Here is a 54,276-nt window from a genome sequence, read left to right as displayed (position 1 = left end):
GCCCAGCCAGGTGGCGAAGGTCTCGAAGCGACCGCGGCCCGCTTCCTTGGCGGCGTACAGCGCCAGGTCGGCGTTGCCCATGACGTCGTCGATCGACTGCCCGTGGTCGGGGATCAGCGCCACGCCCATGCTGGCGCCCACCATCACGCTGCGCCCCTGGATCTCGCCCGGCGCGTTCAGCACCTGCAGCAGCCGGCGGGCCAGGAGGTCGACCTCGTCGTCGCTGCGCACATCGTCCAGCAGCACCGCGAACTCGTCGCCGCCCAGCCGGGCCACCAGGTCGGCGCGGCGCATCACCGATTGCAGGCGCTGGGCCACCAGCTTGAGCACGCCGTCACCGACCGAGTGGCCCAGCGAATCGTTGATGGCCTTGAAATTGTCCAGGTCCAGGCACAGCAGCGCGCAGCGGCGCGGCGTGTTGGCGCAGGCGTCGATGACCTGCACCAGGCGGTTGCGCAGCTGGTCGCGGTTGGCCAGGCCGGTGAGTGAATCGAAATAGGCCTGGTAGGTCAGGCGCTGGTGCGCCAGGCGCTGCTGGGTGACATCCGAGATCACGCCGCGCCAGCCCACGGTGCGGCCGCTGTCCTCGACCAGCGGCTTGGCGGTGATCGACCACCAGCGGGGCACGCCGCCAACCTCGACGGTCAGCAGCACGTCGCGGAAGGGCTTGTCGGCGTTCAGGGCCTGGCGCAGCTTGCGCAGGCCCTCGGCCTCGGCGCCGCCGGGTGAGCGGGCCGCCAGCACCTCGAACAGGCCCAGCGAGGACATGTCGAGGTCGTCGCCGAACAGCGCCGCCAGCTTGGCCGAGACATGGGTGAAGTGGCCCTGGCGGTCCACCTCCCAGAGCACGTCGGCCGAATGCTCCTCGAAGTCGCGCAGCAGCAGGCCGACCATCTGGCTCTGGCGCTCGGCCTCGCGTTCCGAGCGCAGGCGCAGCGCCGACTGCCGGGCGGCCGAGCGCACCGCCACGGCGATCACCAGCACGTAACCCAGCAGCATGCCGGCCAGCACCCAGGCGACCGTGCCGCCCAGCCGGGCCACGCCCACGATCGCCCCCGTCCCCAGCGCCAGCGTCCAGGCCAGGCCCGCCTGGGGCACCGAGGACAGCGCAAAGCCACCGGCCGCCATCATGCCGGTGGTGGTGACGGCCACCATCAGCTGCTGGATCGGTGTCAAGGCGTCCAGCCACCCCACCACCGGAACCGTCCAGACGCAGGCCAGCACCAGCGCATGCAAGGTGGCATGCCGGATGGCGCGCGGCGAGGCGCGCATCACCGGCTCGCGCCGATGCCGAAGCCAGCCGCGCAGCGCCACGCCCACGATCAGCAGCAGCACGCCCAGCCAGAGCAGCCAGGCCTTGGCCGACACGCTGCCGCTCACCGCCACCAGCAGACCCAGGGCGTTGAACAGATTGGCCACCATCAGCACCGGCGTCAGTCGCGTGATGCCGGCCAGATGCCGCGCCCGCAGCTCCGCGGACGCGCTGTCCGGGTCGGAGAAGACACGCGTCTCCTCGCGCCAGGCGGCCCAATGACGATGGAAAAACGACAGCGACAAAACCAGGATCCTCGACTGGACCAATGCAGGCCCGGACGGCACGACGGACGATTGTGCGCCCGCAGCCCCCCGCTCTGACCGGGTGCGGGGCTCACGTTCTCTGCATATCGGCCGCTGCGCCTGACGCTGTAGGCTTGCCTGTGGCGCGGATCAGACTGATACACTGGCGCCAGGCGTCGACGGCTCCAGCCCGACGGCGCATGTCGATTCCGACCCGGCCGGCATCCCCGCCGTCCGTCCCTCATCCGCGCGACCCAGGCTGGTTGCCGGCATCACTTGCCGGCCGATGGGCGTGCCCGCTCGCGAAGAGCCCCATGACCTTTGACCAACTCGGCCTTGCCGAACCCTTGCTGCGCGCCGTGCGCGATCAGGGCTATGACCACCCCACGCCGATCCAGGCCCAGGCCATCCCGATGGTGCTGAGCGGCGGCGACCTGCTCGCCGGCGCCCAGACCGGCACCGGCAAGACCGCCGGCTTCACGCTGCCCACGCTGCACCGCCTGGCCGCCGCCGGCCACAAGAAGGACGCGCGTGGCCGCATCGCGATCCGCGCGCTGATCCTCACGCCCACCCGCGAACTGGCCGCCCAGGTCGAGGAAAGCGTGCGCACCTACGGCAAGTACCTGCCGCTGACCAGCATGGTGATGTTCGGCGGCGTGGGCATGCAGCCGCAGATCGACCGCCTGCGCAAGGGCGTGGACATCCTGGTGGCCACCCCCGGCCGCCTGCTGGACCACCACCAGCAGGGCACGCTGGACCTGAGCCACGTCGAGATCTTCATCCTCGACGAGGCCGACCGCATGCTGGACATGGGCTTCATCCATGACATCAAGAAGGTCCTGGCCATCGTCCCCAAGCAGAAGCAGAGCCTGCTGTTCAGCGCCACCTTCAGCGACGAGATCAAGGCCCTGGCCGACCGCCTGCTGAACCAGCCGCAGCTGATCGAGGTGGCCCGGCGCAACCAGACCAACGACGCCATCGCCCAGAAGGTGCACCCGGTCGGCCGCGAGCGCAAGAAGGAGCTGCTGGCCCACCTGATCCGCCAGGGCGACTGGCACCAGGTGCTGGTCTTCACCCGCATGAAGCACGGCGCCAACCGCCTGGCCGAGTTCCTGAACAAGGAAGACATCACCGCCATGGCCATCCATGGCAACAAGAGCCAGGGCGCACGCACCAAGGCGCTGTCCGAGTTCAAGGCTGGCACGCTGCAGGTGCTGGTGGCCACCGACATTGCCGCGCGCGGCATCGACATCGACCAGTTGCCCCACGTCGTCAATTTCGAGCTGCCCAATGTGCCCGAGGACTATGTGCACCGCATCGGCCGCACCGGCCGCGCCGGCGCCCAGGGCGAGGCGATCTCGCTGGTCTGCGTCGACGAGGAGCAGTTCCTGCGCGACATCGAGAAGCTGATCAAGCGCGAGATCCCGCGCCAGACCATTCCCGGCTTCGAGCCGCCGGCCGGTGAAAAGCCCGAGCCGATCGTGCTGGGGCGGCGCATGACCATCGGCGTGGGCGCCGGTGGCGGCGGCCGTGGTGGTCGCCCCGGTGGCGGTGGCGGCGGTGGCCGGGGCGGCCCGCAGGGCGCGCCGCGCGGCCCGCGTCCGCCGGCCTCGGCCGGCCAGGGCGGCGCTCGGCCGGCGGGGCAGGCGCCGGGCCGCGGCGCGGCCCGTCCGCAGACCGGCGGCGGTGGCCGGCCGGCCGGCGGCGGCGCCTCGCGCCCGCGCGGCTCGGGCGGCCAGGGGGGCGGCGGCAGCGGCCGCCGTTGATCCAGCCCCCTGGGCACCGCCATTGGGTGGTGCCACACTCGCGGGAGACTCTGGCCTTGGCCCCCTCCCGATGAGCCTGCAGATCGACTTCCTCGGTGCCGCCGATTGCGTCACCGGCTCGCGCCACCTGATCGACTGGAACGGGCGGCGCGTGCTGCTCGACGCCGGCCTGTTCCAGGGCTTCAAGGTCCTGCGCGAGCGCAACTGGGCGCCACCGGGCTTCGATGTGCGCTCGCTCGACGCCGTGGTGCTCAGCCACGCCCACCTGGACCACAGCGGCTGGCTGCCGGCCCTGGTGCGCCACGGCTACCGCGGCCCCATCTACAGCAGCCCCGCCACCCGTGACCTGGCCGAGGTGCTGCTGCTCGACGCCGCCCACCTGCAGGAAGAAGACGCCCGGCGCGCCAATCGGCAGGGCTTCAGCCGCCACGCCAAGGCGCTGCCCTTGTTCACCCAGGCCGACGCCCGCAGCGCGATGAAGCAGTTCGTCAGCGTCACGCCGGGCCGCGCCAAGTCCCTGGGCGGCGGCCTGGCGCTGCAACTGGTGCCCGCCGGCCACCTGCTGGGCGCCTGCAGCGTGCTGCTCAGCCAGTCCGGCGAGCGGCTGCTGTTCTCCGGCGACCTGGGCCGCCAGGCGGACCTGCTGATGCCGCCGCCGGCCAACCCGCCCGAAGCCGATGTGCTGCTCATCGAATCCACCTACGGCAACCGCCTGCACCCGCAGGAGGACGACGTGGCCCGCCTGGGGGCGATCGTGCGCGACACCATCGGCCGCGGCGGCTCGGTGCTGCTGCCGGCCTTTGCCGTCGGGCGTGCCCAGGCCTTGCTGCTGGCCCTGCAGCGCCTGAAGAGCCACGGCGAGATCCCGGCGCGGCTGCCGGTCTTCCTGGACAGCCCGATGGCCATCGAGGCCACCGAGCTCTACCGCCGCCACCGCCAGCTGCTGCGCGTGCCCCAGGGCGAAATGGCGCGGCTGGTGGAACACGTGACGCTGGTCACCACCGGCGCACAGTCGCAGCGCCTGGCACGCTCGCAACAGGCCGGGCGCCTGCCGGCAGTGATCATCTCGGCCAGCGGCATGGCCACCGGCGGGCGGGTCCTGAACCACCTCAAGGCGATGGCGCCGGACCCGCGCCATGCCATCGTCTTCGCCGGTTTCCAGGTCGGCGGCAGCCGCGGTGCGCTGATGGTGGGCGGTGCGGCCGACGTGAAGATCCACGGCGAGTTCATCCCCATCCGCGCCCGGGTGGAGCACCTGTCGGGCCTGTCGGGCCACGCCGACGCCGACGAACTGATGGCCTGGCTGCGCCACCTGCCGCGGCCGCCCCGCCAGACCTACGTGGTGCACGGCGAGCCGGAGGCGGCCGACGCCTTGCGCCAACGGATTGCGCGCGAGCTGGGCTGGGCAGTGCGGGTGCCACCGCAGGGCGGACGCTTTCTGCCTTGATGAGCCTGCCACTGGCCGACGGCCCCCTGGCCGGCGCCGCGGCGGCGCTGGGCGTGGGCCTGCTGGTGGGCCTGGAGCGCGAGCGGCGCAAGGGCGAGGGGCCCGATCGCCAGGCCGCCGGCATCCGCAGCTTCACCGTGGTGGCCCTGCTGGGTGCGCTGGCCCAGGGTCTGTCGCAGGCCCTGGCGGCGCCGGGTCTGTTGCTGCTGGGCGGGGCCATGGTGGGCGCGCTGGCGGTGGCGGCCTACTGGCGCAGCGCCGCACGCGACCCCGGCCTGACCACCGAGCTGGCGCTGTGCGCGACCTACCTCATCGGCCTGCTGTGCATGAGCGCGCCGGCCTGGGGCGCCGGGGCCGGCGCGCTGCTGGCCCTGCTGCTGGCGGCGCGTGGCCGCCTGCACCATTTCGCCACCCGGGTGCTGACCGAGCATGAGCTGCACGACGGCCTGCTGCTGGCCGCGCTGGCCCTGGTGGCGGTGCCGCTGCTGCCGGCGGGACCGCAGGCCTGGCTGGGCGGCGCCGATCTGCGGCGTCTGGCCGCGCTGGTGCTGCTGATCCTGCTGCTGCAGGCGGTCGGCCATGTGGCGCTGCGCCTGTTCGGCGCGCGCACGGGGCTGGCGCTGTCAGGGTTCCTGTCCGGCTTCGTCTCCAGCCTGGCGACGATCGCCTCGATCGGCGCCCGGGCGCGCCATGGCGACGTGCCGCTGCGCGCCGCCCAGGCCGGCGCGCTGGCCTCCAGCGCCGCCACCTGGATCCAGTCCATGATGATCCTGGGCGCCATCGCCCCGCCGCTGGCCTGGCTGCTGCTGCCGGCGGCGCTGGCCGGCGCTGCCGTCGCCTTGGCGCTGGTCGCCTGGCTGAGCCTGGGCGAGGCGCCCACCGAGGCGCGCCCGCCGGCGGACAGCGCGATGCTGCGGGTGCGCGAGGCCGCTGCGGTGGCCCTGATGATCGTCACCGCCACGCTGCTGCTGGGCGCCGCCGGGCGCTGGCTGGGCGAGCGCGGCGTGGTGGCCGGTGCCGCGCTGGCCGGCGTGGCCGACGCGCACGCTGCCATGGCCGCGCTGGGCGGCTTGTCCTCGGGTGGTCTGGCCCCGGGCACGGCGATCTGGGGGGTCTGGGCGGCGCTGCTGTCGAACAGCGCGGTGCGCGCGGTGGCCGCGCTGGCCAGTGGCGGCAGGCGCTTCGGCGCGCTGGTGGGGGTCGGCCTGGCGGCCCAGCTGGCCGCCGCGGCGCTGGCGCTCTACCTCAGATGAACTCGCCCTGACGCATCCACTTGGTGGCGACCCATTTCTCACCAGCGATCACCGGCGCGCCGCCGTGCAGCGTGCGGGTGGCCGAGTGGGGGCGGTCGTAGCTGAAGAACACCGCGTTGCCCTTGCGCGGCGCCACGTACAGCCCGGCGTCCGGGAAGGTGGTGCCGCCGCCAGCCTCGGGCGTGTTCAGGTACATCACCAGCGTGCCCACGCGCTGGCCGCCGCGCGCCAGGATCGTGGCGGTGCCGGGGTGCGAAGGATCGAAGTAATCGTAGTGCGGCTCGTACTGCGCGCCCGGCCGGTAGTGCAACACCTGCAGCCCCTCGCCGTTCTCGACCGGCCAGTTCACCAGGGTGGCGATGCGCCGCTCGATGCGATCGCACAGCTCGTTCTCGGCGCGCTGGAAGAACATGCCGTCGCTGGTGCGCACGTCATTGACCTCGGAGCCGCCGGTCAGGTTGACCACGGTCTCGCTGCGCGCCATGCGCGGCGAGGCCAGCGCCACCAGCTCGTCGCACTCCTCGTCGGACAGGAAGCCGCCGAAGACCACCACCCGCGGCAGCTTGCTGGTCATCAGCACCTGCACCTGGCGGTCACCGGCCCACAGCACCGTGGGCTCACCGGCCAGGCTGGGCTCGGGCACCGCGGTGGCCTGGGGTTCAGGCTGGGCATGCCGGGCCGTCTGAGTGGTCTGGGCCGGCGCCACGGGCGTGGGTGCCGGCGCGGGTGCCGACTGGCTGGCCAGGTGCTGGGCCAGCGTGTCCTCGAGGGCGCGGATCGCCACGTCCTCGTTCCAGCCGGCGGCCTGCATCGCGGCCAGCACGTCCTCGGGACGGCAGCCGGCCTGGGCCTGGGCGATGATCCACTGGCGCAGCTGGGGCGTCACCGCCTGCTGGGCCGACTGTTGTCCGGTCGAGGTGCTCGCAGCCATGGACCGATATTGTGTCAGCGTCGGCGAAAAACCAGCCGTTTCTCGTCCGACACCCCTTGATCGAAGGCATAGCCGTCGGTGTCGAAGTCGCGCAGCTGCGACACCTTCTCCAGCCGGTGCTGGATCGCAAAGCGCGCCATCATGCCGCGCGCCCGCTTGGCGAAGAAGCTCACCACCTTCCACTGGCCGGCGCTCCAATCCTCGAACTGGCAGTCGACCACGCGGGCCCGCAGCGCCTTGCGCGGCAGCGCCTTGAAGTACTCCTGCGAGGCCAGGTTGACCAGCACCGGCGCCTTCTCGCGCGCCTGCCAGGCGTTGAGGTGTTCGGCCAGTTGCGTGCCCCAGTAGCCGTACAGGTCCCTGGCGCCGGGCGTGGCCAGACGGGTGCCCATCTCCAGCCGGTAGGGCTGCAGCCGGTCCAGCGGCCGCAGCACGCCATACAGCCCCGACAGGATGGCCACATGCTGCTGCGCCCAGCGCAGATCGTCCACGTCCAGCGTGCCGGCCTGCAGGCCTTCGTAGACATCGCCGGCAAAGGCCAGCGCCGCCGGCCGGCTGTTGTGCGGCGTGAAGCGGCTGCGCCAGGCGGCGTAGCGCGCCACATTCAGCTGGGCCAGCGGGTCCGACAGGTCCATCAGCGAGGCCACGTCCGCCGGGGTCAGCGTGCGCAGCACCTCGATCAGTGCGGCGGCCTGCGGCACGAAGGCCGGCCGGGTGGCCAGCGCCTCGACCTGCGGGTCCAGCGGGGTCTCGTAGTCCAGCGTCTTGGCGGGCGACAGCACGAAGAGCATCAGTCCTCCCGCTCGTCGTCGTCGGCGCCGCCCTGGCCCGGCGCCGCCCCCATCGCCTGGGCCCAGGTGCGCGCCGGAATGTGGCGCGACAGGCGCAGCAGCGCGCTGCGCAGCAGATGGGTGTCGATCTCGTGGCCGATGCCGCTGGCGATGTCGATCGTCGCGTCGCCGCCGATCGCCGCCAGCCGCTCGATCGCCTGGCGGGCATGCTGGACCGGGATCACCGCGTCATCGGCGCCGTGGAAGAAGTGCAGCGTGGTCATGCGCGGCGCCAGCGTGGGCAGCGTGGCGTAGCGCCCGGCAAAGGCCAGCACGCGGCCGACCAGGCCGTCGTGGGCCTGGGCCAGCTCCAGCGCGCAGATCGCGCCCTGCGAGAAGCCCACCAGCGCGGTGGCCTGCGGGTCGACCCCCGTGGCCTGCTGGGCGGCGCGCACCAGATCCGACAGCGCCGGGATCACCGCGGCCACGCGCTGGGCCCGGTTGCCGTCGTTCGCGCCCAGGATCGAGAACCACTGCCGGCCGGCCCCCCCGCCCGGGATGCCATCAAAGGGCTCGAAGCCGTCGAAGGCCAGCACCGCGGACTGAGGAAAGGCCTGGTGGAGTTGCTCAGCCAGCGGCGCCAGGTCGGCCGCATTGGCCCCCACGCCGTGAAAAAGCAGGAAGAGTTGCTGCGGCGCGCCCTGCTCGGGCAGCCAGCGCAGGGTGTTGATGGTGTCATCCATGGCGACGATTGTGCCGCCGGCCCCGCGACAGCGCGTTCAGCGGGCTTGAGCGCTGCGTTCGGGCAGCGGCGGAAACAGGCGCTCGCCGTTGTCGAAGGCCACGGCCCGCGCGGTCTCGGGCGACAGGCCGCCCAGCCAGCGCCGGTAGTCGCGCATCAGGCCCGCGTAGGCTTCCCAGCGGCCGTTGACCCAGGTGTCCGAGCCGATCAGGAAGCGCTGCGGGTAGCGCTCGATCAGCGCCTTCCAGGCCGGGCACAGATGTCCGTCGGCACAGACCAGGCCGGGCCGGTACGAGAGCTCGCCCACCAGGCCCGGGTAGCGCTCGAACAGCGCCGCCACGCGCTCCGGGGCGGCGCCGCCGTCGATGCCGGTGTGCGCCCAGACCATGCGCAGGCGCTGCGCAGCGGTGGGCGTGGCGGCCATCAGCAGCTCGACCGCGGTGTCGTCGCAGTGCGCCATCACCACCAGGCCACGCTGCTCGGCCAGGGCCATCAGCTGCTGCGCCACGGCGCCACGGGCATCGGCCGAGCGGTACAGGTGAAACTCGCCCAGACCGCGGAACGGGCCGGCCGCGGTGCCGCGCGCCAGCTCGGTCTCGACCATCGCGGCGATGCTCGGGTCCTCGAACCAGTGGTCGTAGTCCTTGCGGTCGCGGTACAGGCGCACCAGCGGCACCACGCGGATGCCGGCCTCGCGCAGGCCGGCGTCGCGCGCCAGCACATGGGTGCCCTCGTTGGGCCGCGAGTTGGCCAGCAGCGTGCGCACGCCGGCCTCCTGCAGCCGGCGCCGCACGTCGGCCGGTGGATGCGGGCCGGCGCGGCCGTCCCAGGCCTCGACGTTGTAGTGCAGGTGGGCGTCGAACAGCGGCCCGCTGTAGTCGGCGGCCAGCACCGTCAGCGGCAGCAGCAACCAGGCGATGATCAGGCGGCGCATGGGCGGTCTGCGCTCAGCCGGCCAGCACCGCCCGGCCCACCACCACCCACAGCGCCAGCAGCGTGACGTTGCTCAGGCCGAAGACCAGGAAGCGGTGCATCACGCGGTTGTAGCTCAGGTGGATCAGGCTGTGCAACAGGCGCAGGCCCACATAGGCCCAGGCCAGCGGCAGCGCGGCGGTGGGCACCGGCGGCGTCACCCAGGCCAGCAGGCACACCACATAGAACAGCAGCGGCAGCTCCAGCAGGTTCATGTAGTTGCGGTTGGCCAGCAGGGCGCGCGCCGGCACCTGCGGGGACTCGCCCAGCGTGTACTCGCGCGGCGACACACCGCCGCGCACGCGGCTGAAGGCCACGTAGAGCAGCACCAGGCCGGTCCAGCCGGCCAGCACGAACACCGGGATCAGCAAGGCGGTGTCACGCATCGGGGGCTTGCAGAGGCTCACGCAGCTGGAACACATTGCCCTCGGGGTCCATCGCGTGGGCGATGATGAAGCCGGGGCCAGACCAGCGTTCGGCAAACAACTCGCCACCCAGTCGCTGGATCAGCGCGCCGGCCTGCGCCAGATCGGCCACGCTGAAAAAGAACTTCAGCGCCGTGTCCTCGCGCCGCTGCGGCGGCGTGGTGACGGTGATCTGTGCCGCGATGGGCGCAGGGATCGCATGCACCAGCAGCTGGATGTCCGCCGATTGCAACACCCACAGCTCATCGGCCTGGTGCAGCTGGCGCATGCCGGCCACGGCCTCGTAGAAGGCCGCCAGCCGCGGCGCATCGACCGCGTAGATGAACAGGCCGGCGCGGGCGGGTCCGGACATGGCGTGCGGCTCAGGAGGGCCGGCAGCGGCCGGTGGTGACGGTGCGACCGTCGTCACACTCGGTGATGATCGCGCGCGGCGGTGGCGCCGAAGCGGCCACGGGTGCGGCGCCGGCACCCCGGGTCCGCAACACCAGCTTGTGGGCGCCGCGGTCACAGCGGCCGACCTCACGGCCCGGGGCGGCCGGCTCGACGATGTCGATCTGGACATCGGCCACGCCATTGGCACGGTAGCGGCCCAGCACCTGCTCGCGCAGGTCCTCGCAGCTGACCGCACCGGCCCAGGCGGGGGCCAGCAGCACAGTCAGGGGCAGGAGGCAGGCAGGGCGCATGCCGCGCATCTTAGCCGCCCCCGAAGCGCCGCCCCGAGCGCTCGCGCGCCTTGCGCGCCTCGACCTCGCGGTCCTTGGGCGGCGCGTTCGTCACCAGACCGGCGATCAGCGTGCGCGCGGCGGCGGCCACCTCCTCCACCGCGCGCTCAAACGCGGCTTCGTTGGCCTGCGAGGGCACGGCAAAGCCGCTGAGCTTGCGCACGAACTGCAGCGAGGCGTCGCGGATTTCCAGCTCGGTGGCCGGCGGCTCGAAGTTGAACAGCGTCTTGATGTTGCGGCACATCGCAGGGTCCTTGCTTGCTCCGGTGTGCAGGCTAGCGGAAATCCCGGCTGCGCGACGCCAGTCCCTGCAGCAGCGCGGTGTGGTCGACCAGACGCTTGGCAATCAGGTGGCACACCGCGCCCTCCTGCTGCCAGACGCCGTAGACGGTCAGCAGCCGCGCCGCCAGCAGCGGCCGGCGCTGGGCCAGCGCCACCTGCGGCCAGACGATCACGTTGATCGCGCCGGTCTCGTCTTCCAGCGTGACGAAGACCACGCCCTTGGCGGTCTCGGGGCGCTGGCGGTGGGTGACCAGGCCGCTGGCGCGCGCCAGCTGGCCGTGGCGGCAACCGGCCAGATCGGCGGCGCGCAGCACCTTGTAGGGCGCCAGCGCGTCGCGCAACAGCGCCAGCGGGTGGGTGGCGAGCGACAGGCCGGTGCGGCGGTAGTCGGCCAGCAGGGCCTCGCCCGCTGTGGGGCTGTCCAGTTGCGGCGGCTCCGGCTCGGCGGTGCGGGTGGCGGCCAGCACGGCGCCGGGGCGGGTGTCGATGCCGGCCACCGCCCAGGCGGCCTGGCGGCGGTGGCCGGCCAGCGCGGCCAGCGCGTCGGCGTCAGCCAGGGCCTGCAGTGCGCGGGCGTCCAGCGCCGCGCGACGGGCCAGGTCTTCGACGCTGTCGAAGGCGCGCTCGGCGCGTGCGGCCACGATGCGCTGCGCCACCGCCTCGCCCAGGCCGCTGATGCGCGTCAGGCCCAGGCGCACCGGCCACAGCGCGGCATCGTCCGCAGGCCGCTCCAGCGTGCAGCCCACCTCGCTGGCCAGCACGCACACCGGCCGCACCGCCACGCCGTGGGCGCGGGCGTCGCGCACCAGCTGCGCCGGGGCGTAAAAGCCCATCGGCTGGCTGTCCAGCAAGGCCGCCAGGAAGGTGTCCGGATGGTGGTGCTTGAGCCAGGCGCTGACCCACACCAGCAGCGCGAAGCTGGCGGCGTGGCTCTCGGGGAAGCCGTATTCGCCGAAGCCCTCGATCTGGCGGAAGATCGCCTCGGCGTACTCGGGCGCATAGCCCTTGGCCACCATGCGGCCCACCAGGCGCTCGTGGAACGGGCCCAGGCCGCCCTTGCGTTTCCAGGCGGCCATGGCGCGGCGCAGCTGGTCGGCCTCGCCGGGGGTGAAGTCGGCCGCCAGGATGGCCAGCTGCATCACCTGCTCCTGGAAGATCGGCACGCCCAGCGTGCGCTCGAGCGCCTGGCGCGCCTCGTCGCTGGGGTAGCTGACCGGCTCCTCGCCGCTGCGCCGCTTCAGGTAGGGATGCACCATGCCGCCCTGGATCGGGCCCGGGCGCACGATCGCCACCTCGATCACCAGGTCGTAGAAGCAGCGCGGTTTCAGGCGCGGCAGCATGCTCATCTGGGCGCGGCTCTCCACCTGGAACACGCCCACCGAATCGCCGGCGCAGAGCATGTCGAACACCGCCGGGTCGTCGTGCGGCAGCGCGCTCATCGGGATGGCGGCGTGCTCGGGCGCCTCGCCCCAGCGCTGCAGCGGCCAGCGACCGGGCTGCTTGACGGCCAGCCAGGCCAGCGCGCGGCGGATGGCGCTGAGCATGCCCAGCGCCAGCACGTCCACCTTGATCAGGCCCAGCGCGTCCAGGTCGTCCTTGTCCCACTGGATCACCGTGCGGCCGTCCATCGCGGCGTTCTCCACCGGCACCAGGCGGGCCACGTCATCGGCGGCGATGACGAAGCCGCCCGGGTGCTGGCTCAGGTGGCGTGGAAAGCCGCGCAGCAGCAGCGTCAGTTCGGCCCACAGGCGCGACAGCGGCGCGTCGGGGTCGAAGCCGTTTTCGCGCAGGCGCTCGGGCGCGATGGTCTTGCCGTCGAACCACTGTTGCGAGCGCGACACCGCCTCGATGCGGTCGAGGTCAAAGCCCAGCGCCCGCCCCACATCACGCAATGCCGAGCGGCTGCGGTAGCTGATCACCACGCCGGTCAGCGCGGCGCGCTGGCGGCCGTAGGTGCGGTAGAGGTGCTGGATCACCTCCTCGCGGCGCTGGTGCTCGAAGTCGACGTCGATGTCGGGCGGCTCGTTGCGCTCGGCGCTGATGAAGCGCTCGAACAGCAGCGTGTGGCGGCTGGGGTCGACCTCGGTCACGCCCAGGCAGAAGCACACCGCCGAGTTGGCCGCGCTGCCGCGGCCCTGGCACAGGATGCCGCGCGCGCGCGCCCACTGCACCACATCGGCCACGGTGAGGAAATAGGGCTCGTAGCGCAGCTGGGCGATCAGTGCCAGCTCGTGCTCGATCTGGGCACGGATGGCGGGCGGCACGCCCTGGGGGTAGCGGGTGGCGGCGCCGGCTTCGGTGCGAGTGCGCAGCCAGCTGGTGGGCGTGTGGCCGGCGGGCACCACCTCCTGCGGGTACTCGTAGCGCAGTTCGGCCAGCGAGAAGGCGCAGGCCCCGGCCCAGGCCACGCTGGCGGCCAGCCACTCGGGCGGGTAGAGCGCCTGCAGGCGCTGGCGGCTGCGCAGGTGGGCCTCGGCATTGCCCTCCAGCGCCAGGCCGGCCTCGGCCACGGTGCAGCCCAGCCGGGTGGCGGTGAGCACGTCCTGCAGCGGCTTGCGCGCGCGGCTGTGCATCAGCACGCCGCCGGTGGCCAGCAGCGGCAGGCCGGTGGCGGCGGCCACGGCTTCCATGGCCTCGACCAGTTCATCGTCGTGGCGGCGGTGCAGCAGCGGCACGGCCAGGCCGCAGCGCTCAGGCCCGAACCAGGTCTTGAGCCACATCGCCTGCGCGAACAGCGGCTCGAAGCGCGGCGGCTCGGCCGGATCGGCCGGCGGCAGCAGCAGCGCGCGGCACTCGGGCAGGCCGGCCAGGTGCGGCGCGTGCGGCACCCGGCCCTCCAGGTCGGACGGGTGCGCCAGGTACTGGCCCTTGGCGGCGCGCCGGCGGCACACCGTGATCCACTGCGACAGGTTGCCGTAGCCGCGCCGCGACTGCGCGTGCAGCAGCAGCCGGGCGTGCGGCTGCGGCGCGGTGCCCTGCTTCGCAGCGGGCAGGTGCAGCTGCATCTCGGCGCCGATCACCAGGTGCAGGCCCAGGCGCTGCGCCTCGACATGGGCGCGCACCACGCCGGCCAGCGAGCACTCGTCGGTGATCGCCAGCGCGCTGTAGCCCAGCGCATGGGCGCGCTGCACCAGCTCCTCGGGGTGCGAGGCGCCGGTGAGGAAGCTGAAGTTGCTGCGGCAGTGCAGCTCGGCGTAGGCGGACAGCATGGGGACGACAGACCGGGGACGAATACTGTATATTCATCCAGTCTTTATCGCCAGCACCACTCACGGTACAAGCCCGCCATGCTGCGCCGCCGCCCTGCCCTGCTCGCCCTCGCCAGCCTGCTGCTGACCCTGGCCAGCGCGCTGCTGGGGGGCTGCAGCACGGCCACCCTGGTGGGCACCTGGTGCAACCCCGAGGGCAGCGGCTGCTGGGCCTGGGACCGCTTCTCGGCCGACGGCCGCTTCGAGGCCTGCGGCCGCGCGCTGGACGACCCGCTGCCCTTCCGCGGCGCCGGCACCTGGACGGTGCAGGGCCAGCGCATGTGCTACCGGGTCGAGCAGGCCACGGCCAATTTCTGGCTGCCCCCGGGCCAGCGCTACTGCACCGACATCGTCGCGCTGGACGATCGGCAACACCGCTACCGCGACCTCGACACCGGCGCCGAGTTCACGCTGCACCGCGTGCCCGACACCCAGCGCCACTGCCCCGATGGAGCCCCCGGATGAGCCTGCCCGATGCCGCCACCACCCGCCAGGTCCTCGAGCGCCACTGGGCGCTGGCCAACGCCCGCCAGTGGGAGGCGTTCGCCGAGCTGCTGGCGCCGGGTCTGCGCTACGAGGTGCCGCAGACCCGTGAATTCGCCGAGGGCGGCCACGCCTACCTCGAACTCTTCCGCACCTGGCCCGGCGATTGGCGGGCCGAGGTGCGCGACCTGGTCTGCGACGGCCCGCGCGCCGTCTGCCGCATCGACTTCCACGTCGACGGCCAGGTGATGACCGGCATCGGCTTCTTCACGCTGGATGCGCAGCGGCGCCTCACCGAGGTCATCGACTGGTGGCCCGAACCCTATGAGCCGCCGCCGCGCGCCACCGCGCTGCTGCGTCGCCGGCCATGAGGCCGCATCATCCTCCACGAGGGGGATGGCGCGATCCCGCCCGCGCACCAGAATGGGCTGCATGCGCCTGGAGCCCTTTTTGTCGGTCGATGACCTGCCCTTCAGTGCCACGCCCGACGAGGTGCGCGAACGCTGCGGTCCGCCCGACCATGAAGGCATCAATGCCGTCGCGCTGCACGAGCTCGATTACGGCCACGTGGTGTTCCGCTTCCAGGCCAGCGGCCGCCTGGAAGAGGTCACCAAGCCGAGCGCGGTGCTGCACCTGGGCGCGCTGGCCGTGCCCTTCGCCACGCTGGAGAGCTTCATCGCCACCCAGGACCCGGACGCCTTCGTGCGCGCCGGCTACGTGGTCAGCCCGCGTTTCGGCCTGGCCTTCGTGCCGGGGCAGCCGCCCTGGGTCACCGCACTGGCCCGGCACTGCATCGCCACCTGGCGCGCGATGGTGCCCTGAGCCGGCCGCCTCGCGAGGGGCCGGCCCATGAGCCCGCCGCCGCGCTTCTTCGCCCAGGCCGCCGACTTTCGCGCCTGGCTGATGCAGCACGCCGCCACCGCGCCCGAGCTGGTGGTGGGGTTCTGGAAGGTCGACTCCGGGCGCCCCAGCATGAGCTGGCCCGAATCGGTGGACGAGGCGCTGTGCGTGGGCTGGATCGACGGCGTGCGCCAGCGCCTGGACGAGCAGGCCTACCGCATCCGCTTCACGCCGCGCCGGCCGGGATCGGTCTGGAGCGCGATCAACATTGCCAAGGCCGAGGCGCTGATCGCCGCGGGCCGGATGCAGCCGGCCGGGCTGGCCGCCTTCCAGGCCAGGCGTGAAGACCGCTCGGTGATCTATGCCTACGAACAGACCGACACCGCGCAACTCAGCCCCGACGAGCAGGCCCGCTTCCAGGCCCACAGCGCGGCCTGGGCCTATTTCAGCGCCTGCCCGCCGGGCTACCGCAAGACGCTGCTGCACTGGGTCACCACGGCGCGTCAGGCAGCCACGCGGGCACGCCGCCTGGACACGCTGATCCAGGCCTGTGCGCGCCAGGAGCGCCTGCGATGAACCCCGGCATCCCCCCATGTCGCAGCGCGCCGGGCGCAGCATCCGGTGCGACACTCATCGCCATGCCACTGCCCCCCATCCTGCGGCCCATCGGGGTCGGTCTGCTGCTCGACGTCGTGCTGCGCCTGGGCGCGGTCAGCGGCGCCGGCCTGGCGCTGCTGATGGGCAGGTTCCTGCTGGCCGCGGTGCTGGCGGCGGTGGCCCTGGGCATCACGCTGCGCCTGTGGCGGGCGCGGCGCCTGTCCCGGCCCGGCGCCCGCCGCCCATCGGCCTTTGTCCGCTGAGAGGAGCCCCCCATGGCCACGGTCAGACCCGGAGACGGCAGCGCGCTGCTGGTGGTGGACATGCAGGTCGGCGTGGTCGCCGATGCCTGGGACGCGGCCGGCGTGCTGGAGCGCATCCAGGGCCTGGTGCGGCGCGCGCGCAGCGACGGCGTGCCGGTCATCTGGGTCCAGCATGCCGACGATGGCCTGCCCCAGGGCTCGCCGGCCTGGCAATGGGCGCCCGAGCTGGTGCCGCTGGCCGACGAACCCCTGATCCCCAAGGGCCACAACTCCGCCTTCGAAGGCACCGCGCTGGACAGCGTGCTGGCCCGGCTGGGCGTGTCGCGCCTGGTGCTGACCGGCGCCGCCACCAACTGGTGCATCCGCGCCACCGCCTATGGGGCGCTGGACCGCGGCTACGACCTGGCGCTGGTGGCCGATGCCCACACCACCAGCCCGATGACGCTGGACAACGGCCGCACGATCGAGCCCGCCGGCGTCATCGACGAGCTCAACCTGGCCATGACCTGGCTGAGCTACCCCGGCCGCCGCAACAGCGCCCCGCTGGCGGCCGCCGTGGCCTGGTGAGCCCCCCCGCCGCCGATCCGCGCCAGCGCCTGGCCCGCCAGGCCGGCGCCTGGTACCTGGCGCTGGCGCTGGTGGCGCCGCTGGGCCTGGTGGTGGTGCCCGGGCGACTGGCCGGCGTGGACGATCCCGCCGCGCTGGCTGGGCTGGTGCGCGAACAGGCCCACTGGCTGCGTGCCGGCCTGGCCAGCGAGCTGCTGTACCAGTTGATCGAGGTGCCGCTGGTCCTGACGCTCTACGCCCTGTTCGCCGACCAGCACCGCGGACAGGCGCGGCTGATGGCGGTGCTGGGCCTGCTGCCCATCCCCATCGTCTTCGTCTCGATGCTGGGCGAAGTAGCCGCGCTGCAATTGCAGTCCAACGCCGCCTGGCTGGCCGCCTGGTCCAACGAGCAGCGCCACACGCTGACGCAGCTGGGCCTGAAGCTGCACCACCAGGGCCTGGCACTCGCCATGCCGTTCTGGGGCCTGTGGCTGCTGCCGCTGGGCAGCCTGCTCACGCGCAGTGGCCTGGTGTGGCGCTGGGTGGGCCCCGCCCTGTGGGTGGCCGGTAGCGCCTATGTGCTGGACGCCGCGTTGCGGCTGCTGTGGCCCGCCCTGCAGCCCGCCTGGGCCGGCGCCCTGGCCGCCGGCCAGGCGGCCGAGCTGGCGGTGATCGCCGGCCTGCTGATGGCCCGCCCGCGCTGACACAATCCGGGGCATGTACGAGTCCCGCCACCAGCCGCCGCTGGCGCGCCGTCACTTTGCCTGGCGCCTGATCCTGCACGTGGCCGCGGCAGCGCTGCTGGCCGCGGTGTCGCTGGCCATCGGCGTGGCCGGCTACATGGCTTTCGAACACCTGTCGCCGCTGGACGCGCTGCTCGATGCCGCCATGCTGCTGGGCGGCATGGGGCCGGTGCATGCCCCGCAGACCGCGGCCGGCAAGCTCTTCGCCAGCGCCTATGCGCTGTACGCCGGCCTGGTCTTCATCGTCACCGCCGCGCTGCTGCTGACGCCGGTGCTGCACCGGCTGCTGCACCGTTTCCACATGGATGAGTCGGCATGATCCGGCGCCAGCTGCTGGCGGTCGCCCTGGCCGCCCCCTGCGCGGCCATCGGCGCCGCCGAGGCGCTGTCGAACATCGACGTGCTGCTGCTGCAACCCGAGGCCCAGTTGCGCGAGCGGGTGGATGGCGACGCGCTGTCGCGCCATGTGCTGGCGCTGCAGGACGCCGCGCGGCATGCGTTGGAGGCGCAGTTCGCACGCCGCCCCAATGCCGGCTTCCTGGTCGTCGGGCTGCGGCCGGGCCATGCGCCGCGGGCCTGGCTCGATCTGGACCAGCCGCTGCCCGACGCCGCCGCCCAGGCGCTGCGCGGCGCGCTCGAGGGCGTGAAGCCCCCGGCCGTGCGCGGCACCGTGATCGTGGCCCTCAAGGCCAGCCTGTGGGGCGGCCGGGTCAGCCCGCGCAAGGCGCCGGTGCCCGCGCAGTGGCGCGCTGCAGCGGCCCGCAGCGCCGACAAGCTCGAGATCGACCAACTCGCCGACATGGCCTGGAGCGACGAATGACCCGCACCCCCCCAGGCTTCCAGCAGCTCACCCCTTACTGTTTCGTGCGCGACGCCGACGCCTTCGTGCGCTTCCTGGTCGATGGCCTGGGCGGACAGCAGCAGCTGTGTCACCGCCGCCCCGACGGCTGCATCGCCAACGCCCAGGTGCAACTCGGCGACAGCATGCTGATGGTCAGCGAGGCCAGCGCCGACTACCCGGCGATGCCCGCGTCCTATTACCTGTTCGTCGACGATGCCGACGCCGCCATGGCGCGCGCGCTGGCCCATGGCGCGCAGCAGGTGATGGCCGTGGCCGACATGCCCTATGGTGACCGCCAGGGCGGCGTGCGCGATGCCCATGGCAACCTGTGGTGGCTGTCGCAGCGCCTGGTCGACGGCCCCTACACCTGATGCACCCGCATGACCATCGACGTTCGCCTCATCCGCCCCGGTCCCACCCATGTCGAGCGCTATGCCGAGGCGCTGCGACGCGGCTGGTCCGCTGACAACGTGCGCGGCCAGGCCGCCGCCGACGAGGAACTGGCGCTGCTGCAGGCCGACCCGCAGAGCTACTACGCGCGCAGCGACGACCGCATCGGCATCGGCCTGGTCACGCTGCCCGATGGCAGCCAGGCCCAGCGCCTGCCCTGGATGCGCCGCTGGATCTTCGCCGGTGACGCCATGGCCGGCTCGATCAACCTGCGCTGGCAGCCCGGCACCGAAGCGCTGCCGCCGCATGTGCTGGGCCACATCGGCTACGCCGTTGTGCCCTGGCTGCAGAACCGCGGCATCGCCAGCGCCGCGCTGAGCGCGCTGCTGCCCGAAGCACGCGCCCTGGGCCTGCGCTGGGTGGAGCTGACCACCGACGAGGACAACGCGGCCTCGCAGCGCGTGATCGCGCGCTGTGGCGGCGCCCTGGTCGAGCGCTTCAACAAACCGGCTGCCTATGGCGGCAAGCCCAGCCAGCGCTGGAGGATCCCGCTGTGAGCACGGAACTGAGCATCCGCCCCTTTCGCCCCGAGGACCAGGCGGCGGTGATCGCCCTGTGGCAGGCCTGCGGCCTGACCCGCCCCTGGAACGATCCGGTCAAGGACATCGAGCGCAAGCGGGCCGAGCAGCCCGAACTGCTGCTGGTGGGCGAGGTGGACGGCCGCATCGTCGCCAGCGCGATGGTGGGCTACGACGGCCACCGCGGCTGGGTCAACTACCTGTCGGTCGAGCCCTCGCTGCAGGGCCGCGGCCTGGGGGCTGCGCTGATGCGCCACATCGAGGCCCTGCTGCTGGCGCGCGGCTGCCCCAAGCTGAACCTGCAGGTGCGCCAGGGCAATGACGCGGTGCTGGGCTTCTATGCCCGCCTGGGCTATGGCGACGACCAGGTGATCGGCCTGGGCAAGCGCCTGATCCACGACACACCGCCGGACCCGTCGTGATCGGCGCGTCCGGCCTGCGGCTGTTCACCGCGCTGTGGCCCGAACCCGCCACGCGCGCCGCGCTGCAGGCCTGGGCCGACGCCCTGCCCTGGCCCGCCAGCGCGCGCCGTGTGCGGCCGGCCGACCTGCACATCACGCTGCACTTCCTGGGCGAGGTTCCGACCGACCGCCTGCCCGACCTGCGCCAGGCGCTGGCGCTGCCCTCGCCGCGCACCGAGCTGCTGCTGGACCGTGCGGCGATGTTCCACGGCGGCGCGCTGGTGCTGGAGCCCGCCAGCGTGCCCGAGCCGCTGGCCGCGCTGCAGGCCACCCTGGATCAGCGCCTGCGCGCGCTGGGCCTGCCGCTGGAGACGCGCCGCTGGCGCCCCCATGTCACGCTGGCGCGCCACGCGCGCGGCCTGGCGCTTCCCGCGCTGAACGCGCCGGTGCCCTGGCACAGCCAGGGCCATGTGCTGGTGGCCTCGCGGCCCGGATCACCCTACGAGCTGCTGCAGCGCATCGGCCAGTAGCGGCGTCACATCGATGGCGTTGCTGGCGTGCGGCACGCAGCCGGTGCTCCACACCGCGCCGATGCCCGCCGCCTGCAACTGCGCCAGCGCGTCGCCCACGAACAGCGCGTGGGTCACGGCCACGTCCACCCGCGTGGCGCCGCCCGCCAGCGCCAGCAGGGCCGCGGCCACCAGCGTGCGGCCGGTGCTGGCCATGTCGTCCACCAGCACCACCTCACGGCCGCGCAGGTCCAGGCCAGCGGGCAGGGTCACGCGCACCTCGTGGTCACCATGGCGCACCTTCTGGCACACCGCGTGGTCCAGGGCCGGGTTCACCGCACGCGCCGCTCCCTGCACCCATTGCGCGCTCTCACTGTCCGGGCCCAGCAGAAGCGGCCGCAGGCGCTGGGCCGCCACGAAGGCCCCGATCGACGGCGCCGCCGACAGCGCCACGCTGCGGCAGCCCGGCATCACCTCGTCCAGCGCGGCGATGCGGTGCAGGTGCGGATCCACCGTCACCAGGCCGTCCACCGTGCGTGCCAGCAGCGCGCCGATGTGGCGCTGGCTGATGGCCTCGCCGGGGTTGAACGCGATGTCCTGGCGCATGTAGGCCAGGTACGGCGCCACCAGCCACAGCCGCCCCGCGCCCTGCGCACGCGCGGTGGGTGCGGCGATCAGCAGCTCCACCAGCTTCTCGTTGGGCTGGTGCAGGCTGCGGTAGAGCACCACGTCGCCCGCCAGCGGCGTGGGCAGCGTCAACCGCAACTCGCCATCCGGGAAGCGGTGGCGACCGATCAGATGCAGCGGCGCGCCCAGGGCCTGGGCCAGGGCGCCGGCATCGGCTTGCTCATCGTCGAAGGCCAGCACCGCGCGGATCATGCAAGCGCCTCCAGCCGGTAGCCGCTGTCGGTCTGCGCCAGCTCACGCGCAAAGGCCAGATCGGCCGGGTACTGCGCGTGCAGGCGGTAGAGCAGCTCGCCGGCCGCCACCGCGTCGCCCACCTTGTGCAGCAGGTCGACCCCGGCGCCGGGCACCTGCGGCGCACCGGCCAGCCGGGCGATGCGGGCCAGGCGCAGGTTGTCGATCGCCGCCATACGGCCGGCCTGCGGCGCGCAGACCTCGTGCACCAGTGTGCCCAGCGCCGGCGGCTCGGCGCGGCGGCCCTGGGCGTCGATGATGGCCTGCAGTTGCGCCAGCGCGCGGCCACTGTCCAGGATGTCGCGGGCGATGCGCCAGCCTTCGCCGCCGCGCACATCGGGGTCGAACTCGATCATCCGGCCGGCCAGGCGCAGCGCCTTGTCGCGCAGGTCGGCCGGGGCGTCGGGCGCGTTGTGCAGCACCGCCATCACGTCGCGCGCCTCCAGCACCGGGCCGATGCCGCGGCCGATCGGCTGGCTGCCGTCGGTGATCATCACGTCCAGCTGCAGCCCCAGGCTGCCGGCGACGAACTCGAAGAGCTTGCGCAGGCGCTGCGCCTCGGGCATGGTGCGCACCTTGGCGCTGGGGCCCACCGGGATGTCCAGCACCAGGTGGGTGGAGCCGGCGGCGATCTTCTTGCTGAGGATGGAGGCCACCATCTGCCCGGGCGAGTCGATCGCCAGCGGCCGCTCGACCGAGATCAGGATGTCATCGGCCGGCGACAGCTCGGCCGTGCCGCCCCAGGCCAGGCAGCCATTGGTGGCACGCACGATCTGCTGCAGCCGCTCCAGCGGCAATTCCACCTCGGCCAGCACCTCCATGGTGTCGGCGGTGCCGGCCGGCGAGGTGATCGCGCGCGAGCTGGTCTTGGGACACAGCATGCCGTGCGCGGCGACGATGGGCACCACCAGCATCGAGGTGCGGTTGCCCGGGATGCCGCCGATGCAGTGCTTGTCCACCACCGGCCCGCCGCGCACCGCCTGCTGCCAGTCCAGGCGGCGGCCGGCGGCGATCATCGCCTCGGTCAGGTAGAGCACCTCGTCGCGTTCGAGCTCCTGGCCGTTGGTGGCCACCACGAAGGCGGCCAGCTCGATCTTGGAGTAGCGCGCGCCGGCGATGTCGCGCACGATGGCGTGCAGGTCCTCGCGCGAGAGCCGCTCGCCCGCGATCTTGCGCCGCAGCGCCGACAGCGAGGCCGGCGGCTCCGACGGCGCAATGCGCGCCGCGTGGCCCTCGGCCACCGCCAGCCGGCTGAAGGCGTCCTCGGACACGCCCAGCTCGCCGGGCCGCACGATGCCCTCGTCATCGACGACATTCAGCACCGCCTGGATCTGCTGCCCATTGGCCTGCACCGTCACCTTGGCGAGCGCCTGCAGCCCGGCGGCGCGCACCACTTCGCAGTGGCGGTGCAGGTAGGCCACGTTCTCGCGCCGGGTGTCGATGGCGACGCGGCGGATGTGCAGGGTGGGCAGGTCCACCCGCCGACTCTACCCGACGCCGACCTCGGCCACCGCCAGCTCCACCCGGCAGCGTCCCAGCTGCTTGGCACGGTACAGCGCGGCATCGGCCTGCGCCAGCAACTCGTGCAGGTTCTCGCCCGTCGGCCCGCTGGCGGCCACCCCGGCCGAGAAGCTGCAGTGCAGCACCGCGCCGTCGGCACCGGCAAAGGCCTGGGTCTGGAAGTCCTGCAGCAGCGCGCGCAGGCGCTCGGCGGCCTGCGTCGCGTCGGCACCGGCCATCAGCAGCACGAACTCCTCGCCGCCGTAGCGGCAGACCAGGTCCTCGGCCCGCGAGCGGCGTCGCGCCAGCTGGGCAAACAGGCGCAGCACCTGGTCGCCCAGCTCGTGGCCGTGCTGGTCGTTGACCCGCTTGAAGTGGTCCAGGTCCACCATCACCAGCGCCAGCGGCTCCTGGCGGCGCTGCGCCTGCGACAGCATCGCCGGGCCGGCCTCCAGCAGGTGGCGGCGGTTGTGCACCCCCGTCAGCGGGTCTTCCAGTGCCTGGGCGCGCAGCCGCTGCTGCAGGCGCTCGTTCTCGGCCACCTGTGCCTGCAGCTGAGCGTTCAGGGCGGCCAAGCGCTCGTGTTCGCGGCGGGCGGCGTCGCGCTCCCACTCAGCCAGTGACAGTCGGTGGGTGATCTGCAGGCTGAGCCGGCGCGAGCGCGCGGCGCGGCCCAGCAGCTGCTCGTGGATCGCAAAGGCGCGCTCGTGCAGCGCACAGGCCTGGGCCAGTTCGCCCACCGCCTGCGCGGCGCGTGCGGCCACGCGCGGCAGGTTGACCTGGTCCATCGGCAGCGTGCCTTCGGCGCCCTGCTCGTCCAGCAGCGCCTGGCGTGCCAGACACAGGCGAAGCGCCTGGGCAGGCTCGCCACGGATCAGCAGCAGCCGGGCCTGCAACAGCACGCGCACGGTGGCGGTCTCGTTGCTGAACGGGTCCTCATGGTGCTGCCGGGCCAGCACCGCGGCCGCTTCGTCGTGCAGGTCGTTGTCGAGCAGCGCGCGGGCGATCTCCTCGTCGCGCTGCAGCGCCGGCGGGTCATCCGGGCGGATGCGGCCGATCAGGTGCTCGCGGGCCAGCGCCAGGGCGTCGGCGGCCTCGCCGCGGAAGCACAGGTTCTCGACCAGGTTGCCGGCGGCGTAGATGATCTGCCGCCGCGAACCCAGACGCAGCGCGCCCTCCAGGCACTCCTGCAGCAGCGGCGCCGCGTCTTCCAGGTTGTACAGGTCCGACTGGTAGGCGCCCAGGTTGTTCAAGGCGTTGACGACCAGGCTGTCGACACCGCTGCGCCGCGCCAGCGCCATCGCCTGGTAGTACAGGTCCAGCGCGCCGTCGTCATCGCCCAGCATCGACACCACGGTGGCCAGCGACGCCGCGCTGAGGTAGGCATCGACCAGCGGCCGCTGCTCCGCGCGCTGGTGCAGCGGAGCGAGCAGGGCCTCGGCCTCGCTCAGGCGGCCTTCGCGGCGGTGCCACTGGGCGCGGACATGGTCGCGCAGCGCCGCCAGCCGCGCTGGGCCGTCCAGCGCGCAGGCCGCTTCGGCCTGGGCCATGGACTGCTGGTACTGGTCGACCGTGCCCTCGCGCACGGCCACCAGGGCCTCGATCAGGTGGGCCATCGCACGCAGCGCGGGCGTCGCCTCGGGCTGCGCCAGGGTCGTCTGGGTCGCACGCAAGGCGGCGGCCGAGTCCAGGATGATGCTGGCCAGGGCGCGGTCGAGGGGCGATCCAGGGTCCATCGGGTACTGCGGGGTGGTCGAGACGAAGTATCGGCAAGTCGGCGCGTCGATACCCTTATCGGCATCCAGGGTGGCCGACTGTAGCCAAGCCTGCGAGAATCCATGAGGTTGTCCGCTCGGCGTCTCAGGACAACGGTCCCGGCTGGACGTCCGTCGTCACCGTTCGGCGCCCTGGCCCCTGGCCCCTGGCCCCCCTCCGCAGTTCTGAGGACGACCGCCCCCCGGCCCCCGCCCAGAATCGACCCGGTCCGCACCCGATCCTTCGGGGCCGTCGATCCACCGGGGAGCCGCCATGACACCATCGATCCGAACCACGCTGCTGTGCGCGCTGGGCGCGTTGCTCGCGCTGCCATCCTGGGCCCGGTCGCCGCCGCTGACCGCGCTGTGGCAGGACACCTGGGTGTCGACACGCCCGGCCGCGGTGCCGGACATGCCCGACGCCGGCCCGGAAGCGCCCGCGGCGGTGATCTTCAGCAACTTCGGCCGCCCGCCCGATGGTTTCGCGCCCGAAGGCTGGACCATCATGGGCCGCGGCAGCGACCTGGGCCTGTACCAGGCCTTCGCCACCCAGTTCACGCCCAGGAGCGCCGCCACCGTGGGTGACATCCTGATCGGTGTGGGCATCATCAGCGGTCTGAACGCCGTCAAGGTCAGCCTGAACGCCGATGACGGCGGCAGTCCCGGCACGGCGCTGGCCGAGGTCCGGCTGAACGACCTGGAGGACTACCTGTGGTGCTGCAAGCCGCGGCGCACCGGCATCCAGGGCATCGCACTGACCGCCGGCCGCCCCTACTGGGTGGTGGTGCGCCCGCTGACCCTGGTGTCCACCACCAAGGCGGCCTGGGCCTGGAGCGGCCGCTACAAGCTGGGCCGCACCGCGATGAACCATGGCAGCTACTGGGCCCCGGAGACGAACTACCAGGGCTCGCTGAAGGTGCTGGCGCAATGACGTGGCGTCACAGGCGCAGCCGGCCGGCGTAGCCGGTCATCTCCAGGTAGCCCCAGCCCAGGGAGCGGCCGTCCTCGGCGCGCAACGCCGACAGCCCTTCCCAGTAGACGGTGCCGGTGCTGGCGCGGCTGTCCATCTCCTGCGCGTCCACCAGGGCCTGCACCTGGAAGCGGCCGACCGGCGTGTCGAGCCGCCAGTCCACCGGGTAGCTGGCGCCGGTGCCCGGGCTGGTCCAGCGGCGGCCGGCGGTGAAGCGCAATTCGTCGGGCCGGAACACCCGCAGCCGGCCGCCCGCATCGCGCCAGCTGCCGCCGGCCCACAGCACGCCGCCGTCGCGCGTGCGCAGCTGGAAGGCGGTGAGCGCGCTGCCGTCGTCCAGGTTGATGCCGACCCAGTCCCAGCCCTGGGCCTGCGGGGCCAGCAGGGTGTCGCTCCATTCGTGGTCCAGCCAGGCGCGGCCCTGCACCGGCTGCGCCTGCGCACCACGCACCACCTGGCCCTGTACCGCCAGCTGCGGGTGGCTGACGTAGTGGCTGGCCTCGGCCTCGCCCGGGCCCTTGCGCGAGTAGCCGGCCTCGCCCTGCAGCAGCAGGGGCTGGGTGGCATCGGCGCGCAGGTCCAGCGCGAAGCCGGTGGCCGGTGCCTTTAGCGCGTAGCCCCGCTCGTCGCGCGCCAGGGTCCAGCGGGCAATGCGCAGGCCCAGGTCGTCCAGGCGAGCGTGGTCACCCTCCTGCGTCTCGCCATTCCAGCGGGCCAGGCGCTGGTCGTGCTGGTGGGTGCCGGCCACGCGGTCGGTCAGCGCCGCGTGGGCGAACAGCAGCTGGCGCGGCGCCAGCCGGCCGGTGCCATCGAGGCCGGTGGCCGAGCGGAAGAAGGTGATCTGAAAGCCCCAGCGGGGCGGCTCGGTGCGGGCTGCATCAGCCGGCCACAGCGCGCCGGTCAGGTACCACCATTCGGTGCGCTGCGCGGGGTGGGCGCCATGGTCGGGCGGGAAGCGCAGGACCCGGCCGCGGCGCACGCGCTCCTCTTCGGCGCGGGCCGCGCCGGCCGCCAGCATCGCCGCCAGAAGAACGCGACGCCGCATCACCAGTCCTCCCGCACCGCGCGCACCGCGTCGGCGTTCACCGCGCGGCGCGCCACCCAGGCGCTGGTGCCCAGGCCGGCCAGCGCCACCGCGCCCAGCAGCGCGGCCACCGGCCCGGGCGGCAGCACCAGGTCCATCGTCCAGTGAAAGCTCTGCGGGTTGACCACGAAGACCAGCACCGCGCTGATCGCCACGCCCAGCCCCAGGCCCATCAGCAGCCCGGCACCCAGCCAGCCGGCCATCTCCAGCACCACCAGGCGCAGCACCTGGGCGCGTGTCAGGCCCAGGTGGGCGAGCAGGCCGAACTCGCGCCGGCGCGCCAGCACCTGGGCGCTCAAGCTGGCCGCCACGCCGGCCAGGCCGATGGCGATCGCCACGCCCTGCAGGTAGCGGGTGACGGCGAAGCTGCGGTCAAAGATCTGCAGCGAGATCGCCTTGAGTTGCGCCACCGTCACCGCGCTCACCGCCGCGGGCTCGCCGCCGGCGCGGCGCAGCGCGTCCTTCAGCGCCGCCTCCACCGCGGCCGGCGCGGCCTCGGGGGCCAGCCACAGCGACAGCTCGTTGATGCGGCTGTCGCCGGTCAGGCGCTGGTAGTCGGCGCGCTCCATCACCACGCTGCCGAACTGCCGCGCGAAATCGCGCCAGACGCCGCGCACGAACACGCGGATCGGCTGACCCTGGGCGTCGCGCATCGGCAGCGTCAGGTGCTGGCCGGGTTGCACGCCGTGCAAGGCGGGCAGGGCCTCGCTGACGAACACCGGCACCTCGCCAGGCGCCGCCAGCTCGGCCGGCAGGGCCAGGCCCACCAGCGGCAATGCCTGTTCGGGCCGCTCGCCCAGCGGCCGCGCCAGCAGCCACACCGCGGGCAGGCCGGCGCCCCAGTCCATGCCACGCGAGCGCGCGCCCACCGCACGCGTCACGCCCGGCAGCGCGGCGGCCTGCGTGTCAAAACCGGGCGGCCACAGCGCCTCGGCCGAGGCCGCGCCGCCGCCGCCCAGGCGCAAGTACATGTCGGCCGGCAGCACCGCGTCCAGCCAGCTGCCCACCGAGCCGCGAAAGCTGGCCACCATCACGGTGAGCGCCACGCACAGCGCCAGGCTGGCAACGATGCCGGCCAGCGCTGCGGTGGCGGTGGCGCGCGCATGGCGCGCCCGCTGCAGGCCCAGCAGCCACAGCGCGTGGCGGGCGGGCCGCGCGCCACGCTGGCCCAGCAGCCCCCGCACCAGCGCCGGCAGCAGCGCGATACCGCCCACCAGCGCGCAGGCCACCGACGCATAGGCGGCCAGCGGCAGTTCGCCCCAGGGCGGCAGCAGCGCCAGCCCACCGGCCACGGCCAGCAGCGCCGCGCCGGGCCACCAGGGCGGCGGCGCCTCGTCCCAGCCGCCCAGGCCCTTCAAGGCCTGGGCTGGCGCCAGCCGCGCCGCGCGCGCCGCCGGCCAGGCCCCGCCGGCCAGCGCGGCCACCACGCCCGCCGCCCAGGCCACCGCCGCCGCCGCGGGCGACCAGCGCAGCGTGGGCGCGCTGGCGCCGAACACGCCGCTGCCCAGGTCGCCCGCCAGCCAGTGCAGCGCCGCCGCGGCCAGGCCGGTGCCCAGTGCCACACCCAGCAACCCAGCCAGCGCGCCCAGCAGCGCGCACTCGCCCCACACCAGCCGGCGCCGGCCGGCCGCGTCCAGGCCTAGCACGCCCAGCAGCGCCAATGCAGGCGTGCGCTGCGCCACCGCCAGCGACACCACCGAGAACACCAGGAAACCACCCACCACCAGCGCCACCAGCGCCAGCACCGTCAGGTTCACCCGGTAGGCGCGCGAGAGGTTGCTGACCTGCTGCGCCTCGTCATCGGCCGCGGCCCAGCGCGCGCCGGCCGGCAGCGGGCCGTAAGCCTGGCGCACCGCCGCTGCGGTGGCCCCGGGCGCCAGCCGCAGGTCCACCGCGCTGAGCGTGCCGTCCAGCCCCAGCGCGGCCTGGGCAGCGGCCACGTCCATCACCGCCAGCGGCGCACCGCCGGCGGCCACCGTGCCTGCCACCGCAAAGGCCTGCGCGCGCCCGCTGACCAGCAGCCGCAACTCCCCAGCCGATCCCAGCAGTTTCAGCAGCGCCGGGTTCACGAATACCTGACCGGGGCGCAGCATCGCCAGCCGGTCCTGGGTGTCGTTCGGGCGCGGCAGCAGCCCAGGCGCCACTGCGGCCACGCTGAGGGCGTCGATGCCCAGCAGGTCCACCGTGCGCGGCCGGCTGCCATCGGCCGGCAGCATCAGCAGGCTGCGCTCGATGCGCGGATGCGCCGCCCGCACCGGCGCCAGCGCGGCCAGGCGCGCGGCGCTGTCATCGGGCAGGCCGCTGGCGCCGCCCAGCAGGCGCAGGTCGGGCTCGCCGTTGGCGCTGCGCACCGCGGCCGAGAACTCGGCCAGCGCCGATTCATTGATCAGGTGCACCGCCAGCGCCAGCGCCACGCCCAGCGCCACGCTGAGCAGCGCGGCCAGCTGGCGCCAGGGGTGGGCGCGCCACTCGGCCCAGCTCAGGCGCCACAGCCGGGGGCGCTCAGTCGGCATGCGCGGGGCGGTCGGCCGGCTGCACGCCGGTGGCGGTCAGGCGCAGCACGCGGTCGGCGCGCGCGGCCGCCGCAGCCGAATGCGTGACCAGCAGGCAGGCCGCGCCTTCATGGCGCACCTGGGCCTGCAGCACATCCAGCACCTGGGTGGCGGTGGCGGGGTCCAGGTTGCCGGTGGGCTCGTCAGCCAGGATCAGCGGCGGGCGGTGCACCAGCGCGCGGGCGATGGCCACGCGCTGCAACTGCCCGCCCGACAGCTGCGAAGGCATCCGCGCCCCCAGCGCGCCCAGGCCCACCGCGTCCAGCATCGCCGCCACGCGCGCCGCATCGGGCCGGCCCTGCAGCAGCAGCGGCAGCGCCACGTTGTCGGCCACGTTCAGGTGCGGCAGCACATGAAAGGCCTGGAACACGAAGCCCAGGCGCTCGCGGCGCAGGCGGGCGCGCTCGGGCTCGGGGCGGCTGTGCAGCGGCGCGCCGTCCAGCCACACCTCGCCGGCATCGGCGTCGTCCAGGCCGGCGATGACGTTGAGCAGCGTGGACTTGCCCACGCCCGACTCGCCCACCAGCGCGACGAACTCGCCGGCCGGCAGGTCCAGGTCCACGCCCGCAAAGACGCTTTGCCCCGGGTAGGCCTTGCGCAGCTGGCGCAGGCGCAGCAAGGGGGCGTTCACGCGTGGCTCAGCGCGTCGCCGACGGACCCACCAGGTAATCGGCCTTGCCCAGCGGCACGCCGGCCTGGCGCAGCAGGTCGTAGGCGGTGGTGACGTGGAAGAAGATGTTAGGGATCGCCCAGTGCAGCAGGTAGGCCTGGCCCGTCATCGTGCGCGTGGCGTCGCGGCCGACCGGGAAGGTGATCTCCACCGCCTCGCGGCCATCGAGCTGCGAGGGCTGCACCGTGGCCAGCCAGGCCAGCGTCTTGGCCACGCGGGCCTTCAGCTCGGCGAAGGTGGTTTCGTTGTCCTCGAACTTCGGCGCCTCGATGCCGGCCAGGCGCGCGGTGCCGTTCTTGGCGGCGTCGCAGGCAATGCGGATCTGCGCGGTGAAGGGCAGCATGTCGGGGGCGAAGCGCAGCGTGCAGAACACGTCGGGGTTGAACTTGCGCTCAGTGGCGTTGGCCTCGGCCTTGTCCATCAGGTGGGCGAGGTTGCTCAGGGCGGTGGTGAAGGTCGGCAGCGCGGCGCTGCCCAGGGTGATGCTCATCGGGATCTCCTCGTGGTCGGTCGCGCATGCTAGCCCGGACTGATCACCCGCGCAGGGCTGCGTCCTTGATGCAGGGCTGATGGTCCTCAGCGCCGCGGTGTCCGCCAGGGGTTGATGACCACCACCCCACACGCGGCGAAGTCCTTGTCGTTGCGTGTGACCAGCGCCAGGCCACCCTGGCGCGCCGTCGCAGCGATCTGGGCATCAGCGAAACCGATGGGGCGGCCGCGGCGGCGCCGTTCGGTGACGAGTTGGCCCAGCATGATCGCTGCCGCGGCATCGAAGGGCCGCACGCGCTGGCCAAAGCCCTGCTCCAGCAGCGCCTGCAGCGCCACGGCCAAGCCACGTTTGCGTCGGCCGGTGGGCAGGGCTTCGATGCCCTGCCACAACTCAGCCAATGACACGGCGCTCAGGTGCAGTTGCTCCGGCGCCTGGGCGGCCAGCCACTGCAGCACGCCGGCGTCGGGCACCGGGCGCAGCAGTTCGGCCACCACGCAGGTGTCGAGCAAGCCGGCCGGCCGCGAGACTGACAACCGACTCACCGCGACGAGCGGGGCTGGCTGGGGTCGCGCGGCGGGAGCCAGTCAGCGGGTTCAGCGCCACCGAAGGCCTGGACGCGCTCGCGCACCACCGCCAGCCAGGACGGCGACGGCGGTGGGGGTGGCACGGGTCGACCGGGCGCGGCAGGCCGCGTGTCCGCCGGGCCACTGCCGTGCAGCGGCGCCGGCAGCGGCTCAGCGGCCACCAGCGCCGACGAGGGGACGCCGGCACTGGCGTAGGCCTGCAGGAAATCGCGCACCAGGGCGCTGACCGATGTGCCTTCGGCAATCGCCCGCATGCGGGCGGCCTTGATCAGGGCTTCGTCCACCACCAGGGTCAGGTTGGCCACGGCAGTCTCCCTGCGGTTTCACACGTGTATCAGTGTACACGTGTTCACGGATGACTCGGCGCATCGCGCCAGCGCGCCATCGCCACGCAGTCCACATACACGCCGCCGCGCAGCCCATAGCCACGCATCAGCCCCTCGCGCTCGAAGCCATGCCGCTCGTACAGGCGGATGGCGCGGGCGTTGTCCGCGTAGACGGTCAGCTCCAGCCGCAGCAGCGCGGCCCACTCGTCGGCGTGCTGCAGCAGCGCGCGCATCATCGCGTCGCCCACGCCCTGCCCCTGCGCCTCGCGCGCCAGCGTGATGCCCAGGCCGGCCACATGTCGGCGGCGCGGCGACGGGGTGGGCTGGTGCAGGCCAGCCAGGCCAACCACGCGGCCGTCGCGCTCAGCCGCCAGTTGCAGTTCCACCCCGGGCTTGTCCATCGCGGCCAGGCGCTCGCGCCACCAGGCCTCGCTGGCGTGGGGCATCTGCAGGGTCTGGGCGTAGACGCTGGGGTCGCTCATCAGCGCGGCCACGTCGCGCGCATCGTCAGCGCGGGCGCGGCGCAAGAGGAGGTTCGGCGGGTTCTCGGGATCGGTGCTCATGCTCAGTCTCCTGGATCGGGGGGCTGAAAACAACAAGGCCCGCGGGGTGCGCGGGCCTTGGGCGGTGCAGCGGTGGCTGCGGGGTGTCGCGCAAGGGCCCGCTAGGGGCGCAGGTGGACCATGACGAACGCGCCCTGGCCCACCACGGGGGTGTGCAGGGTGCGAATGGTCATCAGCGGGGAGCGCGACATGCGCTGCAGCTTAGGGGCGACGACGGGGCGCCGTCAAGTCAGCGCGGCAAGGCCGGCGGCGGCGGCTCGTCGATGTCGCGCGCCTGCACGTCCACCACATCGTCGTCGTTGGCCGGCCCGCGCCGACCAAAGCCCGGGCCGGCGAAGCCGCGGCGGAACTGGAAGTGGGTGGCGAAGGGTGGCACCTCGGGCCGGGGCAGGCGCCAGGTCAGCAGCGCACCGGCCAGGCTGGCCAGCAGCGCCAGCGCCAGCAGGCCGCCGCCCAGCACGCGCAGGTCCAGCCACTGGCCGACGAACGCGGTCAGCGCGATCAGCAGGAAGAACGGGAAGCTGAAGGCCAGCAGCAGCCCCCAGCCCCAGCGGCCGTTGGCCAGCAACCAGCCGGCCAGCAGTGGCGCCGCGGCGGCGCACAGCAGCGCGGCCTGCGGCGGCCAGGGCCACAGCGCCACCAGGCCCTGACCCAGGCCCAGCACGGCGGCCACCAGGAACAGCGCGAAGCCGCCGCCGCGCAGCTGCAGGTCGCGCCGCGCGCGCGGCAGGCCGGCGCGGGCGTTCAGCCACAGCAGCGCCAGGCCCAGGAAGAACCAGCCGAAGAAGCCGAGCGAGCCCAGGCCCTGCAGCGCGGCCAGCAGGTCAGCCACGGTCACCTGCGGCCACTCAGACCCGCTCGCTGACCCAGCCGGCCACCGAGGCCAGCGCGGCCGGCAGCGCGGCGGCATTGGTGCCGCCGGCCATGGCCATGTCAGGCTTGCCGCCGCCCTTGCCGCCCACCTGCTGGGCGACGAAGTTGACCAGCTCGCCGGCCTTCAGCTTGGCCATGCTGTCGGCGGTGACGCCGGCGGCCAGCTGCACCTTGGCGCCGTCCACGCTGGCCAGCACGATGGCCGCGGTCTTGAGCTTGTTCTTCAGCTGGTCCAGGGTGTTGCGCAGCGTGGCGGCGTCGGCGCCGTCCAGCGTGGCAGCCAGCACCTTCAGGCCCTTGATGTCCACGGCCTGGGCCACCAGCTCGTCGCCCTGGCTGGACGCCAGCTTGCCCTTGAGCGCGGCGATGTCCTTCTCCAGCGCGCGCACCTGCTCCTGCAGGCTGGCGATGCGGCCGGGCAGCTCGGCCGGTGCGGCCTTGAGCGCGCCGGCAGCGGCGTTGACGGTGTTCTCCAGGCCCTGCAGGTAAGCCAGCGCGTTGTCGCCGGTCACCGCTTCGACGCGGCGGATGCCGGCGGCCACACCGCCCTCGGCCACGATCTTGAACAGGCCAATGTCACCCGTGGCCTTGACGTGCGTGCCGCCGCACAGCTCCTTGCTGGAGCCGATGCTCAGCACCCGCACGGTCTCGCCGTACTTCTCGCCGAAGAGCATCATCGCGCCGCTCTTCTGCGCATCGTCCAGCGCCATCACCTGGGCGTTGGCGGCGGCGTTGGCCAGGATCTCGGCGTTGACGAGCGCCTCGACACGGCGGATCTCGTCGGCCGTCATCGGCTGGGTGTGGGCGAAGTCGAAGCGGGTGCGCTCGGGCGTGACCAGCGAGCCCTTCTGCTGCACATGGCCGCCCAACACCTCGCGCAGCGCCTTGTGCATCAGGTGGGTGGCGCTGTGGTTGCGCACGGTCTTCGCACGCAGCTCGGCGTTGACCTTGGCGGTGAAGACGTCGCCCACCTTCACCTCGCCCTCGGCGATGTGGCCCTGGTGGCCAAAGACATCGGCCTGGATCTTGAAGGTGTCGGCCACCTCGACCTTGGTGCTGGCGTTGCGCAGCTCGCCCGCGTCACCGCACTGGCCGCCGCTCTCGGCGTAGAACGGGGTGTGGTCAAGCACGATCACGGCGTCATCCCCCGCCTTGGCACTGGCGACCGGCGAGCCGTCCACGTAGACGGCCACGACCTTGGAGGTCTCGCACACCAGGTGCTCATAGCCGTGGAAGGCGGTGGCCACGCCGCTGTACTCCAGGCCCTGGGCCATCTTGAACTTGCCGGCCGCGCGGGCCTGCTCGCGCTGGCGGCTCATCGCCGCCTCGAAATCGCCCTGGTGCACGGTGTAGCCACGCTCGCGGCAGACATCGCCGGTCAGGTCCACCGGGAAGCCGAAGGTGTCGTGCAGCTTGAAGGCGGTCTCGCCGTCCAGCACTTTGCCGCCGGCCGTGCCCAGTGCTTCCAGCGCGGCGTCGAGGATCTCCATGCCGCGGTCGATGGTCTGGAAGAAGCGCTCTTCCTCCTGCTTGAGCACCGCGAACACGCGGTCGGCGTTGGCGCGCAGCTCGGGGTAGGCCTCGCCCATCTCGGCGGCCAGCGGGTGCACCAGGGTATGGAAAAAGGGCGCGCGCGCACCCAGCTTGTAGCCGTGGCGGATCGCGCGGCGGGCAATGCGGCGCAGCACGAAGCCCCGGCCGGCGTTGCCGGGGATCACGCCGTCGGCCACGGTGAAGGCGCAGGCACGGATGTGGTCGGCGATGACCTTCAGGCTGGGGCTGGACGGATCACATCCCGTGGCGGCGGCGCTGGCGCCGGGCCGCCCCAAGCCAGCGCCAGCCCCCTCGGGGGGTAGCGACGCCGCGTCAGCGGCTAGCTTGGGGGTCGCATGATCCACGGCGTTCTTCGCCGCCGCGAGCAAGGCCACGAAGAGATCGATCTCGTAGTTGCTGTGCACATGCTGCAGCACCGCGGTGATGCGCTCCAGGCCCATGCCGGTGTCGACACTGGGCTTGGGCAGCGGGTGCATCACGCCGTCTTCAGTGCGGTTGAACTGCATGAAGACGTTGTTCCAGATCTCGATGTAGCGGTCACCGTCTTCGTCGGGGCTGCCCGGGGGGCCGCCGGCCACGTCGGGGCCGTGGTCGTAGAAGATCTCGGTGCAGGGCCCGCAGGGGCCGGTGTCGCCCATCATCCAGAAGTTGTCGGACATGTAGCGGCCGCCCTTGTTGTCGCCGATGCGCACGATGCGCTCGGCGGGCACGCCCACCACCTTGTTCCAGATCTCGTAGGCCTCGTCGTCCTCCGAGTAGACCGTGACCCACAGCTTCTCGGGGGGCAGCTTGAAGTGGCCGGTCAGCAGCTCCCAGGCGTAAGCGATCGCATCTTTCTTGAAGTAATCGCCGAAACTGAAGTTGCCCAGCATCTCGAAGAAGGTGTGGTGCCGCGCGGTGTAGCCCACGTTGTCGAGGTCGTTGTGCTTGCCGCCGGCGCGGATGCACTTCTGGCTGGTGGTGGCGCGGCTGTAGGCGCGCTTGTCAAAGCCCAGGAACACGTCCTTGAACTGGTTCATGCCTGCGTTGGTGAACAGCAGGGTCGGGTCGTCGCCGGGAATGACCGGGCTGGAGGCCACGATCTGGTGGCCCTTGGACTCGAAGAACTTCAGGAAGGTGTGACGGATCTCGGAGGCTTTCATCCGGGACTTTCGGTGTTCGAGGCGGGGCCCGGCAGCAGGGCGCGGCCCTGGGCGCCACCGGGGTGGAGGCGAAGCTGCGGATTATAGAAGTGCCACCTCCTGGGCCCGGCCGCACGCGGCGCCGATGCACGCGCACGGTTGCCCAATCGAACGAGTTGTAACGCGTTTCAGAAGGCCGCGTTGTTACATTCTCGCCGCCGGTTGACCCCCACCGCCGGCGAACGAGAGACCCACAAGGACCCCCCGTATGACACCGCCTGTGAGCGAGGTCGGGCCGCTGCTTTGCCCGACAACCTCCACCGCCCTGCGGAGCGTGCCGTGAGCCTGCTGGCCGCCCTGCCCCGCGTGCTGCGCCGGTCGGCGCCGCCGGTCGCACCCGTGCCCGGCTGGTACCGCCGCGAGGCCGCGATCATGGGCACCGCGATCAGCGCCGAGCTGTGGGCCGACAGCCCCGCCGAGGGCGAGGCCGCGCTGGACGTGGTCTTCGACGAGATGCACCGCATCGACCGCCTGATGAGCCCGCACAAGCCGGCCTCTGAGCTCTCGCGCATCAACCGCGAGGCGGCCCACCATGCGGTGCCGCTGCGCGAGGAGATGGCCACACTGCTGGCGCGGGCGCTGGACTTCTCGGCCCGCACCGACGGCGCCTTCGACATCAGCTTCGCCGCCATCGGCCAGCTCTACGACTACCGTGCCGGCACCGTGCCCAGCCCGCAGCTGCTGGCGGCAGCGCGCGGCCTGGTGGACTGGCGCGAGCTGCACCTGGACCGCCGTGCCGGCACGCTGCGCTTCGGCCGCGCCGGCATGCGCATCGACCTGGGCGGCATCGCCAAGGGCCATGCGGTGGACCGCGCGGTGGCGCTGCTGCGTCAGCGCGGCATCCAGCACGCGATGGTGGCCGCCGGCGGCGACAGCCACCTGCTGGGCGACCGCCGCGGCCGGCCCTGGCAGCTGGGCATCGCCCACCCGCGCCGCAAGGGCGACACCGTGGCGGTGCTGCCGCTGCAGGACACCGCGGTGTCCACCTCGGGCGACTACGAGCGCGGTTTCGAGCGCGGCGGCGTGCGCCACCACCACCTGATCGATCCGCGCACCGGCGACTCGGCGCGCGGCGCCACCAGCGTCACGGTGCTGGCGCCCGATGGGGTCACGGCCGAGGCGCTGTCCAAGATGCTGTTCATCCACGGGCCCCGCCGGGGTTTCGCGATGCTCGAGGACTGGCCCGGCGTCGACGCCGTGCTGGTCGATGCGCAGGGCGTGCTGCACGCCAGCGCCGGATTCAACGGGAGCCATTCATGACCCTGACACGTCCGATCGGGTGGCTGACCGCTGCCCTGGCCGCCGCCGCCGTGCTGGCCGCCTGCTCCGGCAGCGGCAGCAGCGACAGCGTGATCGTCGAGGGCGACATCCCCATCGCCTACGTCAAGCGCGCCGACACGCTGAACCTGAACCCCACCGATGGTGGCGGCTTTGCCGAAGGCGGCGATCTGATGCTGCGCGAGACCTCCTCGCCCAGCGCGCCCGAACACAACCTGACCGCGGCATTCACCCAGGGCCGCGGCGATGCCTCCGACCCCGAGGTGTCCTACGACGGCAAGAAGATCGTCTTCGCGATGCGCTGCCCGGCCAGCAACAGCGCCACGATCGGCGGCCTGCCCGCCTGCACCGGGCGCTGGAACATCTGGGAATACGACATGAGCAGCGGCGGCCTGACCAAGGGCAGCTTCCGCCGCCTGACCGCCTCCACCGAAAGCGACGACGTCGACCCGGTCTACCTGCCCGGCGGCCGCGGCTTCGTCTTCAGCAGCAACCGCCAGACCGGCTCCTACGCCAACCAGGCGCTGGGCCGCAGCTACTACGCGCTGGACGAGTACGAACGCCAGCGCGTCTTCAACCTGCACACCATGGATGCCGACGGCGCGGCCATCACCCAGGTCTCGTTCAACCAGAGCCACGACCGCAACCCGGTGATCCGGCTCAACGGCGACGTGATGTTCTCGCGCTGGGACCATGTGGCGGACCGCAACCACTTCAAGGTCTTCCGCATGAAGCCCGACGGCACCGACCTGTTCGTGCTGTACGGCTCGCACAGCGAGGGCAACACCTTCCTGAACCCGCGCGACATGGACCCCCAGGGCGCCTACGCCGGCCAGATCACCTCGGACCTGATGCCGCTGCAGCGCACCCACGAAGGCGGCGCGCTGGTGCGGGTGGACGTGGCCAACTACTCCGAGCAGAACACCCCGGCCAACAAGGACGTGCCCACGCAGGGCGGCCAGGTGGCGATGACCGACAAGACGCTCAACGCCGAGCGCGGCTTCTCGCCCTTCGGCCGTGCCACCACGCCCTACCCGCTGTGGGACGGCACCGACCGCATCCTGGTGGCCTGGAAACCCTGCGAGGTGCACCGCGGCACCGATGTCGTGCCCTGCGCCTCGTTGACGCAGGCCGAGCTGGACCGCCTGGGCGATGCCAACCGCACGATCGAACAGCGTGAAGCCGATGAGCTGCAGGACAACGTGCGCCCGCACTACGCGATCTACATGTTCAACCCGAAGCAGCAGACCTGGCTGAACGTGGCCTCGCCGCCGCCGGGCTTCATGTACACCGACCCGATCGCGCTGGTGGCCCGCACCGAGCCCAAGGTGGTGGAGCCCACCAACCTGGACAGCGACCTGGCGGCGCAGAAGCTGGGCCTGCTGGAGGTGCGCAGCGTCTACGACACCGACGGCCTGGGCCGCATGGGCGACCCGGTGCTGGCTCCGGTGGACACCGCCGGTGCCTGCAGCGAGCCCATCCCCAAGACCACCCCCACCGACGCCGCCGACACCCGCGCCCAGGTCGCCCACCTGCTGCGCATGAAGGACCCGGCCGACAGTGCCTACCTGTGCAGCCCGGCGCGCTTCATCCGCGTGATGCGGGCGGTGGCGCCGCCATCGGGCTCGATCGGCCTGCGCCATGCGATCGGCGAGACCAACTTCGAGCCGCAGCAGATCCTGGGCTACGCACCCATCGAACCCGACGGCTCGTTCAAGCTGCGCGTGCCCGCCGACACGCCGATCGGCCTGGCGGTGGTGGACGCCGAAGGCCGCGCCTTCCAGACCCACACCAACTGGATCCAGGTGCGCCCCGGCGAGCGCCGCACCTGCGACGGCTGCCACAGCCCGCGACGCGGCGGCGCGCTGAACTCCGGCACGGTGGTCGACACCGTGCCGGCCGCCTGGCGCAGCGCCATGGCCTCGGCGCGGCTGTCGGGCGAGACCATGGCCTCCACCCGCACCCGGCTGGACCCCAGCGCGCTGCAACTGGCGACCGACCTCCTGTCGCAGGACATCTGGGCCGACACCGCCCGCCCCGGGGTGCAGGCCCGGCCCAGCGTGGCGTTGCGCTACACCGGCAACGCCCTGGCTGCGAATGACCTGGCCACCACCGTGCCGCTGCGCGGCGTCATCAACTACCCCGAGCACATCCAGCCCCTGTGGACCCGCGACCGCGGCAGCAACACCTGCACCCGCTGCCACGGCGCTGGCGCCGCGCTGGACCTGAGCGCCAGCATCGCCGGCACCGGCCGTCTGCTGAGCTACGAGTCGCTGCTGGTGGGCGCGCCGGTGATCGACCCGGTCACCGGCCTGCCGGTGACGCGCCTGGTCGAGGGCGTTCCCGAGGTGGTGCGCGAGCCGGCACTGGTGGAGACCGGCGCCAGCGAGGGCGATGCGGCGGGCCTGGCGCGCAAGAGCCGGCTGGTCGAGATCCTCAGCGGCCAGACGCTGATGGCCGGCGCCGACACCCGCACGATCTACCCCACGCCCGCGGTCAACCACAGCGCCTTGCTCAACGCCGCCGAGAAGCGCCTGGTGGCCGAGTGGATCGACCTGGGCGGCAAGTACTACAACGACCCCTTCGACGCCAACGCCCAGGTGCGTGAGGTGCGCACGCTGAGCCAGGCCACCTTCACCGCCAAGGTGCTGCCGGTGCTCAGCAGCACCTGCGCCACCGCCTGCCACATGGGCGTGGGCAGCGGCCGCGGCACCGATTTCCGCCGCAACCGCTTCGTGCTGACCGGCGACGCCGAGGGCGACTACAACGTCACGCTGTCGATGGTCACCAACACCTGCCAGCCCGCGGCCAACCCGCTGCTGGCCCAGCCGTCGACCCGCCCGCACCCCAGCGGCGCCACCGGCCAGACCCGTGCCCCGCTGCCCGTGGGCAGCGCCGGCTACCAGGCCATTTACAGCTGGATCGCCAGCGGATGCCCCACCCCATGAGACTGATCGCCCTGGCATGGACCGCCGCCCTGCTGGCCGGCTGCGGCGGCGCCGCCGACATCGACAACCCGGAAGGCGCCAGCGGCCAGAAGCTGGCCTTCGCCTACTTCCAGAAGTGCGTGCAGCCGCTGCTGAGCTCGCCGCTGACGTTGCCCGGCGGCGGCACCGCCACCTGCGCCGCCGGTGGCTGCCATGACAACACCAACGGCACCGGCGGCGCGCTGCGCCTGATCGGCAACGCCGCCACGGTGGACCTGGGCCTGACGGCCGATGAGATCCGCGCCAGCCAGATGTACCGCAACTTCTACTCCGCCCAGGGCGTCACCGTGCCCGGCAACCCCGAGGGCAGCCGGCTGCTGGCCAAGCCGCTGCTGCTGGGCATGCTGCATGGCGGCGGCCAGGTGCTGGGCAGTGCCGACGACGAGCTGGCGCTGCGCATCCGCTACTGGATCACCCACCCGGCCCCCAAAGACCAGGACGAGTTCAGCAGCGCCACCTACGCGATGTTCACCCCGGCCGACCCGGCCACCGGCAGTTGCAACACCCGATGAGCTGGCTGACAAGACATCTGCTGGCCGCCGCGCTGGCCCTGGGCGTGCTGGGCGCGCAGGCACAGGGCGTGGACGGTCCCGGCCTGGCCGCCGTGCAGCGCGTACAGGTGGCCGACCCCTTCATCGAGTTCCGCACCGGCCCGGGCCGCGGCTACCCGGTGCACTACGTGGCCGAGCGCGGCGCCTGGGTGCAGGTCGAGCGGCGCCACACCGACTGGTTCAAGCTGCGTGCCGAGACCGGCCAGGTCGGCTGGGTCACGCGCGATCAGCTGCTGGCCACGCTGGGCGACGACGGCCAGCCCACCCGTTTTGCCGGCCTGCAGCTGCAGGATTACCTGCAGCGCCGCGTCGAGGCCGGCGCGATGATCGGCCGCTTCCAGTCCGAGCCCATGGTGCGCCTGTGGGCCGGCTGGCGCCTGCACGAGGCGCTGGCGCTGGAGCTGGCGATCGGCCAGGTGCAGGGCGTGTACTCGGGCACCTCGCTGGCCCAGGTGCAGATCGTCAGCGAGCCCTGGTCCAACCAGCGCTGGTCGCCCTTCGTGGGCGTGGGCCTGGGGCGCTTCAACAACCTGCCCAACAACAGCCTGGTCGACGACGCACGCACCAACGTCAACATGGGCCTGGCCACCGCCGGCCTGCGGGTGCACCTGGCCGAACGTTTCGTCGTGCGCCTGGACTGGACCCTCTACACCGCGCTGCTGGGCGACAGCGGCTATGGCGAGTACCGCGCGCTGAACGCCGGACTGTCCTTCTTCTTCTGACCCCACCCCACCGATGAAGCCCCTGACCCACCTCCTGGCCGCACTGGCCCTGGCCTGCTCCCTGCCCCTGGCCCGCGCCCAAACCCCACCGCCGGCCGAGCAGCCGGTGCAACCGACAGTCGAGCGGCGTGACGTGAAGCTGCCGCGCCTGCCCTCGACCGATTTCGAGGTGGGGCTGTTCTTCGGCATCTACTCGGTGCAGAACTTCGGTACGCAGGGCGCGGCCGGCCTGCGCCTGGCCTACCACCTCACCGAGGACTGGTTCGTCGAGGCCGCGCTGGGCCAGGCCAAGGTCAGCGACGAGGCCTTTCGCCGCGTGCTGCCCGGCGGCGTGATCACGCCGGGCCAGGAAACGCTGAAGTACATGAACCTCTCGGCCGGCTACAACCTGCTGCCCGGCGAGCTGTTCCTGGGCGCGCAGCGCGCGCTGCCCACGCAGCTCTACCTGATCGGCGGCGTCGGCACCACCCGCTTCAACGGCCAGCGCGCGCAGACCTTCAACCTGGGCATGGGCTGGCGCGTCTTCCTGCGCGACGAGTGGGCGCTGCGCGTGGACCTGCGTGACCACCTGTTCCCGCTGGACCTGCTGGGCCAGCGCGACCGCACCCACAACCCCGAGCTGACGCTGGGCGCCTCGTTCCTGTTCTGAGCGCCATGATGCTGACCCGACGCCACTGCCTGCTGGCTCCGCTGGCCGCGGCCGCACTGCCCGCACGCGCCACCATCGCCCCGGGCGCGGCGGCGCCCGACTTCACGCTGCGCCAGCTCAGTGGCGCGCCGCTGCGCCTGCGCGAGCAGCGCGGCCAGGTGCTGATGCTGAACTTCTGGGCCAGCTGGTGCGGCCCCTGCCGCGACGAGATGCCGCTGCTCTCGCGCCTGCACGACAAGTACCGCGCCTCGGGTTTCGCGCTGTGGGGCGTCAACGTCGACGACGAGCCGAAGAACGCCGCCGCCACCGTCGACAAGCTGCGCACCGCCTTCCCGGTGCTGCTGGACACCGACAAGGCGGTCAGCCGCCTCTACGAGATCAAGGCCATGCCCAGCACCCTGCTGATCGACCGCGACGGCGTGCTGCGCCGCCTGCACCGCGGCTACCAGGCCGGCTGGGTCGAGTCGCTCTACGAACCCCAGCTGCGCGAACTGCTGCGAGACTGACGATGAAGCCCACGCTGATGCTGATGCTGTGCGCCGCCGCGCTGTCCGGCTGCGCCATCCCCGAGCCCTGGGTCGCGCCTTACGAGCGCGAGCGCCTGGCCGACCCGATGATGAACCCGGGCCGCGACCAGCTGGCCGCGCGCCACCGCGAGCACGTCTACACGGTGCGCGAAGCTGCCCGTGGCGCCAACGGCGTGCAAGGAGGCGGCTGTGGCTGCAACTGACACGCTGCGCCGCGTTGCCCGCCTGCTGGCGCGCGCGCTGGGGCTGGGCGGCGGCGCCCTGCTCGCCCCCGCCGCGCAGGCGGTGGACCTGCCGCCCGACGGCGCCGAGGCGCTGATCCACATCTACAACGGCGGCGGCGTGCGCGCCATCGGTCCGGCGCTGCTGGTGCGCAAGAGCATCGCCGACCGGGTGCAGCTCAGCGGTCAGCTCTACGTGGATGCGGTCAGCAATGCCTCGATTGACGTGGTCACCACCGCCAGCCCATTCAAGGAGACGCGCACCGAGCTGGGCGTGGGTGTCGACCACGCAGTGCGCGACACCCTGCTGCACCTGGGCCTGACGAACAGCACCGAGCCCGACTACACCGCCCGCACGCTCAGCGCCGACATCAGCCAGGAGGTCTGGAGCGGCATGGCCACGGTGAGCCTGGGCTTCAGCCGCGGCGCCGACCAGGTCAAGCGCCATGGCGACCCGGGCTTTGCCGATGAGGCCCGCCACTGGCAATGGCGCGCCGGCTGGACGCAGGTGCTCAGCCCGCGCTGGCTGGCCGCGCTCAGCGCCGAATCGCTGGCCGATGACGGCTACCTGGGCAGCCCCTACCGAGCCGCGCGCGTCTTCGGCGCGCTGGTGCCCGAGCGCGTGCCGCGCAGCCGCAGCGGCCAGGCCGTCAAGCTGCGCGTGCAGGGCGACCTGTCGTCCGACAGCGTGCGTCAGGCGATGCGCGCCGAGGGTCGCCTCTACCGCGACAACTGGGGCATCCAGGCCGTGACGCTGGAAGGCGGCTACAGCCGCTACCTCGGCAGCGCTCTGGGCGACTGGCTGGCCGAGGGCTTCGTGCGCCTCAACCGCCAGCAGGCGGCCAGCTTCTACAGCGACGACGCCACCCGCGAGACGCTCTACGTCAGCCGCAACCGCCAGCTGGGCAGCTTCACCAGCACCAGCCTGGGCGCCAAGGCCAGCCGCGCCGCCGGCGGCCGCTGGCAGGACTGGAACCTGCGTCTGGGCGGCTCGCTCGAGCTGGTGAACTTCCGCCACAGCGACTACACCGACCTGCGCTCCGGCGCGGCCTACCGATTCACCGGCCTGCTGCTGCAAGTGCAGGCCACCGGCAGCTTCTGACACCGATGACCCGCCTCCTCCTGCTCGTGCTGGCCCTGCTCGCCGGCCCCTCGACCGCCCTGGCCCAGACCGCGGCGCCGGCCGCACCGGCCGCCTCCGCCCCGGCGCAGCCCGATGCTGCACTCGACGCCCGCGCCCAGGCGCTGAAGGCCCAGGTGCTGCAGCTCAACCGCGACCTGCTGGTGCTGGAAGAGGAACTGCTCTACCCGGCCAGCAGCCAGGTGGCGGTGTTCGTGTCGATGGACGTGGGCCAGCTCTTCGGTCTGGAGTCGGTGCAGGTCAAGCTCGACGACAAGGTGGTCGCGCAGCACCTCTACACCGAGCGCGAGGTGGCCGCGCTGCACCGCGGCGGCGTGCAGCGCCTGTGGCTGGGCAACCTGAAGGCCGGCACGCACGAGGTCACCGCCTTCTTCACCGGCCAGGGCCCGCATGCGCGCGATTACCGGCGCGCCACCACGCTGAACTTCGACAAGGCCGGCGAGGCGCGCTACATCGAGCTGCGCATCACCGACCGCCTGACCAAGTTGCAGCCCGAGTTCGACGTCAAGGTCTGGCAGTGAAGCGTCTGTTGCTGTCCCTGGCGCTGGCCGCGGCCGTGCCGGCCCAGGCCGCGGTCGATCCGCCGCCGGTGCGCGCGCTGCAGGCGCCGCACTGGGGCGATGGCTTGTTCTTCTTCTTCCAGGACCGCCACTTCGACGCGCTGAGCGCCTTGATGGTGTCGCAGCACTTCGACCGCCTGGGCCTGCACGGCGACGAGGCGGCGCTGCTGCGCGGCGGCCTGCTGCTGGCCTGGGGCATGCACGACGAAGCGGCCGCCGTCTTCGAGCGGCTGCTGACCGACAGCGCCGACGCCGCCGTGCGCGACCGCGCCTGGTACTTCCTGGCCCAGGTGCGCTACGCCCGTGGCCTGGACGATGAGGCCCAGACCGCGCTGGACCGCATCGGCGCCCCGCTGGCCGACGGCCTGGAGCCGGCGCGCGCGCTGCTGGCCGCCCAGGTGGCGCTGGCGCGCCAGCAGCCCGATGCGGCGGCCGCCGCGCTGACCGCGCTGGCCGAACAGCCCTACGACCCCAGCGCCACCACCGGCCCGGCGCGCAGCTGGTGGGCCCGCTTCTGGGCCTGGCTGGGCGTCAGCCTGGCCACCGACCCGCAGGGCAGGCCCGTGGACGACGCCCCGCTCTACGCCCGCTACAACCTGGGCGTGGCCCTGGTGCGCGCCGGCCGGCTGGACGAAGGGCGGCCCTGGCTGGAGCGCCTGGGCACCATGCCCGCCGCGCACGAATCCCAGCGCGCGCTGCGCGACCAGGCCAATCTGGCGCTGGGCTATGCCGCGCTGCAGGCCAGCGAGCCCGAGGCGGCGCGCACCGCGCTGGAGCGCGTGCGGCTGCAAGGCCCGTCCTCGGCCAAGGCGCTGCTGGGCTTCGGCTGGGCCGACCTGGCGCTGAAGAACCCCCGCCGCGCGCTGCTGCCCTGGCAGGAGCTGGCCGGGCGCGACCCTGGGGATGCCGCGGTGCTGGAGTCGCGCATCGCCATCCCCTATGCGCTGGCCGAGCTGGGGGCCGACACCGCCGCCGAGGCCGCCTACAGCGACGCCCTGACCCGCTTCGACACCGAACAGCAGCGCCTGCAAGCCACCCAGGCCGAGCTGCAGCGCGACGCCTGGCTGGACGCCCTGGTGGCGCTGAACCCGGCCGACGCCATGGCCTGGTCGCGCAGCGCCGAGACCCTGCCGCCGCTGCCGCACGCCGCGCAGCTGGCGCCGGTGCTGGCCGACCACGCCTTCCAGGAGGGCTACAAGACCCTGCGCGACCTGCAGTTCCTGCACGCCCACCTCAGCGCGTGGCAGGGCACCATCGCCAGCTACCGCGACATGCTGGCGCACCGACGCGCCGTCTTCGAGCAGCGCCTGCCCGCGCTGGCCGCCGAGGAAGGCCAGCTGGCCGTGGCGCCGCTGCAGCGCCAGCAGGCGGCGCTGGAGACCGCGCTGGCCGCCGCCGAATCCAGCGGCGACGGCCAGGCCTTTGCCGATGAGCGCCAGCGCGCGCTGCAGCAGCGCATCGCCCGCGTGCGCGCCGCGCTGCAGGACCTGCCGCCTGAGCAGCAGGCCGCCCATGCCGAGCGCCTGCGCCTGCTGGCAGGGCGCCTGCAGTGGGACCTGGCCCAGGCCGCGCCGGAGGCCGCCTGGACCACCCGTCGCGCGCTGCAGGCCAGTGCCAGCGCGCTGGACGAGGCGCAGGCGCGCCGCCAGCGCTTCAGCGGCCGCCCGACCGACCAGCGCCAGGCCTTCGACGACTTTGCCCGTCGCCTGGATGCGCTCGACGCCCGCATCACCCGTCTGCTCCCGCCGCTGCAGCGCACCGCGCGCGAGCAGGCCGGCGCGCTGCAGCACCTGGCGCTGGCGGCGCTGCAGACCCAGCAGCAACGCCTGGGTGCCTATGCCCAGCAGGCCCGCTACGGCATCGCCCAACTGCACGACCGCGCGCGCCAGCCGCTGGACACCCCGGAGGCCACCGATGCGCCGCGCTGAGCCCGCCCTGCTGATCGCCGCCCTGGCCCTGGCCGGCTGCGCCAGCGGCCCGCTGCCCGGCGACGACCAGCCCACGCTCAAGGCCCTGGCCCAGCGCCCGCTGCCGGCCGTCACCCCCGGCCGCCTGCCCACCGATGAGCAGCGGGCGCTGGCCGCCTGGCAGGCCCTGCTGGCCGCCCAGCCCGACGCCAAGCAGCGCGCCCAGGCCCTGCGCCGCCTGGGTGACCTGGAGATGGACGCCACCGACGCCCGCCTGGCCAGCCAGGACGGCGCCAGCGCCGACTACCGCGCCGCCATCGCCCGCTACCAGACGCTGCTGAAGGAAACGCCCAACGACCCCGGCAATGACCGCGTGCTCTACCAGCTGGCCCGCGCCCAGGAGCTGGGCGGCGACGCGCCCGCCGCGCTGGCCACGCTGGACCGCCTGGTGGCCACCTGCCCGCAGACCACGGCGCTCGACGAAGCGCAGTTCCGCCGCGGCGAGCTGTTGTTCTCGGCGCGCCGCTACGCGCCGGCCGAAGCCGCCTTCGGCGCGGTGCTGGCCAGCCCGCGCCCGCACGGGCTGACCGAGCGCGCCCGCTACATGCAGGGCTGGAGCCAGTTCAAGCAGGCCCGGCTGGAGCCGGCACTGGGCAACTTCATGGCGGTGCTCGACACCCACCTGGCCGGCCGCGACCCCGCCGTGCCGGTGGAGCAACTGCCCGGCCTGTCGCGCGCCAACCGCGAGCTGGTCGACGACGTGCTGCGCGTCATCGCGCTGGCGCTGGAGAACCTGCAGGGCGTGGCCGCCATCGCGCCGCTGGTCGACAGCCCGCAGCGCGCCGGCTACGCGGTGCGGCTGTACCAGAACCAGGCCACGCTGTACCTGAAGCAGGACCGGCCCAAGGACGCCGCCGACGCGCTGGGCGCCTTCGTGCGCCGCGCGCCGCAGGACCCGATGGCGCCGCTGCTGCAGGCCCAGGTGGTGCGCATCCACGCCGAGGCCGGCTTCGAGCAGCAGGCCCTGGCCGCCAAGCTGGCCTTCGTCGAGCATTACGGCCTGGACCCGGCCTTCAAGGCCAGTGCCCCCGAGGCCTGGCAACGCGCCCGCCCGCTGGTGCGCGAGTTCCTGGGCGAGCTGGCCCAGCGCCACCACGCCGCCGCACAGAAGAGCCACCAGGCTGCCGATGTGCAAGCCGCCGTGCGCTGGTACCAGGCGCTGCTGACCCAGTTCCCCGACGACGCCGACAGCCCGCGCCAGCGCTTCCTGCTGGCCGAGCTGCTGTTCGAGGACCGGCAGTACGACAGCGCCGCCGCCGAGTACGAGCGCTCCGCCTACCAGGACCCGCCGCACCCGCGCAGCGCCGAGGCCGGCTACGCCGCGCTGCTGGCGCACGACGCACGCCTGAAGGCCGCGCCGGACAACGCCGCGCTGGCCGCTGAGCGCCTGGCTAGCGCGCTGCGCTTTGCCGAACGCCATGCCGCTGATCCGCGCGCCGCCGCCGTGCTGGCCGATGCCGCCGAGCGCCAGCTGCGCGCCGGCCAGGCCGCCCAGGCCCAGGCCAGCGCCGCCCGCGTGCTGGCCTGGCAGCCCGAGCCCGCCGCGCCGGTGCGCCGCAGCGCGCTGGGCGTGCAGGCCCGCGCCGCTTTCGACGCCGGCCGCTTTGCCGACGCCGAGCGCGCCACCCAGCAGGTGCTGGCGCTGACGCCCGACGGCGACGCGTCGCGCGCTGCGCTCAACGAGCGGCTGGCCGCGGCCATCTACCGCCAGGCCGAAGCCGCCCGCGACGGCGGCCAGGGCGCCCAGGCCGCCGCGCTGTTCGCCAAGGTGGGCAGCGCCGCGCCGGGCGCCTCGATCCGCGCCAACGCCGACTTCGACGCCGCCGCGCAGTGGATCGCGCTGAAGGACTGGCCGCGCGCTGCCGAGGCGCTGGAAGCCTTCCGCCGACAGCACCCCGGCCATGCGCTGCAGGCCCAGCTGCCCGCGCGCCTGGCCCTGGCCTACGACGAGTTGCAGCGCCCCGCCCTGGCCGCCGCCGAATACGAGCGCGTGGCCGCCAGCGCCAGCGAGCCCGAGGCCCGCCGCACCGCACTGTGGCTGGCTGCGCAGCGCCGCGAGAGCGCGCAGGACCGTGACGCCGCCGCCACCTGGGAGCGCTACCTCAAGGCCTGGCCGCAGCCCCTGCCCGAGGCCACCGAGGCCCGCGCCGCGCTAGCCCGCCACGCGCGCAGCCCCGCCCAGACGCTGGCCTGGCAGCGCGAACTGCTGGCCACCGAGCGCGCCGGCGGCAGCGCCCGCACCGCGCGCAGCAGGCTGCTGTCGGCACAGGCCGCGCTGGCGCTGGCCCGGCCGGCCGACGAGGCCTGCCGCGCGGTGGCGCTGACCGAGCCGCTGGCCAAGTCGCTGGCGCTGAAGAAGACCCGCCTGGAGGCCGCGCTGCAGGCCTGGGGCGTGGCCGCCGAGGACGGGGTGGCCGAAGGGGTCACCGCCGCCACCTTTGCCAGTGCATCGCTCTACCAGGAGTTCGGTCAGGCGCTGCTGAAGTCCCAGCGGCCGAAGAAGCTCAGCAAGGCCGAGCGCGAACAGTACGACGTGCTGCTGGAAGAGCAGGCCTACCCGTTCGAGGAGAAAGCCATCGCGCTGCACGAAGCCAACGCGGCCCGGGTGCGCCAGGGCCAGTGGGACGAGCCGGTGCGCCAGAGCCTGGCCGCGCTGCGCACGCTGCGCCCGGCGCGCTGGGCCAAGGCCGAGCGCCGCGACGAGGCCGCCGGCGCTGCCGCGCAGCTCAACCGCGAGGCCATCGCGCTGCGCGAGCAAGGCAAGCTGCCCGAGGCCCGCGCGCGCTGGCAGCAGGCGCTGGCCGCCGAGCCGGGCCACGCCGCCTCGGTGCTGAACCTGGGCGTGCTGCTGGACCTGTACCTGGACGAGCCGGTGGCGGCACTCGCCCAGTACCAGCGCTACCTCGAGCTGACCCCGGGCGGCGACGCCCAGGTCGGCAAGTGGGTGGCCGAGCTCAAACCGCGCGCCGCCAAGGCCGCTGCCCCGGTGAAGAAGGAGGCCACATGAGAGCCCTGACTGCCGCCGTGCTGCTGCTGGCCGCCTGCGCGGCCAGCGCGCAGGACCGCGCCGACATGGACCCCAGCCGCATCGTCGGCAACCGCGAGCTGCCCAAGGTCATCTACATCGTGCCCTGGAAGAAGCCGCTGCCCGATGCGCTGCAGGGCAAGCCGCCCACCAGCCTGGTCGACGAGGTGCTGGCCCCGCTCGACCGCGACGTGCACAAGCGCCGCCTGCGCTTTGCCAACGAATCCAACCCCACCGCCCAACCCACCGCCAACGAGAGCCCCCGATGAATGCCTTCGATACCGCTGTCAAGTTCTTCCAGGATTGCGGCCTGTTCATCTACCCCAGCCTGCTGATCATGTCGCTGGGCCTGGCCATTGCCATCGAGCGCTTCGTCTTCCTGCGCCGCGCGCGCAGCGACAACCGGGCGCTGTGGGAACAGGTGCAGCCGCTGCTGGGCCAGGGCCAGCTCAAGCAGGTGCAGTCGCTGGCCAGTGCGTCGGACGCCGCGCTGGGCAAGCTGGTGGCCAACGGGCTGGACCGGCTGCAGACCTCGAAGAAGCGCGAGGACATCGACGCCGCGATGGAAGAAGGGATGATGGAGATCGTCCCGCGCCTGGAGAAGCGCACCCACTACATCGCCACCTTCGCCAACGTGATCACGCTGGTCGGCCTGCTGGGCACGATCATGGGCCTGATCAAGGCCTTCACCGCGGTGGCCCAGGTCAACCCGGCGGAGAAGGCCGAGCTGCTGTCGGCGTCCATCTCCATCGCGATGAACAACACCGCCTTCGCGCTGATGGTGGCCATTCCCTTCCTGCTGGTGCATGCCTTCCTGCAGGCGCGCACGGCGGAGATCGTCGACGGCCTGGAGGCCGCCAAGATCAGCTTCCTGAACACCGTGCAGCGCCTGGCCGGCACGCACTGACGCCATGGCGATCCGACGCTTGCGCAAGGCGCCAGCGGCGCTGGAGGTCACCGCGTTCATCAACCTGATCGTGGTGCTGGTGCCCTTTCTGCTGTCCACCGCGGTGTTCACCCGGCTGGCGGTGCTGGAGCTGAACCTGCCGGCGCAGACCGCCGGCGTGGAGAAGCTGCAGGTCGACAAGCTGCAACTGGAACTGGTGCTGCGCGCCGATGCGATTGACGTGGGCGACCGCATCGGTGGCCTGATCGCGCACCTGCCGCACACCGCCGACGGCCCGGATGTGCGCGCGCTGAACGCGCTGCTGCACCAGGTCAAGGCGAAGTTCCCGGACGAGAAGGCCGCCACGCTGCTGGCCCGCCCTGACACGCCCTACCGCACCCTGGTGGCGCTGATGGATGCCACCCGAGAGGGCCGCACCACCCGCGGCACCGAGGTGGTCAAGGCCGAGCTGTTCCCGGTGATCTCACTGGGCGACGCTCCGCAGGGGAAGTGACATGGCCAAGCTGACCCCGCTGCAAAAACGCGCCGCCCGCAAGGCCCGCGACCACGACATGGTCGACATGAACCTGGTCTCGCTGATCGACGTGTTCACGATCCTGATCTTCTTCCTGCTGTCCAACGCCACCGAGGTGGAGATCCTGCCGGCCAGCAAGGCGGTGCGCCTGCCCGAGTCGGTGGCCGAGACCGCGCCGCAGGCCACGCTGGTGGTGACGGTGAGCGCCGAGGACATCGTGGTCGAAGGCCGCCGCGTGGCCGCCACGCCCGAGGCCCTGGCGCAGACCGAGGACCTGATCGCGCCGCTGCAGGCTGAGCTGCAGCGCCTGCTGGCCGAGCGCCAGGCGGTGCGCGCCGAGAACGACCGCAAGAGCGTCACGCTGATGGCCGACCAGGAGCTGCCCTACCAGCTGCTGCGCAAGGTCATGGTGTCCTGCGCCCGCGCGGGCCTGGAGGACGTGCGCTTCGCGGTGCGGCAGAAGGCGGTGTCGTCATGAATGCCGCGATGACGATGCCCGCGGTGAGCTTTCGCCAGCCGGTGCTGGCCTGGTCGGTCTCGGCGATCGACGAGGCACGCTTTCGCCGCCTGTGGCGCGGCCTGCTGCTGGCCAGCCTGCTGGGCGCGCTGGTGGCCGGCTGGCTGCCGCGGCCCGAGCGCGCGCCCGAGGCCCGGCCCGGCCTGAGCGCGCCGATGGTCAAGCTGCTGGAGGAGAAGCGCCTGGCGCCTCCACCGCTGCCGGTGCGGCCCGCGCCCACTGAGGACAAGCCGGCCATCGACAAGACCGCCGAGCGCCCGCCCGCCGAGAAGGACACGCCGGCGAAGAAGGCCCCGAAGCCGCGCAACGAGCAACCCAACCCCGATCAGCCGCCGGTGCCCGAAGCGCGCCGACCCATCGAGGGCCGCGCGCCCGGCGAGGTCGGCCCGCGCCAGCGTGCCGCCGGCGTCGGCCTGCTGGCGATGAAGGACCAGCTGGCGGCCATCCACGGCGCGCCCACCGCGGTGCAGCTGCAGGAGAAGATCAACCCCGGCCCGGGCGTCGGCGTGGCCACCGGACCCGGCGTGGGCGCCGGCACCCAGCCGGGCCTGCCCGACCGCGCGCTGATCACCAGCAACGCCACCGGCGGCAGCGGCGGCATCAACACCGCCGCGCTCAGCCGCGACAGCGGCGGCGGCGGTCTGGCCGGCCGCAGCACCACGCTGGTCGAAGGCGTGGCCGGGGGGGGCGGCGGGGGCGGCCCGGGCGGCGGGGGCGGCTCAGCCACCGGCGGCAAGGGCAACGGCACCGGCGTGGGCGGCGCCAGCGCCAGCAAGGGCGGTGCGGTGCAGCGCGGCAACAGCGGCAAGGCCTCGCGCTCGCTGGAGGAGATCCGGCTGGTCTTCGAGCGCCACAAGGGCGCGATCTACGCGATCTACAACCGCGCCTTGCGCGACGACCCGTCGCTGCAGGGCAAGGTGGTGGTGGAGCTGCGCATCGCCCCGGCCGGCAACGTCAGCGGGCTGCGCCTGGTCAGCAGCGAACTGAAGACGCCCGAGCTGGAGAGCAAGCTGCTGGCGCGCATCCGCCAGTTCGACTTCGGCGCCAAGGACGTGGACGAGATGGTGGTCAGCTGGCCGCTGGATTTCCTGCCCTCGTGACCGGGGTGGCGCCGGGCGGCGAGAATGCAGTGGTCCGCCACCGCCCACACGCCGCATGAGCCCGCCACGCCAGCGCTTTCGCCGCCGTCCCGACCAGGCTGTCACCGCCGTGCAACTGCGGCTGGACACCGATGGTCTGGTGTACCGCAAGTGGGGCGACCTGCAGCGTGCCCGGGCGGGCGACTGGCTGGTGGACAACGACGGCGATGTCTACACCGTCGCTGCCGACAGCTTCGCGGCCACCTACCGCGAGGTCTCGCCCGGCCGTTTCGTGAAGAGCGCGCCGGTGTGGGCCGTGCAGGCCGGCAGCGCCGGCAGCGTGGTCACCCGCGAGGGCCGCACCCACCACGCCGCCGGCGACTGGCTGGTGTCCAACCAGCCCGACGGCGGCGACGCCTATGCCATCAGCGCCGAGCGCTTTGCGCAGCTCTACGAGCCGGACGACCCGGGCCTTAGCGCTGTTTAGCGCCAGCGGCGCCTAGAGTGGCGGGGTGACAGCCACGCCCTCTTCCACGCAGACCGGGACGACCACCCCACGGCCGACGGCACCGGCCGCGGCCGCGCTGGCCGCCGAGATCGCCCTGTGCGGTTGGCGGCAGCTGTTCATGCCCGACGCCCCCCCGCCGCGGCTGCCCGAGGCGCTGACCGTGGCCTGGTGGCGGTCCCGCCAACCCTGGCTGCTGCGGCACCAGCACACCGGCATCGCCCATCAGCTGGAGGCGCTCGAGCAGGCGCTGGCGGCGATCGCCTGGATCCGCCTGGACAACGGGCCCGAGCACATCAACGACCGCATTGCGCAGGCGATGGCCCTGATCGATTCAGCCGGCCTGCGGCGCCTGCGCTCGCGGCTGCGGGTGCTGCGTCGGCAGGCGCTGCATGTGGCCCATCACTACCAGGGCTCGCTGCTGTGCCGCTCCTGCGCCCGGCTGCTGGAGCACATCGCCGCGACGGCACGTGTGCTGCATGACCACCTGGACGCGCCGGCGCTGCGCCAGTCGCTGGCGCGGGCTGAACGCCTGTGGGCGGCGTCGGACACCGTGCGGCGCGCCCGGGAGATGCAGGCGCTGGTGCAGGGACTGGTCGAGCGTCTGCGCTCGATGGACGCCGGTGGCGCCTCCAGCATGTCCGGGCACATCGTGCCCGCCTTTCGCACCTTCGAGCAGGACCCCGGCGAGGCCACGCGCGAGCCGCTGGCCCGCCACATGCACGCCTATGCCCATGACCTGTGGGCCCGCGTGCGGCGGCTGCTGGCCCTGAGCGAGCCGCCGCATGGCGCGCCCCTACCCCTGGACCGGTCGGCCGCCGACAGCCTGTGCCGCCGCCTGGCCGTCTTCGCCCACGACGAACGCGGCCGCTTCCTGGACGACCTGCCACCCGAGCAGGTGCTGCTGAAGGTGGCCGAGCTGTCCAAGCTGGGCGCCCTGGCCCAGCAACTGCTGGGACCCCTGGCCGCCGGGCGCTGAGCCCCCCCGGCCGCGCCAGGTCCGACACTGGCCCGACAATCGGCCGCGCGCAAGGACACGGGAGGGAGGTGCGCGTGAACGACACAGACATCGAGGCCATGGTGGCCCGCCTGGAGGCCCACAGCGCGGCCCATCCATGGCGCTACCGGATCCATGTGGCAGCCCTGGTGCTGCTGGGGTTCGTGATCGTGCTGGCGGTGGCCGGCGGCGCAGGGCTGCTGCTGCTGCTCGTGCTGGCCACTGTGCTGGCGCTGTTGTGGAGCGGCTCGCCGGCCGTCTGGCTGCTGGTGGCCAAGCTGGGCAAGCTGCTGCTGCTGCTGATCTGGCCGCTGTGGTCGGTGCTCAAGCAGTCGATGCAGTCGCTGTTCACGCGTTTCGACCCGCCGCAGGGCCTGGTGGTCGGGCGGGCCCAGGCGCCGGTGCTGTTCGAGCAACTGGATCGGCTGCGCCGCGAACTCAAGGGCCCCCCGGTGCACGAGGTGCAGGTCTTCGATGAAGTGCAGGCGGCCGTGGTCCAGCACCCGCGTCTGGGCCTGGTGGGTTGGCCGCGCAACTACCTGCGCCTGGGCCTGCCGCTGCTGGAGGCGCTGTCGCCCGACGAGGCGCTGGCGGTGGTGGCCCACGAGTACGGTCACCTGCGCGGTGCGCACGGCCGCTTTGGCGCCTTTGTCTACCGGCTGCGCCTGAGCTGGAGCGCCTTGCTCGACCAGACGGCCCGCGCCGAGGGCCGCCTGGGCCGCTGGTCGTCGGCCTGGCTGCGCCGCTTCGTGCCGCATTTCAATGCCTACACCCAGGTGCTGGCGCGCGCCGAGGAGTACGCGGC

At 73.0% G+C, this 54,276-nt stretch carries 58 protein-coding genes (2 of these 58 running past the window's edge); 36 read left to right on the top strand and 22 right to left on the bottom strand.

From position 1 onward, the window contains the following. On the bottom strand, window positions 1-1,557 hold the 5' portion of the coding sequence (locus KAK07_RS11375) for a putative bifunctional diguanylate cyclase/phosphodiesterase (protein WP_210860767.1). It extends 867 nt beyond the left edge of the window; the window shows 1,557 of its 2,424 coding nt (coding positions 1-1,557); the start codon lies at window positions 1,555-1,557; its stop codon lies off the left edge, out of view. Between the two features lie 314 nt (window positions 1,558-1,871). Here KAK07_RS11375 and KAK07_RS11370 point away from each other — a divergent pair, with 314 nt between their 5' ends. The 3 genes from KAK07_RS11370 to KAK07_RS11360 all read left to right on the top strand — a co-directional run bounded on the left by KAK07_RS11370 (window position 1,872) and on the right by KAK07_RS11360 (window position 6,023). Beyond that, on the top strand, window positions 1,872-3,323 hold the full coding sequence (locus tag KAK07_RS11370; RefSeq protein ID WP_210860766.1) for a DEAD/DEAH box helicase: 1,452 nt from the start codon (window positions 1,872-1,874) through the stop codon (window positions 3,321-3,323). Between the two features lie 76 nt (window positions 3,324-3,399). Then, window positions 3,400-4,770, top strand: coding sequence for an MBL fold metallo-hydrolase RNA specificity domain-containing protein (locus KAK07_RS11365; RefSeq protein ID WP_210860849.1), 1,371 nt, complete (start codon window positions 3,400-3,402; stop codon window positions 4,768-4,770). After that, window positions 4,770-6,023, top strand: coding sequence for a DUF4010 domain-containing protein (locus KAK07_RS11360; protein WP_210860763.1), 1,254 nt, complete (start codon window positions 4,770-4,772; stop codon window positions 6,021-6,023). The genes KAK07_RS11365 and KAK07_RS11360 overlap by 1 nt, the downstream gene beginning before the upstream one ends. Here KAK07_RS11360 and KAK07_RS11355 read toward each other — a convergent pair. The 9 genes from KAK07_RS11355 to KAK07_RS11315 are packed head-to-tail and all read right to left on the bottom strand — an operon-like array spanning window position 6,016 to window position 14,076. Further along, window positions 6,016-6,954 (bottom strand): 2OG-Fe(II) oxygenase, encoded by a 939-nt coding sequence (locus KAK07_RS11355; protein ID WP_210860761.1) that lies wholly within the window; start codon window positions 6,952-6,954, stop codon window positions 6,016-6,018. The two genes, KAK07_RS11360 and KAK07_RS11355, sit on opposite strands and share 8 nt — an antisense overlap. A gap of 14 nt (window positions 6,955-6,968) precedes the next feature. After that, window positions 6,969-7,745, bottom strand: a complete 777-nt coding sequence (gene yaaA / locus KAK07_RS11350; protein WP_210860759.1) for a peroxide stress protein YaaA — start codon at window positions 7,743-7,745, stop codon at window positions 6,969-6,971. Continuing rightward, a complete protein-coding gene (ypfH, locus tag KAK07_RS11345) occupies window positions 7,745-8,467 on the bottom strand; it encodes an esterase (RefSeq protein ID WP_210854591.1) in 723 nt (240 codons plus the stop codon). The genes yaaA and ypfH overlap by 1 nt, the downstream gene beginning before the upstream one ends. Before the next feature lie 36 nt (window positions 8,468-8,503). Beyond that, complete coding sequence (locus KAK07_RS11340; RefSeq protein WP_210860757.1) at window positions 8,504-9,400, bottom strand: amidohydrolase family protein; 897 nt, start codon at window positions 9,398-9,400, stop codon at window positions 8,504-8,506. A gap of 13 nt (window positions 9,401-9,413) precedes the next feature. After that, complete coding sequence (locus tag KAK07_RS11335; RefSeq protein ID WP_210860755.1) at window positions 9,414-9,824, bottom strand: MAPEG family protein; 411 nt, start codon at window positions 9,822-9,824, stop codon at window positions 9,414-9,416. Then, window positions 9,817-10,215: a VOC family protein gene (locus KAK07_RS11330; protein WP_210854588.1), complete on the bottom strand. Its 399-nt coding sequence runs from the start codon at window positions 10,213-10,215 to the stop codon at window positions 9,817-9,819. The genes KAK07_RS11335 and KAK07_RS11330 overlap by 8 nt, the downstream gene beginning before the upstream one ends. Before the next feature lie 10 nt (window positions 10,216-10,225). Next, window positions 10,226-10,546: a DUF1161 domain-containing protein gene (locus KAK07_RS11325; protein WP_210860753.1), complete on the bottom strand. Its 321-nt coding sequence runs from the start codon at window positions 10,544-10,546 to the stop codon at window positions 10,226-10,228. A 10-nt stretch (window positions 10,547-10,556) separates the two neighbouring features. Then, window positions 10,557-10,829, bottom strand: coding sequence for a DUF2277 domain-containing protein (locus KAK07_RS11320; protein WP_210854586.1), 273 nt, complete (start codon window positions 10,827-10,829; stop codon window positions 10,557-10,559). A gap of 31 nt (window positions 10,830-10,860) precedes the next feature. Next, on the bottom strand, window positions 10,861-14,076 hold the full coding sequence (locus KAK07_RS11315; RefSeq protein WP_210860751.1) for an error-prone DNA polymerase: 3,216 nt from the start codon (window positions 14,074-14,076) through the stop codon (window positions 10,861-10,863). Between the two features lie 78 nt (window positions 14,077-14,154). Between KAK07_RS11315 and KAK07_RS11310 the strand changes: the two genes are divergently transcribed. The 13 genes from KAK07_RS11310 (at window position 14,155) to thpR (ending at window position 20,326) form a co-directional block, all read left to right on the top strand. Continuing rightward, window positions 14,155-14,580 (top strand): hypothetical protein, encoded by a 426-nt coding sequence (locus tag KAK07_RS11310; RefSeq protein WP_210860748.1) that lies wholly within the window; start codon window positions 14,155-14,157, stop codon window positions 14,578-14,580. Next, window positions 14,577-14,969, top strand: coding sequence for a nuclear transport factor 2 family protein (locus KAK07_RS11305; RefSeq protein ID WP_210860746.1), 393 nt, complete (start codon window positions 14,577-14,579; stop codon window positions 14,967-14,969). The genes KAK07_RS11310 and KAK07_RS11305 overlap by 4 nt, the downstream gene beginning before the upstream one ends. Window positions 14,970-15,030: 61 nt before the next feature. Continuing rightward, window positions 15,031-15,420, top strand: a complete 390-nt coding sequence (locus KAK07_RS11300) for a hypothetical protein (protein ID WP_210860744.1) — start codon at window positions 15,031-15,033, stop codon at window positions 15,418-15,420. Between the two features lie 27 nt (window positions 15,421-15,447). Then, a complete protein-coding gene (locus KAK07_RS11295) occupies window positions 15,448-16,014 on the top strand; it encodes a YdeI/OmpD-associated family protein (RefSeq protein ID WP_210860742.1) in 567 nt (188 codons plus the stop codon). A 62-nt stretch (window positions 16,015-16,076) separates the two neighbouring features. Beyond that, entirely contained in the window at window positions 16,077-16,298 is a 222-nt protein-coding gene (locus KAK07_RS11290) for a hypothetical protein (protein ID WP_210854581.1), read from the top strand. 12 nt (window positions 16,299-16,310) lie between these two features. Beyond that, window positions 16,311-16,865, top strand: a complete 555-nt coding sequence (locus tag KAK07_RS11285) for a cysteine hydrolase family protein (protein WP_210860740.1) — start codon at window positions 16,311-16,313, stop codon at window positions 16,863-16,865. Continuing rightward, the gene (locus KAK07_RS11280) at window positions 16,862-17,548 is read left to right on the top strand and encodes a DUF4386 domain-containing protein (RefSeq protein WP_210860738.1); all 687 of its coding nucleotides are present in this window, start codon (window positions 16,862-16,864) and stop codon (window positions 17,546-17,548) included. Before KAK07_RS11285 ends, KAK07_RS11280 begins: the two co-directional genes overlap by 4 nt. A gap of 13 nt (window positions 17,549-17,561) precedes the next feature. Further along, on the top strand, window positions 17,562-17,906 hold the full coding sequence (locus KAK07_RS11275) for a two pore domain potassium channel family protein (RefSeq protein ID WP_210860736.1): 345 nt from the start codon (window positions 17,562-17,564) through the stop codon (window positions 17,904-17,906). Then, on the top strand, window positions 17,903-18,406 hold the full coding sequence (locus tag KAK07_RS11270; protein WP_210854577.1) for a hypothetical protein: 504 nt from the start codon (window positions 17,903-17,905) through the stop codon (window positions 18,404-18,406). Before KAK07_RS11275 ends, KAK07_RS11270 begins: the two co-directional genes overlap by 4 nt. Continuing rightward, on the top strand, window positions 18,403-18,798 hold the full coding sequence (locus KAK07_RS11265; protein ID WP_210854576.1) for a VOC family protein: 396 nt from the start codon (window positions 18,403-18,405) through the stop codon (window positions 18,796-18,798). Before KAK07_RS11270 ends, KAK07_RS11265 begins: the two co-directional genes overlap by 4 nt. Before the next feature lie 9 nt (window positions 18,799-18,807). Continuing rightward, a complete protein-coding gene (locus KAK07_RS11260) occupies window positions 18,808-19,374 on the top strand; it encodes a GNAT family N-acetyltransferase (RefSeq protein WP_210860734.1) in 567 nt (188 codons plus the stop codon). An 8-nt stretch (window positions 19,375-19,382) separates the two neighbouring features. Then, window positions 19,383-19,817, top strand: coding sequence for a GNAT family acetyltransferase (locus KAK07_RS11255; RefSeq protein ID WP_210854606.1), 435 nt, complete (start codon window positions 19,383-19,385; stop codon window positions 19,815-19,817). Continuing rightward, a complete protein-coding gene (thpR, locus tag KAK07_RS11250; protein WP_210860732.1) occupies window positions 19,814-20,326 on the top strand; it encodes an RNA 2',3'-cyclic phosphodiesterase in 513 nt (170 codons plus the stop codon). Before KAK07_RS11255 ends, thpR begins: the two co-directional genes overlap by 4 nt. Here thpR and KAK07_RS11245 read toward each other — a convergent pair. Genes KAK07_RS11245 through KAK07_RS11235 form a run of 3 tightly spaced genes read right to left on the bottom strand, consistent with a single transcriptional unit; the run spans window position 20,291 to window position 24,459 of the window. Beyond that, window positions 20,291-21,184 carry a ribose-phosphate diphosphokinase gene (locus tag KAK07_RS11245; RefSeq protein WP_210860731.1) on the bottom strand — a complete coding sequence of 298 codons (894 nt, stop codon included), beginning with the start codon at window positions 21,182-21,184 and terminating at the stop codon, window positions 20,291-20,293. The two genes, thpR and KAK07_RS11245, sit on opposite strands and share 36 nt — an antisense overlap. Then, entirely contained in the window at window positions 21,181-22,701 is a 1,521-nt protein-coding gene (locus tag KAK07_RS11240) for a thymidine phosphorylase family protein (protein ID WP_210860730.1), read from the bottom strand. The genes KAK07_RS11245 and KAK07_RS11240 overlap by 4 nt, the downstream gene beginning before the upstream one ends. A 9-nt stretch (window positions 22,702-22,710) precedes the next feature. After that, window positions 22,711-24,459 carry a GGDEF domain-containing protein gene (locus tag KAK07_RS11235; RefSeq protein ID WP_210860729.1) on the bottom strand — a complete coding sequence of 583 codons (1,749 nt, stop codon included), beginning with the start codon at window positions 24,457-24,459 and terminating at the stop codon, window positions 22,711-22,713. Window positions 24,460-24,751: 292 nt separating this feature from the next. Here KAK07_RS11235 and KAK07_RS11230 point away from each other — a divergent pair, with 292 nt between their 5' ends. Next, entirely contained in the window at window positions 24,752-25,408 is a 657-nt protein-coding gene (locus KAK07_RS11230) for a hypothetical protein (RefSeq protein ID WP_210860727.1), read from the top strand. A gap of 7 nt (window positions 25,409-25,415) precedes the next feature. Here KAK07_RS11230 and KAK07_RS11225 read toward each other — a convergent pair whose 3' ends face one another. The 9 genes from KAK07_RS11225 to alaS form a co-directional block, all read right to left on the bottom strand. After that, window positions 25,416-26,492, bottom strand: a complete 1,077-nt coding sequence (locus KAK07_RS11225; RefSeq protein ID WP_210860725.1) for a lipocalin-like domain-containing protein — start codon at window positions 26,490-26,492, stop codon at window positions 25,416-25,418. After that, a complete protein-coding gene (locus tag KAK07_RS11220) occupies window positions 26,492-29,044 on the bottom strand; it encodes an FtsX-like permease family protein (RefSeq protein WP_210860723.1) in 2,553 nt (850 codons plus the stop codon). The genes KAK07_RS11225 and KAK07_RS11220 overlap by 1 nt, the downstream gene beginning before the upstream one ends. Further along, a complete protein-coding gene (locus KAK07_RS11215; protein WP_210860847.1) occupies window positions 29,034-29,702 on the bottom strand; it encodes an ABC transporter ATP-binding protein in 669 nt (222 codons plus the stop codon). Before KAK07_RS11215 ends, KAK07_RS11220 begins: the two co-directional genes overlap by 11 nt. A 19-nt stretch (window positions 29,703-29,721) precedes the next feature. Further along, window positions 29,722-30,243: a DUF1993 domain-containing protein gene (locus KAK07_RS11210; protein WP_210860722.1), complete on the bottom strand. Its 522-nt coding sequence runs from the start codon at window positions 30,241-30,243 to the stop codon at window positions 29,722-29,724. Between the two features lie 86 nt (window positions 30,244-30,329). Beyond that, window positions 30,330-30,785 (bottom strand): type II toxin-antitoxin system VapC family toxin, encoded by a 456-nt coding sequence (locus KAK07_RS11205; protein ID WP_210860721.1) that lies wholly within the window; start codon window positions 30,783-30,785, stop codon window positions 30,330-30,332. Continuing rightward, entirely contained in the window at window positions 30,782-31,132 is a 351-nt protein-coding gene (locus KAK07_RS11200) for a DUF6364 family protein (RefSeq protein WP_210860720.1), read from the bottom strand. Before KAK07_RS11200 ends, KAK07_RS11205 begins: the two co-directional genes overlap by 4 nt. A 44-nt stretch (window positions 31,133-31,176) precedes the next feature. Then, window positions 31,177-31,716, bottom strand: a complete 540-nt coding sequence (locus KAK07_RS11195; RefSeq protein WP_210860719.1) for a GNAT family N-acetyltransferase — start codon at window positions 31,714-31,716, stop codon at window positions 31,177-31,179. Between the two features lie 229 nt (window positions 31,717-31,945). After that, the gene (locus KAK07_RS11190; protein ID WP_210860718.1) at window positions 31,946-32,548 is read right to left on the bottom strand and encodes a hypothetical protein; all 603 of its coding nucleotides are present in this window, start codon (window positions 32,546-32,548) and stop codon (window positions 31,946-31,948) included. A gap of 16 nt (window positions 32,549-32,564) precedes the next feature. After that, the gene (gene alaS, locus KAK07_RS11185; RefSeq protein WP_210860717.1) at window positions 32,565-35,285 is read right to left on the bottom strand and encodes an alanine--tRNA ligase; all 2,721 of its coding nucleotides are present in this window, start codon (window positions 35,283-35,285) and stop codon (window positions 32,565-32,567) included. 318 nt (window positions 35,286-35,603) lie between these two features. Between alaS and KAK07_RS11180 the strand changes: the two genes are divergently transcribed. The 19 genes from KAK07_RS11180 to KAK07_RS11090 form a co-directional block, all read left to right on the top strand. Next, on the top strand, window positions 35,604-36,584 hold the full coding sequence (locus KAK07_RS11180) for an FAD:protein FMN transferase (protein WP_310740719.1): 981 nt from the start codon (window positions 35,604-35,606) through the stop codon (window positions 36,582-36,584). Then, complete coding sequence (locus KAK07_RS11175) at window positions 36,581-39,550, top strand: HzsA-related protein (RefSeq protein ID WP_210860715.1); 2,970 nt, start codon at window positions 36,581-36,583, stop codon at window positions 39,548-39,550. Before KAK07_RS11180 ends, KAK07_RS11175 begins: the two co-directional genes overlap by 4 nt. Beyond that, window positions 39,547-40,101: a hypothetical protein gene (locus KAK07_RS11170; protein WP_210854560.1), complete on the top strand. Its 555-nt coding sequence runs from the start codon at window positions 39,547-39,549 to the stop codon at window positions 40,099-40,101. The genes KAK07_RS11175 and KAK07_RS11170 overlap by 4 nt, the downstream gene beginning before the upstream one ends. Then, window positions 40,098-40,862: an SH3 domain-containing protein gene (locus KAK07_RS11165; RefSeq protein ID WP_210854559.1), complete on the top strand. Its 765-nt coding sequence runs from the start codon at window positions 40,098-40,100 to the stop codon at window positions 40,860-40,862. Before KAK07_RS11170 ends, KAK07_RS11165 begins: the two co-directional genes overlap by 4 nt. Before the next feature lie 13 nt (window positions 40,863-40,875). Beyond that, entirely contained in the window at window positions 40,876-41,511 is a 636-nt protein-coding gene (locus KAK07_RS11160) for an outer membrane beta-barrel domain-containing protein (RefSeq protein WP_210860713.1), read from the top strand. Window positions 41,512-41,519: 8 nt separating this feature from the next. Continuing rightward, on the top strand, window positions 41,520-42,017 hold the full coding sequence (locus KAK07_RS11155) for a TlpA disulfide reductase family protein (RefSeq protein WP_247661154.1): 498 nt from the start codon (window positions 41,520-41,522) through the stop codon (window positions 42,015-42,017). Window positions 42,018-42,019: 2 nt separating this feature from the next. Further along, on the top strand, window positions 42,020-42,241 hold the full coding sequence (locus tag KAK07_RS11150) for a DUF4266 domain-containing protein (RefSeq protein ID WP_210854556.1): 222 nt from the start codon (window positions 42,020-42,022) through the stop codon (window positions 42,239-42,241). Continuing rightward, window positions 42,228-43,361 (top strand): DUF3570 domain-containing protein, encoded by a 1,134-nt coding sequence (locus tag KAK07_RS11145; RefSeq protein ID WP_210860711.1) that lies wholly within the window; start codon window positions 42,228-42,230, stop codon window positions 43,359-43,361. The genes KAK07_RS11150 and KAK07_RS11145 overlap by 14 nt, the downstream gene beginning before the upstream one ends. A gap of 5 nt (window positions 43,362-43,366) precedes the next feature. Then, a complete protein-coding gene (locus KAK07_RS11140; RefSeq protein ID WP_210854554.1) occupies window positions 43,367-43,921 on the top strand; it encodes an AraC family transcriptional regulator in 555 nt (184 codons plus the stop codon). Next, complete coding sequence (locus tag KAK07_RS11135) at window positions 43,918-45,888, top strand: hypothetical protein (protein ID WP_210860709.1); 1,971 nt, start codon at window positions 43,918-43,920, stop codon at window positions 45,886-45,888. Before KAK07_RS11140 ends, KAK07_RS11135 begins: the two co-directional genes overlap by 4 nt. Beyond that, window positions 45,875-48,934, top strand: coding sequence for a tetratricopeptide repeat protein (locus tag KAK07_RS11130; RefSeq protein WP_210860707.1), 3,060 nt, complete (start codon window positions 45,875-45,877; stop codon window positions 48,932-48,934). Before KAK07_RS11135 ends, KAK07_RS11130 begins: the two co-directional genes overlap by 14 nt. After that, entirely contained in the window at window positions 48,931-49,221 is a 291-nt protein-coding gene (locus tag KAK07_RS11125; RefSeq protein WP_210860704.1) for a hypothetical protein, read from the top strand. The genes KAK07_RS11130 and KAK07_RS11125 overlap by 4 nt, the downstream gene beginning before the upstream one ends. Beyond that, window positions 49,218-49,859, top strand: a complete 642-nt coding sequence (locus KAK07_RS11120) for a MotA/TolQ/ExbB proton channel family protein (protein ID WP_210804151.1) — start codon at window positions 49,218-49,220, stop codon at window positions 49,857-49,859. Before KAK07_RS11125 ends, KAK07_RS11120 begins: the two co-directional genes overlap by 4 nt. Window positions 49,860-49,863: 4 nt before the next feature. Beyond that, a complete protein-coding gene (locus KAK07_RS11115; protein WP_210854550.1) occupies window positions 49,864-50,352 on the top strand; it encodes an ExbD/TolR family protein in 489 nt (162 codons plus the stop codon). Between the two features lies 1 nt (window position 50,353). Then, window positions 50,354-50,851, top strand: a complete 498-nt coding sequence (locus KAK07_RS11110) for an ExbD/TolR family protein (RefSeq protein ID WP_210854549.1) — start codon at window positions 50,354-50,356, stop codon at window positions 50,849-50,851. Continuing rightward, window positions 50,848-51,990 carry an AgmX/PglI C-terminal domain-containing protein gene (locus KAK07_RS11105; protein WP_247664320.1) on the top strand — a complete coding sequence of 381 codons (1,143 nt, stop codon included), beginning with the start codon at window positions 50,848-50,850 and terminating at the stop codon, window positions 51,988-51,990. Before KAK07_RS11110 ends, KAK07_RS11105 begins: the two co-directional genes overlap by 4 nt. Window positions 51,991-52,045: 55 nt before the next feature. Beyond that, window positions 52,046-52,456, top strand: a complete 411-nt coding sequence (locus KAK07_RS11100; protein WP_210854547.1) for a hypothetical protein — start codon at window positions 52,046-52,048, stop codon at window positions 52,454-52,456. Between the two features lie 139 nt (window positions 52,457-52,595). Further along, window positions 52,596-53,453 carry an amino acid adenylation domain-containing protein gene (locus KAK07_RS11095; RefSeq protein ID WP_210860703.1) on the top strand — a complete coding sequence of 286 codons (858 nt, stop codon included), beginning with the start codon at window positions 52,596-52,598 and terminating at the stop codon, window positions 53,451-53,453. A gap of 74 nt (window positions 53,454-53,527) precedes the next feature. Further along, window positions 53,528-54,276, top strand: partial view of a M48 family metallopeptidase gene (locus KAK07_RS11090; protein ID WP_210860701.1) — the start only. Its footprint extends 1,153 nt past the window's final position; 749 of the gene's 1,902 nt are visible here — the first part of the coding sequence; the start codon lies at window positions 53,528-53,530; the stop codon falls past the right edge of the window.

Source organism: Ideonella alba, from assembly GCF_018069875.1.
GTDB lineage: Bacteria > Pseudomonadota > Gammaproteobacteria > Burkholderiales > Burkholderiaceae_C > Ideonella > Ideonella alba.
The sequence above is the reverse complement of the archived record's forward strand: the minus strand, read 5'-3'. Positions and strand labels throughout refer to the sequence as shown.

What these genes read in the sequence shown, in the direction of transcription:
- KAK07_RS11370 (WP_210860766.1), top strand. Translation starts at nt 1,872, where the DNA reads ATGACCTTTGACCAACTCGGCCTTGCCGAACCCTTGCTGCGCGCCGTG.
- KAK07_RS11360 (WP_210860763.1), top strand. Translation starts at nt 4,770, where the DNA reads ATGAGCCTGCCACTGGCCGACGGCCCCCTGGCCGGCGCCGCGGCGGCG.
- KAK07_RS11355 (WP_210860761.1), bottom strand. Translation starts at nt 6,954, where the DNA reads ATGGCTGCGAGCACCTCGACCGGACAACAGTCGGCCCAGCAGGCGGTG.
- yaaA (WP_210860759.1), bottom strand. Translation starts at nt 7,745, where the DNA reads ATGCTCTTCGTGCTGTCGCCCGCCAAGACGCTGGACTACGAGACCCCG.
- ypfH (WP_210854591.1), bottom strand. Translation starts at nt 8,467, where the DNA reads ATGGATGACACCATCAACACCCTGCGCTGGCTGCCCGAGCAGGGCGCG.
- KAK07_RS11340 (WP_210860757.1), bottom strand. Translation starts at nt 9,400, where the DNA reads ATGCGCCGCCTGATCATCGCCTGGTTGCTGCTGCCGCTGACGGTGCTG.
- KAK07_RS11335 (WP_210860755.1), bottom strand. Translation starts at nt 9,824, where the DNA reads ATGCGTGACACCGCCTTGCTGATCCCGGTGTTCGTGCTGGCCGGCTGG.
- KAK07_RS11330 (WP_210854588.1), bottom strand. Translation starts at nt 10,215, where the DNA reads ATGTCCGGACCCGCCCGCGCCGGCCTGTTCATCTACGCGGTCGATGCG.
- KAK07_RS11325 (WP_210860753.1), bottom strand. Translation starts at nt 10,546, where the DNA reads ATGCGCCCTGCCTGCCTCCTGCCCCTGACTGTGCTGCTGGCCCCCGCC.
- KAK07_RS11320 (WP_210854586.1), bottom strand. Translation starts at nt 10,829, where the DNA reads ATGTGCCGCAACATCAAGACGCTGTTCAACTTCGAGCCGCCGGCCACC.
- KAK07_RS11315 (WP_210860751.1), bottom strand. Translation starts at nt 14,076, where the DNA reads ATGCTGTCCGCCTACGCCGAGCTGCACTGCCGCAGCAACTTCAGCTTC.
- KAK07_RS11310 (WP_210860748.1), top strand. Translation starts at nt 14,155, where the DNA reads ATGCTGCGCCGCCGCCCTGCCCTGCTCGCCCTCGCCAGCCTGCTGCTG.
- KAK07_RS11305 (WP_210860746.1), top strand. Translation starts at nt 14,577, where the DNA reads ATGAGCCTGCCCGATGCCGCCACCACCCGCCAGGTCCTCGAGCGCCAC.
- KAK07_RS11300 (WP_210860744.1), top strand. Translation starts at nt 15,031, where the DNA reads ATGCGCCTGGAGCCCTTTTTGTCGGTCGATGACCTGCCCTTCAGTGCC.
- KAK07_RS11295 (WP_210860742.1), top strand. Translation starts at nt 15,448, where the DNA reads ATGAGCCCGCCGCCGCGCTTCTTCGCCCAGGCCGCCGACTTTCGCGCC.
- KAK07_RS11290 (WP_210854581.1), top strand. Translation starts at nt 16,077, where the DNA reads ATGCCACTGCCCCCCATCCTGCGGCCCATCGGGGTCGGTCTGCTGCTC.
- KAK07_RS11285 (WP_210860740.1), top strand. Translation starts at nt 16,311, where the DNA reads ATGGCCACGGTCAGACCCGGAGACGGCAGCGCGCTGCTGGTGGTGGAC.
- KAK07_RS11275 (WP_210860736.1), top strand. Translation starts at nt 17,562, where the DNA reads ATGTACGAGTCCCGCCACCAGCCGCCGCTGGCGCGCCGTCACTTTGCC.
- KAK07_RS11270 (WP_210854577.1), top strand. Translation starts at nt 17,903, where the DNA reads ATGATCCGGCGCCAGCTGCTGGCGGTCGCCCTGGCCGCCCCCTGCGCG.
- KAK07_RS11265 (WP_210854576.1), top strand. Translation starts at nt 18,403, where the DNA reads ATGACCCGCACCCCCCCAGGCTTCCAGCAGCTCACCCCTTACTGTTTC.
- KAK07_RS11260 (WP_210860734.1), top strand. Translation starts at nt 18,808, where the DNA reads ATGACCATCGACGTTCGCCTCATCCGCCCCGGTCCCACCCATGTCGAG.
- KAK07_RS11245 (WP_210860731.1), bottom strand. Translation starts at nt 21,184, where the DNA reads ATGATCCGCGCGGTGCTGGCCTTCGACGATGAGCAAGCCGATGCCGGC.
- KAK07_RS11235 (WP_210860729.1), bottom strand. Translation starts at nt 24,459, where the DNA reads ATGGACCCTGGATCGCCCCTCGACCGCGCCCTGGCCAGCATCATCCTG.
- KAK07_RS11230 (WP_210860727.1), top strand. Translation starts at nt 24,752, where the DNA reads ATGACACCATCGATCCGAACCACGCTGCTGTGCGCGCTGGGCGCGTTG.
- KAK07_RS11225 (WP_210860725.1), bottom strand. Translation starts at nt 26,492, where the DNA reads ATGCGGCGTCGCGTTCTTCTGGCGGCGATGCTGGCGGCCGGCGCGGCC.
- KAK07_RS11220 (WP_210860723.1), bottom strand. Translation starts at nt 29,044, where the DNA reads ATGCCGACTGAGCGCCCCCGGCTGTGGCGCCTGAGCTGGGCCGAGTGG.
- KAK07_RS11210 (WP_210860722.1), bottom strand. Translation starts at nt 30,243, where the DNA reads ATGAGCATCACCCTGGGCAGCGCCGCGCTGCCGACCTTCACCACCGCC.
- KAK07_RS11195 (WP_210860719.1), bottom strand. Translation starts at nt 31,716, where the DNA reads ATGAGCACCGATCCCGAGAACCCGCCGAACCTCCTCTTGCGCCGCGCC.
- alaS (WP_210860717.1), bottom strand. Translation starts at nt 35,285, where the DNA reads ATGAAAGCCTCCGAGATCCGTCACACCTTCCTGAAGTTCTTCGAGTCC.
- KAK07_RS11175 (WP_210860715.1), top strand. Translation starts at nt 36,581, where the DNA reads ATGACCCTGACACGTCCGATCGGGTGGCTGACCGCTGCCCTGGCCGCC.
- KAK07_RS11170 (WP_210854560.1), top strand. Translation starts at nt 39,547, where the DNA reads ATGAGACTGATCGCCCTGGCATGGACCGCCGCCCTGCTGGCCGGCTGC.
- KAK07_RS11165 (WP_210854559.1), top strand. Translation starts at nt 40,098, where the DNA reads ATGAGCTGGCTGACAAGACATCTGCTGGCCGCCGCGCTGGCCCTGGGC.
- KAK07_RS11160 (WP_210860713.1), top strand. Translation starts at nt 40,876, where the DNA reads ATGAAGCCCCTGACCCACCTCCTGGCCGCACTGGCCCTGGCCTGCTCC.
- KAK07_RS11155 (WP_247661154.1), top strand. Translation starts at nt 41,520, where the DNA reads ATGCTGACCCGACGCCACTGCCTGCTGGCTCCGCTGGCCGCGGCCGCA.
- KAK07_RS11150 (WP_210854556.1), top strand. Translation starts at nt 42,020, where the DNA reads ATGAAGCCCACGCTGATGCTGATGCTGTGCGCCGCCGCGCTGTCCGGC.
- KAK07_RS11140 (WP_210854554.1), top strand. Translation starts at nt 43,367, where the DNA reads ATGACCCGCCTCCTCCTGCTCGTGCTGGCCCTGCTCGCCGGCCCCTCG.
- KAK07_RS11130 (WP_210860707.1), top strand. Translation starts at nt 45,875, where the DNA reads ATGCGCCGCGCTGAGCCCGCCCTGCTGATCGCCGCCCTGGCCCTGGCC.
- KAK07_RS11125 (WP_210860704.1), top strand. Translation starts at nt 48,931, where the DNA reads ATGAGAGCCCTGACTGCCGCCGTGCTGCTGCTGGCCGCCTGCGCGGCC.
- KAK07_RS11120 (WP_210804151.1), top strand. Translation starts at nt 49,218, where the DNA reads ATGAATGCCTTCGATACCGCTGTCAAGTTCTTCCAGGATTGCGGCCTG.
- KAK07_RS11115 (WP_210854550.1), top strand. Translation starts at nt 49,864, where the DNA reads ATGGCGATCCGACGCTTGCGCAAGGCGCCAGCGGCGCTGGAGGTCACC.
- KAK07_RS11110 (WP_210854549.1), top strand. Translation starts at nt 50,354, where the DNA reads ATGGCCAAGCTGACCCCGCTGCAAAAACGCGCCGCCCGCAAGGCCCGC.
- KAK07_RS11105 (WP_247664320.1), top strand. Translation starts at nt 50,848, where the DNA reads ATGAATGCCGCGATGACGATGCCCGCGGTGAGCTTTCGCCAGCCGGTG.
- KAK07_RS11100 (WP_210854547.1), top strand. Translation starts at nt 52,046, where the DNA reads ATGAGCCCGCCACGCCAGCGCTTTCGCCGCCGTCCCGACCAGGCTGTC.
- KAK07_RS11095 (WP_210860703.1), top strand. Translation starts at nt 52,596, where the DNA reads ATGCCCGACGCCCCCCCGCCGCGGCTGCCCGAGGCGCTGACCGTGGCC.